The sequence below is a fragment of the Dyadobacter sp. LHD-138 genome (genome assembly GCF_030929615.1).
Classification (GTDB): domain Bacteria; phylum Bacteroidota; class Bacteroidia; order Cytophagales; family Spirosomataceae; genus Dyadobacter.
On the sequence record NZ_JAVFVU010000026.1, the window covers coordinates 1 to 57,671 of the forward strand.

At 43.8% G+C, this 57,671-nt stretch carries 47 protein-coding genes and 1 pseudogene (1 of these 48 running past the window's edge); 29 read left to right on the plus strand and 19 right to left on the minus strand.

Going from position 1 to position 57,671, the window contains the following annotated elements:
* Positions 1-342 precede the first annotated feature (342 nt).
* Positions 343-699: a YraN family protein gene (locus RB622_RS18765; protein WP_308048136.1), complete on the minus strand. Its 357-nt coding sequence runs from the start codon at positions 697-699 to the stop codon at positions 343-345.
* Positions 700-891: 192 nt separating this feature from the next.
* Between RB622_RS18765 and lipB the strand changes: the two genes are divergently transcribed.
* The 9 genes from lipB to RB622_RS18810 all read left to right on the plus strand — a co-directional run bounded on the left by lipB (position 892) and on the right by RB622_RS18810 (position 11,966).
* On the plus strand, positions 892-1,644 hold the full coding sequence (gene lipB / locus RB622_RS18770; RefSeq protein ID WP_308048137.1) for a lipoyl(octanoyl) transferase LipB: 753 nt from the start codon (positions 892-894) through the stop codon (positions 1,642-1,644).
* A 14-nt stretch (positions 1,645-1,658) separates the two neighbouring features.
* Complete coding sequence (locus RB622_RS18775) at positions 1,659-2,072, plus strand: hypothetical protein (RefSeq protein ID WP_308048138.1); 414 nt, start codon at positions 1,659-1,661, stop codon at positions 2,070-2,072.
* 23 nt (positions 2,073-2,095) lie between these two features.
* The gene (locus tag RB622_RS18780) at positions 2,096-2,830 is read left to right on the plus strand and encodes a 3'-5' exonuclease (protein WP_308048140.1); all 735 of its coding nucleotides are present in this window, start codon (positions 2,096-2,098) and stop codon (positions 2,828-2,830) included.
* A gap of 66 nt (positions 2,831-2,896) precedes the next feature.
* Positions 2,897-5,284 carry a ribonuclease R gene (gene rnr / locus RB622_RS18785; RefSeq protein ID WP_308048141.1) on the plus strand — a complete coding sequence of 796 codons (2,388 nt, stop codon included), beginning with the start codon at positions 2,897-2,899 and terminating at the stop codon, positions 5,282-5,284.
* 329 nt (positions 5,285-5,613) lie between these two features.
* Positions 5,614-6,507, plus strand: a complete 894-nt coding sequence (locus RB622_RS18790; RefSeq protein WP_308048142.1) for a DUF1080 domain-containing protein — start codon at positions 5,614-5,616, stop codon at positions 6,505-6,507.
* Between the two features lie 64 nt (positions 6,508-6,571).
* A complete protein-coding gene (gldG, locus tag RB622_RS18795; protein WP_308048143.1) occupies positions 6,572-8,233 on the plus strand; it encodes a gliding motility-associated ABC transporter substrate-binding protein GldG in 1,662 nt (553 codons plus the stop codon).
* Positions 8,234-8,340: 107 nt separating this feature from the next.
* A complete protein-coding gene (gene dnaN, locus RB622_RS18800) occupies positions 8,341-9,465 on the plus strand; it encodes a DNA polymerase III subunit beta (protein WP_254561456.1) in 1,125 nt (374 codons plus the stop codon).
* 270 nt (positions 9,466-9,735) lie between these two features.
* The gene (locus RB622_RS18805) at positions 9,736-10,116 is read left to right on the plus strand and encodes a BlaI/MecI/CopY family transcriptional regulator (RefSeq protein ID WP_308048144.1); all 381 of its coding nucleotides are present in this window, start codon (positions 9,736-9,738) and stop codon (positions 10,114-10,116) included.
* Positions 10,113-11,966 (plus strand): M56 family metallopeptidase, encoded by a 1,854-nt coding sequence (locus RB622_RS18810; protein ID WP_308048145.1) that lies wholly within the window; start codon positions 10,113-10,115, stop codon positions 11,964-11,966. Before RB622_RS18805 ends, RB622_RS18810 begins: the two co-directional genes overlap by 4 nt.
* Before the next feature lie 69 nt (positions 11,967-12,035).
* Here the strand turns inward: RB622_RS18810 and RB622_RS18815 are convergent, their stop codons facing one another.
* The 5 genes from RB622_RS18815 to RB622_RS18835 form a co-directional block, all read right to left on the minus strand.
* Positions 12,036-13,100 carry a ferredoxin--NADP reductase gene (locus RB622_RS18815; RefSeq protein ID WP_308048146.1) on the minus strand — a complete coding sequence of 355 codons (1,065 nt, stop codon included), beginning with the start codon at positions 13,098-13,100 and terminating at the stop codon, positions 12,036-12,038.
* A 158-nt stretch (positions 13,101-13,258) separates the two neighbouring features.
* On the minus strand, positions 13,259-14,488 hold the full coding sequence (locus RB622_RS18820) for a pyridoxal phosphate-dependent aminotransferase (protein ID WP_308048147.1): 1,230 nt from the start codon (positions 14,486-14,488) through the stop codon (positions 13,259-13,261).
* Positions 14,489-14,706: 218 nt separating this feature from the next.
* Positions 14,707-15,498, minus strand: coding sequence for an AAA family ATPase (locus RB622_RS18825; RefSeq protein WP_308048148.1), 792 nt, complete (start codon positions 15,496-15,498; stop codon positions 14,707-14,709).
* A 45-nt stretch (positions 15,499-15,543) separates the two neighbouring features.
* Positions 15,544-16,821 (minus strand): hypothetical protein, encoded by a 1,278-nt coding sequence (locus RB622_RS18830; RefSeq protein ID WP_308048149.1) that lies wholly within the window; start codon positions 16,819-16,821, stop codon positions 15,544-15,546.
* A 152-nt stretch (positions 16,822-16,973) separates the two neighbouring features.
* Positions 16,974-18,185 (minus strand): NADP-dependent isocitrate dehydrogenase, encoded by a 1,212-nt coding sequence (locus RB622_RS18835; protein ID WP_308048150.1) that lies wholly within the window; start codon positions 18,183-18,185, stop codon positions 16,974-16,976.
* Positions 18,186-18,457: 272 nt separating this feature from the next.
* Between RB622_RS18835 and RB622_RS18840 the strand changes: the two genes are divergently transcribed.
* The 3 genes from RB622_RS18840 to RB622_RS18850 all read left to right on the plus strand — a co-directional run bounded on the left by RB622_RS18840 (position 18,458) and on the right by RB622_RS18850 (position 21,132).
* Positions 18,458-19,036 carry a 5-formyltetrahydrofolate cyclo-ligase gene (locus RB622_RS18840; RefSeq protein WP_308048151.1) on the plus strand — a complete coding sequence of 193 codons (579 nt, stop codon included), beginning with the start codon at positions 18,458-18,460 and terminating at the stop codon, positions 19,034-19,036.
* Between the two features lie 141 nt (positions 19,037-19,177).
* Positions 19,178-19,768 carry a DUF4082 domain-containing protein gene (locus tag RB622_RS18845; RefSeq protein WP_308048152.1) on the plus strand — a complete coding sequence of 197 codons (591 nt, stop codon included), beginning with the start codon at positions 19,178-19,180 and terminating at the stop codon, positions 19,766-19,768.
* A gap of 353 nt (positions 19,769-20,121) precedes the next feature.
* Positions 20,122-21,132, plus strand: coding sequence for an aspartate-semialdehyde dehydrogenase (locus RB622_RS18850; RefSeq protein ID WP_308048153.1), 1,011 nt, complete (start codon positions 20,122-20,124; stop codon positions 21,130-21,132).
* A 291-nt stretch (positions 21,133-21,423) separates the two neighbouring features.
* On the opposite strand, the gene RB622_RS18855 is transcribed toward RB622_RS18850, so the two are convergent.
* Both RB622_RS18855 and RB622_RS18860 read right to left on the minus strand, forming a co-directional pair.
* On the minus strand, positions 21,424-22,641 hold the full coding sequence (locus RB622_RS18855; protein WP_308048154.1) for an NADH-quinone oxidoreductase subunit D: 1,218 nt from the start codon (positions 22,639-22,641) through the stop codon (positions 21,424-21,426).
* A 111-nt stretch (positions 22,642-22,752) separates the two neighbouring features.
* Positions 22,753-24,321: a family 10 glycosylhydrolase gene (locus RB622_RS18860; protein ID WP_308048155.1), complete on the minus strand. Its 1,569-nt coding sequence runs from the start codon at positions 24,319-24,321 to the stop codon at positions 22,753-22,755.
* A 228-nt stretch (positions 24,322-24,549) separates the two neighbouring features.
* Here RB622_RS18860 and RB622_RS18865 point away from each other — a divergent pair, with 228 nt between their 5' ends.
* From RB622_RS18865 to RB622_RS18885, 5 genes are all read left to right on the plus strand, one after another.
* Positions 24,550-26,364 (plus strand): glycosyltransferase, encoded by a 1,815-nt coding sequence (locus RB622_RS18865; RefSeq protein ID WP_308048158.1) that lies wholly within the window; start codon positions 24,550-24,552, stop codon positions 26,362-26,364.
* A 148-nt stretch (positions 26,365-26,512) separates the two neighbouring features.
* Entirely contained in the window at positions 26,513-27,349 is an 837-nt protein-coding gene (gene prmA / locus RB622_RS18870) for a 50S ribosomal protein L11 methyltransferase (RefSeq protein WP_308048159.1), read from the plus strand.
* Between the two features lie 73 nt (positions 27,350-27,422).
* Positions 27,423-32,105, plus strand: coding sequence for a hypothetical protein (locus RB622_RS18875; protein WP_308048161.1), 4,683 nt, complete (start codon positions 27,423-27,425; stop codon positions 32,103-32,105).
* 151 nt (positions 32,106-32,256) lie between these two features.
* On the plus strand, positions 32,257-32,913 hold the full coding sequence (plsY, locus tag RB622_RS18880) for a glycerol-3-phosphate 1-O-acyltransferase PlsY (protein ID WP_254561439.1): 657 nt from the start codon (positions 32,257-32,259) through the stop codon (positions 32,911-32,913).
* 119 nt (positions 32,914-33,032) lie between these two features.
* The gene (locus RB622_RS18885) at positions 33,033-34,427 is read left to right on the plus strand and encodes a dipeptidase (protein ID WP_308048201.1); all 1,395 of its coding nucleotides are present in this window, start codon (positions 33,033-33,035) and stop codon (positions 34,425-34,427) included.
* A gap of 89 nt (positions 34,428-34,516) precedes the next feature.
* Here the strand turns inward: RB622_RS18885 and RB622_RS18890 are convergent, their stop codons facing one another.
* The gene (locus RB622_RS18890; RefSeq protein ID WP_308048162.1) at positions 34,517-35,749 is read right to left on the minus strand and encodes a tetratricopeptide repeat protein; all 1,233 of its coding nucleotides are present in this window, start codon (positions 35,747-35,749) and stop codon (positions 34,517-34,519) included.
* A 107-nt stretch (positions 35,750-35,856) separates the two neighbouring features.
* Here RB622_RS18890 and hpt point away from each other — a divergent pair, with 107 nt between their 5' ends.
* Both hpt and RB622_RS18900 read left to right on the plus strand, forming a co-directional pair.
* Positions 35,857-36,387: a hypoxanthine phosphoribosyltransferase gene (gene hpt, locus RB622_RS18895; RefSeq protein WP_308048164.1), complete on the plus strand. Its 531-nt coding sequence runs from the start codon at positions 35,857-35,859 to the stop codon at positions 36,385-36,387.
* Positions 36,388-36,513: 126 nt separating this feature from the next.
* On the plus strand, positions 36,514-37,914 hold the full coding sequence (locus RB622_RS18900; RefSeq protein ID WP_308048167.1) for an MBL fold metallo-hydrolase: 1,401 nt from the start codon (positions 36,514-36,516) through the stop codon (positions 37,912-37,914).
* A 74-nt stretch (positions 37,915-37,988) separates the two neighbouring features.
* Here the strand turns inward: RB622_RS18900 and RB622_RS18905 are convergent, their stop codons facing one another.
* Both RB622_RS18905 and RB622_RS18910 read right to left on the minus strand, forming a co-directional pair.
* Complete coding sequence (locus tag RB622_RS18905) at positions 37,989-38,183, minus strand: hypothetical protein (RefSeq protein WP_308048168.1); 195 nt, start codon at positions 38,181-38,183, stop codon at positions 37,989-37,991.
* A 123-nt stretch (positions 38,184-38,306) separates the two neighbouring features.
* Positions 38,307-38,846 (minus strand): CopD family protein, encoded by a 540-nt coding sequence (locus tag RB622_RS18910; RefSeq protein WP_308048169.1) that lies wholly within the window; start codon positions 38,844-38,846, stop codon positions 38,307-38,309.
* 392 nt (positions 38,847-39,238) lie between these two features.
* Here RB622_RS18910 and msrA point away from each other — a divergent pair, with 392 nt between their 5' ends.
* Both msrA and RB622_RS18920 read left to right on the plus strand, forming a co-directional pair.
* On the plus strand, positions 39,239-39,820 hold the full coding sequence (msrA, locus tag RB622_RS18915) for a peptide-methionine (S)-S-oxide reductase MsrA (protein ID WP_308048170.1): 582 nt from the start codon (positions 39,239-39,241) through the stop codon (positions 39,818-39,820).
* 143 nt (positions 39,821-39,963) lie between these two features.
* Positions 39,964-40,497, plus strand: coding sequence for a hypothetical protein (locus RB622_RS18920; RefSeq protein WP_308048171.1), 534 nt, complete (start codon positions 39,964-39,966; stop codon positions 40,495-40,497).
* A 70-nt stretch (positions 40,498-40,567) separates the two neighbouring features.
* Here the strand turns inward: RB622_RS18920 and RB622_RS18925 are convergent, their stop codons facing one another.
* From RB622_RS18925 to RB622_RS18960, 8 genes are all read right to left on the minus strand, one after another.
* On the minus strand, positions 40,568-41,338 hold the full coding sequence (locus RB622_RS18925; RefSeq protein WP_308048172.1) for a hypothetical protein: 771 nt from the start codon (positions 41,336-41,338) through the stop codon (positions 40,568-40,570).
* A 36-nt stretch (positions 41,339-41,374) separates the two neighbouring features.
* Positions 41,375-42,097 (minus strand): RluA family pseudouridine synthase, encoded by a 723-nt coding sequence (locus RB622_RS18930; RefSeq protein WP_308048173.1) that lies wholly within the window; start codon positions 42,095-42,097, stop codon positions 41,375-41,377.
* Between the two features lie 117 nt (positions 42,098-42,214).
* Positions 42,215-42,457, minus strand: coding sequence for a type II toxin-antitoxin system RelE/ParE family toxin (locus tag RB622_RS18935; protein ID WP_308048174.1), 243 nt, complete (start codon positions 42,455-42,457; stop codon positions 42,215-42,217).
* A 22-nt stretch (positions 42,458-42,479) separates the two neighbouring features.
* Complete coding sequence (locus RB622_RS18940; RefSeq protein ID WP_308048175.1) at positions 42,480-42,677, minus strand: hypothetical protein; 198 nt, start codon at positions 42,675-42,677, stop codon at positions 42,480-42,482.
* Positions 42,678-42,716: 39 nt separating this feature from the next.
* A complete protein-coding gene (locus tag RB622_RS18945) occupies positions 42,717-43,445 on the minus strand; it encodes an ABC transporter ATP-binding protein (RefSeq protein ID WP_308048176.1) in 729 nt (242 codons plus the stop codon).
* Between the two features lie 37 nt (positions 43,446-43,482).
* Positions 43,483-43,935: a hypothetical protein gene (locus RB622_RS18950; protein ID WP_308048177.1), complete on the minus strand. Its 453-nt coding sequence runs from the start codon at positions 43,933-43,935 to the stop codon at positions 43,483-43,485.
* 96 nt (positions 43,936-44,031) lie between these two features.
* Positions 44,032-46,695, minus strand: coding sequence for a hypothetical protein (locus RB622_RS18955; protein ID WP_308048178.1), 2,664 nt, complete (start codon positions 46,693-46,695; stop codon positions 44,032-44,034).
* A gap of 173 nt (positions 46,696-46,868) precedes the next feature.
* Entirely contained in the window at positions 46,869-47,102 is a 234-nt protein-coding gene (locus tag RB622_RS18960; protein ID WP_308048179.1) for a DUF433 domain-containing protein, read from the minus strand.
* Between the two features lie 314 nt (positions 47,103-47,416).
* Between RB622_RS18960 and atpD the strand changes: the two genes are divergently transcribed.
* The 8 genes and pseudogenes from atpD to RB622_RS19000 all read left to right on the plus strand — a co-directional run.
* The gene (gene atpD / locus RB622_RS18965; RefSeq protein WP_308048180.1) at positions 47,417-48,937 is read left to right on the plus strand and encodes a F0F1 ATP synthase subunit beta; all 1,521 of its coding nucleotides are present in this window, start codon (positions 47,417-47,419) and stop codon (positions 48,935-48,937) included.
* Between the two features lie 84 nt (positions 48,938-49,021).
* Positions 49,022-49,264: an ATP synthase F1 subunit epsilon gene (atpC, locus tag RB622_RS18970; protein WP_308048181.1), complete on the plus strand. Its 243-nt coding sequence runs from the start codon at positions 49,022-49,024 to the stop codon at positions 49,262-49,264.
* Positions 49,265-49,421: 157 nt separating this feature from the next.
* A complete protein-coding gene (locus tag RB622_RS18975) occupies positions 49,422-50,756 on the plus strand; it encodes an amino acid permease (protein WP_308048182.1) in 1,335 nt (444 codons plus the stop codon).
* A 51-nt stretch (positions 50,757-50,807) separates the two neighbouring features.
* Positions 50,808-51,270, plus strand: a pseudogene (gene tnpA, locus RB622_RS18980) (IS200/IS605 family transposase).
* A gap of 602 nt (positions 51,271-51,872) precedes the next feature.
* Complete coding sequence (locus RB622_RS18985; protein WP_308048184.1) at positions 51,873-54,305, plus strand: TonB-dependent receptor plug domain-containing protein; 2,433 nt, start codon at positions 51,873-51,875, stop codon at positions 54,303-54,305.
* A 153-nt stretch (positions 54,306-54,458) separates the two neighbouring features.
* Positions 54,459-56,201: a tetratricopeptide repeat protein gene (locus RB622_RS18990; protein ID WP_308048185.1), complete on the plus strand. Its 1,743-nt coding sequence runs from the start codon at positions 54,459-54,461 to the stop codon at positions 56,199-56,201.
* Positions 56,191-57,021 (plus strand): DUF4292 domain-containing protein, encoded by an 831-nt coding sequence (locus RB622_RS18995; protein ID WP_308048186.1) that lies wholly within the window; start codon positions 56,191-56,193, stop codon positions 57,019-57,021. The genes RB622_RS18990 and RB622_RS18995 overlap by 11 nt, the downstream gene beginning before the upstream one ends.
* A gap of 227 nt (positions 57,022-57,248) precedes the next feature.
* On the plus strand, positions 57,249-57,671 hold the 5' portion of the coding sequence (locus tag RB622_RS19000) for a peptidoglycan DD-metalloendopeptidase family protein (protein WP_308048187.1). 786 nt of this gene lie beyond the right edge of the window; the window shows 423 of its 1,209 coding nt (coding positions 1-423); its start codon is at positions 57,249-57,251; its stop codon lies off the right edge, out of view.

A 57,671-nucleotide genomic window follows, 5' to 3' on the forward strand; every position in this document is an offset into this window, starting at 1 on the left:
CCATTTTAATTTTGCATATTACCGATTTATCCTGCGCATAAATATTTTTTACCGACCATCTCCTCCTTTGACGCATCCTGTTTATGGCCATCACTATACACAACTCCATAGGAGGCTCCTCCAGAGCCAAGTAATTGACAGTTCACCAACCTTGCTATAAACAGGAAGCCACAAATGTGGCTGAAAAATACAGACAAGGCTAAGCGATTTTAATTTTGCATATTACCGATTTATCCTGCCCGTAAATATTTTTTACCGGCCATCTGCTCCTTTGGAGCATCCTGTTTATAGCCATCAGAATGCTAATGCCAACAGGACTCCATCGGAGTCTCCTTGAACTTCTCACGAAAACGCATCCTCAATATGGTTGATATTAATTCCACCGCTTGAAAGAATTAAAATTGAAACGATATCAAAGCGGATATCCAAATGCCAGTCTTTCGTGTAAATGTAGTTTTCCGCAGCCTTCATGATCAGCCTGGCCTTGGTATAATTCACAAATTCTTCCGGCATGCCAAAGCCCGTCCCACTCCGGGTTTTCACTTCCACGAAAATCAGTGTCTTGTTTTTCTTAACAATCAGATCGATTTCCGCGTGTTTGTGCCGATAATTCTTTTCAATAATTTCATAGCCTTTTCCTTCTAAAAAGGCTGTTGCCTGGGTTTCTCCCCAGCTTCCGGTCGTGTTGTGTATAGCCATTCGAACATTTTTTATACAAATTAGTGTTATTGATTAGTAAGAAAAAGAAACCACAACCCGATTTCCGGTTTTAATCCATATTTGAATAAAAAATATTTTAATTATACTTCATCCATACAGGCCAACAACCGCCATTTGTTTCCAATCATTTGAGTTGATATTTTCCAGCTATCAAATCGACATTCTCCACACATGAATACCCTTATTAACAAGCAAGCAGAATTCCAGAATTTAGGTCTGATCGATTATCAGGAAGCGTGGGATTACCAGGAAAAATTGTTCGCGGAAACACTTTCTATAAAAACGAAAAACCGTGCTTTGCCGGCTAATGAACAGTTGGCTACGCTCAACCATGTTATTTTTTGTCAGCACCCGCACGTTTACACGCTGGGCAAAAGTGGAAAGCCGGATCATTTGCTTTTGAATGAAGACGATCTGAGCCAGAAACAGGCTAAATTTTATAGGATAAACCGTGGCGGAGATATTACCTACCACGGACCAGGCCAGCTGGTTGGTTACCCGATCCTTGATCTTGATAATTTTTTCACCGATATTCACAAGTACATGCGGACTTTGGAAGAGGCAATTATCCTCACCCTGGCCGACTACCATATCAGTGCAGGCAGGATCAGCGGACTCACCGGTGTCTGGCTTGATTTTGTTGAACAGAAAAACCCAAGGAAAATTTGTGCAATGGGTGTAAAAGCCAGTCGCTGGGTTACAATGCACGGTTTTGCGCTGAATATAAATACCGATATGGCTTATTTCGGCAACATTGTTCCCTGCGGTATCGAGGATAAAGCCGTTACTTCCATCAGTAAGGAGCTTGGCCGGGAAGTGGATTTTGAAGAAGTCTCTGCTATATTAAAGAATCATTTAGGTACTCTTTTTGAAATGGTCTGGAAAACTCCATATAATTCAAAAACAGACATTTTAGAAAATTAAGTATTAGGAACAGCATGAAGAAGGATATTATATTTCATCCCGTAGAAGGTGTTAAAGTGGCCGTTGTAAGAAAGATCAACGCATTGAATGAGGCCGAGTGGAACGTTGTTGTGATCAATCGAAATGAGCAGCCGATCACAGGCGTTTTTGTTACTTCAAAAGGATATGGAAACACGGAGTCTGGTGAAAATACGGGGATTAAAACATCAACACTCCGCCACTTTTTTCCCGAAATAAAACCGCAAGAGCATGTGGTCGTAGAGCCAATCATGCCGGACGTTTTTCATTTAAATAACGAGTTCTGGATCAGCTATTTCCTTGGAAATCAGATTTACGATAAAAAGTTTATCTTCGTACCGGACAGCATCGTGGAAGACAACCTCATCGAGATAGATCCACTCGGTCTGGAAGGCGTCCTGCACGACTAAAAAATAAACAATAACCACACACTATGACAGATGAATTTCGCAGAAAAGCAAAAAATTTCCTCCTGCTTGATATTGAAACCGTAGCGGGTTACGCCTCTTATGACGAATTGCCTGAGCGCATGCAGAAGCTTTGGGATAAGAAGGCCGCAACATTGAGAAAGGGAGATGAAATACTTTCCAACAACGAATACTTTTACGATCGAGGCGCCATTTATGCAGAATTCGGCAAGATTGTATGCATTGCCTTTGGCGCCTTTTATTGGGATGAAAATAACGAAATCGCTTTCAAAGTCCGAAGTTTTTCCGGCGACGACGAAGTGAAATTATTGCTTGAATTCAAAGCACTTATTGAAAAGTATCCGGCGGAACAATTGATTCTCTGTGCCCATAATGGCAGGGAATTTGACTTCCCGTTTCTCTGTCGGCGCATGCTCATCCATGGGATTGAAATTCCGAAAGCATTGCAGATAACCGGGAAAAAGCCCTGGGAAATACTGCACCAGGACACCATGGACTTATGGAAATTCGGTGATTACAAAAATTACACTTCACTGGATTTGCTGGCCGCTGTTTTTGATATTCCCGGCAGCAAAAACGAAATGAGCGGCGATCAGGTAACCCGGGTTTACTACGAAGAGAACGATCTCGCTAAAATTTGCCGATATTGCAGAGAAGATGTGGTTGTCCTCGCGCAATTATATTTACGTATGCATAGTTTTGAGCCGGTGCCGGCTGATAATATTACAAGAGTGGAATAAATTGATTATTTTAACAGCAAAACCGCTACTCCACCTTTCTTAATCAACAATTACTCATAAAACTTCATGAGAGATAAAAAACCAAAAAAAGAATTTAAAGAACAAAAAACAGCCAAAGCGCCGCATGGCATCGTATCCTATATAGATAATTTAAAAGCTGATATCGCGGCATTTTTCGACCTGAATAGTGAACATTCCTTCCGTCCGTTCGACGTCCACGGCCATTTTGGTGTAGAAGACAGGAAAGTAAGGGCACTTTTTAATGAAATTTTACACGAGCTTCAGGAAGATGGCCGGATCCGCTCCAACGCGGACGGGACTTTTACCGCAGCACCTAACAAGCCCCAGGCAGATACCGGGCTCATTGGCCGGGTAGACCGCGTCAACAAAGGTTTCGCCTTTGTCATTATTGAAGGCCGCGAGGATGACATATATGTAGAAACGGAGCTCCTGAACGGGGCCTGGGACGGCGATATCGTCAAAGTTCAGGTGTTGTCAAAATCAGGAAGAAGACAGCACACCAGTCGTGGAGATTCTGGAAAAACCCGGGTTGAAGGACGTGTGGTTGAAATAACACAACGGACGCAATCTGAAATTGTCGGGATTATTGAAGTATGGCCGAAATATGCCGTCGTGCAGCCCGATCATAAAAAACTGTTTGATCCGATTTTTGTAGAACCAGAACATCTTAACGGGGCGTCCAATGCGGATAAGGTCATCGTAAAAATGACAACCTGGCCCACGCGAACGCGGCAGCCTGAAGGAGAAATTATCCATGTTTTGGGACAAGCAGGGGAGAACGATGTAGAAATGCACGCGATCCTGGCTGAATTTGGCCTGCCTTATGAATTCCCGGAATCAGTGGAAAAAGAAGCCCAGAAAATTCCGGACGCTATTCCCAAAGAAGAAATTTTAAAGCGCAGGGACATGCGTGCGACGCTGACATTTACCATCGATCCGGCGGATGCCAAGGATTTTGATGATGCACTTTCTGTGCGTTATCTGGATGAAGGAAATGTAGAAGTGGGTGTGCATATCGCTGACGTATCGCACTATGTCCGACCGGGTACAGAGTTGGAAAAAGAAGCAAACCGACGCGCAACTTCCGTGTATCTGGTGGATCGTACAGTTCCAATGCTTCCTGAAAAACTTTCAAATAATCTTTGCTCATTACGTCCAAACGAAGACCGTCTGGCATTTTCAGCGATTTTTGAATTAAATCCGAAAGGCAAAATTCTGAAAGAATGGTTTGGAAGAACCGTTATCCATTCCGAACGCCGTTATTCTTATGAGGAGGCGCAGCAGGTGCTGGACACAAAAGAAGGCGATTATCCCAACGAACTGACATTGCTGAACAGCATTGCCAAAATACTCAGGAAAGAACGTTTCAAAAACGGAGCGATCAATTTTGAAACCGCTGAGGTACGTTTCCGTCTGGACGAAAACGGAAAACCTTTGGGCATTTATCAAAAAGAACGTCACGATTCGCATAAGCTGATCGAGGAATTTATGCTTTTAGCGAATAAAAGAGTCGCTGAATTTGTGTATTCGCTCTCCAGAGGTCCTTCAAAAAATACCATGGTGTATCGTATCCACGAAGCACCGGATCCTGACCGGTTGAAAACATTTGCCTCATTTGTGGGCAAACTTGGGCATAAACTGGAAATCGATGACGAGAAAAAAATCGCTAAATCGATGAACAGCATGCTGCATGAAGTTGAAGGAAAACCGGAGCAAAACCTGATCGAATCTTTGGCGGTCAGAACGATGGCGAAGGCACGGTACAGCGTGGAAGATTTAGGACACTTTGGCCTGGCTTTCAAACGTTATACACATTTTACATCGCCGATACGCCGTTATCCCGATGTGATGTCCCACCGTTTGTTACAGCATTATCTGAACGGCGGAGAATCCGTGAACAGTGATATTTATGAAAACGCCTGCAAGCATTCTTCGGAACGTGAAAGGCTGGCCTCCGACGCCGAACGTGCTTCCATTAAATACAAACAGGTTGAGTTCATGAGTACCATGGACAAGGACCGCATTTTCGACGGCATTATCACGGGCGTTACCGAATTCGGTATTTTTGTTGAAATAACAGAAACGGCTTCCGAAGGTCTGGTCCGCATGACGGACCTGGGTGATGACTATTATGAACACGATAAGGATAGTTACCGCCTTATCGGGCAGCGTACCAAAAAGATTTACACATTTGGTGACGCAGTAAAAGTGCAGGTAAAAGATACGAACCTTGCCCGCAGAAGCATGGATCTATATCTGGCCGGGAAAACCACCTCATCCATCCGTTCAAGAAATAGCGGCGGTTTTGAGGAAAGAACCAGCAGACGGTCCAGAGAGTCCTCTTCAAGAGATTCCGGCAAACCTTCCTCGTCAAGAAGAAGCAAACCCGCGACAGCTGCACCCAAAGAGAAAAAAAATAGAAAAAGAAGATAATCAGCAAGTTATTGTTTTCGCTCCTTCGGAGCGTCCTGTTTCTAGCCAGAAGTCTCCATTTATCAACATAACTCCATCGGAGTTTCCTGAAATACACAGGAGGCTCCGATGGAGCCAGAAACACATATTGCTCCTCCCTGACTATAAATAGGCGGCTCCGATGGAGCCAGAAAGATGAATACCCATTCCTGGCTATAAACAGGGTGCCTCCTCCGGAGCTAAAACCTCCATCTGGATCAATTTCTTTTGATCACTACGCTCTAAAAGGAAGAAAATAGTCAAGTAGGAAATTGCCGGCGGCTACTTTTCGAAACAAACACGATCTAACTATGTCCAAATTCTGCAAATTCCTGTCGCTTTTCCTTATACTTTCCTGCACCGCTTTCGCCCAGAAAAACACTGAAAAAGAAGACTGGCAATCATTATTCAATGGAAAAGATCTGAAAGGATGGGATATTAAAATTGCAGGACATAAGGTCAACGACAACTATAAAAACACGTTTATCGTCGAAGATGGTATGATCCGCGTGAATTATAAAGAATACGAAAAATTCACGACAGAATATGGTCATATGTATTACAACAAGCCATTTTCACATTATCGTTTAAGACTAAAATATCGCTTTACAGGCAATCAGGTACCAGGTGGAGCCTCCTGGAATGTCCGCAATAGCGGGATCATGCTGCATTCTCAATCGGCTGCCAGTTTGGGACTTGATCAGGACTTTCCGGTATCGCTGGAAATGCAGTATTTGGGAGGATTAAATGCGGGCGAGCGCACAACGGGTAACCTTTGTACACCGGGTACCATTGTTGAAGTAAACGGAAAGGTGGATCCGGCACATTGCACCAATTCAACTTCTAAGACTTATGACGGTGATCAATGGGTTTCTGCCGAGGCTATCGTCCTGGGCGATTCTATTGTTCATCATATCATCAATGGTGAGATAGTTTTTACTTTTACAAAACCAAAAATCGGAGGTGGTTATGTCGGTAAAAACCATGATTTTGCCGCAGGGCATTTTAGCAATGCCGAGGAATGGATCAAAAAAGATGGTACACCTTTGGGAAGCGGTTATATCGCACTTCAGGCCGAAAGTCATCCGATTGATTTCAAAGACATTGAGATATTAAACCTGAAAGGGTGTATGGATCCGAAGGCCAGCAATTACAAATCCTACTACCAATCTGCGGATAATAAAAGCTGCAAATACAAGAAATAGTCGTCTGCCGCAATAACTCCGTTTAGTTTTTATATTTTTGCTGAAAAACGGGCGTTGCTGCTTCATGAAGAAAATAATTCTCAGATTCTTATTATTGCTGGTTATACTGGCTGGCCTGAACTGGCTGGCTTCTCTGTTCTTTTTCCGCTGGGATTTAACGGAAGATAAACGCTATACGATTTCTGACGCGACAAAACAGCTGCTCAGTAATCTCGACAAGGATATTGTCGTCAATGTATATCTCTCGGGCGAATTCCCTCCCGGTTTCGAACGCCTGGAAAGTGCCACGCGCGAGACACTGGATGAATTTAAAACGTATTCAAACGGTCATCTGACCTATCAGTTTTCCGATCCTTCCGATGCAGCGAGCGAAGATCAGCGAAAAAAACAGTATCAGAATCTGGTGGACCGCGGATTAACGCCGACCAATCTTTTTGCCAATGAAGACGGGAAACGTACCGAGAAACTGATATTTCCGGGTGCAATTATTCAGGCCGATACACTTGCTATTCCCGTTCAGCTTTTAAAAGCGAACCGCAGCTTGGAAACTTCGCCTGAAGAACAATTAAACCAATCCTACGAAAACGTAGAATTTCAACTGGCCTCTGCCATCCGTATCCTGGATAATCCGGAGCGAAAAAAAATCGGCTTGCTTGTCAATCATACCCAAAAACTGCCTCCTGCACGTCTCAGCGACCTGATCGCGACGATGCAGCAAAGTTATGACGTGTTTATGGTGGTAAAAGATCCCGAAACCTTTGAGGGGCTGGATGCTTTGATGATTTTAAAACCTGATGTCCCGTTTTCGGAAGAAGAAAAATACAAGCTGGACCAATACGTTATCGGAGGTGGAAAAGCGCTTTTCTTTGTGGATGGTGCGAAAGTGGATAGCGTGAGCCTGGAAGGAAATTATGTGCAGCCGCTGGATTTAAATTTAAATGACCTTTTCTTCCGCTGGGGTGTGCGTATCAACAATAACCTCGTGAAAGACCTGTCCAGTGCCACCATTCCTATGAATGTGGGAAATATGGGCGATAAACCGGAAATCAAGGCGGTGCAATGGCGCTTTTTTCCGTTGCTGAACAATTTTGGGCCGAGTCCGATTACGAGAAATATGGATGCCGTTTATTCTCGGTTTCTCAGCTCTATGGACACCGTAGGAGGCTCAGCAAGTATCCGAAAAATTCCGCTTTTGATGACCTCGCCTCACACCAAACTACTGAATACACCGGCTTTGGTAGGTTATAATGAAGCACGTCAGCAGCCCGAACCATCGGAATACAACGGAGGTGTGAAACTGGCGGCCGTTCTTTTGGAAGGTTCTTTTAATTCGTTGTTTGAGAACCGGATTTTACCGGCAGATCCGCGTTTTAAAACTTTTAAAGCGACAGGGCAGGGGAAAATAATAATCTGTGCCGATGGCGATGTTGCCGTTAATGATTTTGACTACCGCAGAAACACACCATTACCGCTGGGTTATGACCGTGCTTCGACCAATATTTTCGGGAACAAGGATTTCATTATGCACGCATTGGATTACATGACGGATGAAAACGGCATTATCACATCCCGCAGCAAACAAATCAGTATTCGGGCGCTGGATAAAATTGTCGTACAGAAAGACAAGAAATTCTGGCAGGCACTTAACCTGCTTCTCCCTCTGGTCATTCTGGGAATTTTCGGTGCGCTGCGTTACTATATCCGTCGCCGCAAATTCGCGTCATAATAAATCGGCTTAGTACGTTTTTTTTTATACTTTTGTTCCCTACAAAACAGATTTAAGGATCTGTATGGTTTTTTCTATTTTTTTACTAACCACTTCCGTCACGAATTATGAAGTTTGTCGTTTCGTCATCGGTACTGCTCAAGCAACTGTCTGCAATTAATGGTGTCGTTTCAACGAACCCTATCGTACCTATATTAGAGAATTTTCTACTTTCCCTGGAAGGAAATCGCCTGACTGTCACTGCATCTGATTTGCAGACCGTTATGATTACCGAAATCGAGGTAGAATCTACTGAAAAAGGCGCTATCGCTGTCCCGGCAAAACTTTTGCTGGATACATTACGCGGCCTTCCTGAACAACCTATAACGCTTCAGGTTAACAGCGAAACTTTTGGAACGGAAATTATCTCGGATAACGGCCGCTACAAACTTTCCGGTGAAAACCCGATTGATTTCCCAAAAACGCCTTCTGTAAACCGTGGCCAGTCTGTTGATTTGTCATCGTCTGCTTTGGGTGCAGCCATCGCCAATACGTTATTTGCTACCAGCACAGATGATTTAAGACCTGCCATGACAGGGGTTTTCGTTCAAATGGGCGTAGAAAATGCAACATTTGTGGCAACGGACGGTCACCGTCTGGTACGTTATCGCCGTTCGGATATCAAATCGGATGTGGATACATCGATGATCATTCAGCGTAAGGCTTTGAACTTGCTTAAATCCTGTCTTCCATCGGATGATGTTCCGGTGAAAGCTGAATTTACGGCTTCCAACGCATTTTTCAGCTTCGGCAATATCCGCATGATCTGTCGTTTGATCGATGAACGTTTCCCGGATTATGAAAACGCGATTCCAACAAACAACCCAAATACGCTGACAATCGGCCGGATGGAAATCCTTAGCTCGTTGCGCCGTATTTCAATTTATTCGAACCGCACGACGCACCAGGTTCGTCTGAAAATGTCTTTGAATGATCTTGTTATTTCTGCCGAAGATCTTGATTATTCAAACGAAGCGAATGAACGTTTGCTTTGTGAATACAATGGGGATGATATGGAAATTGGTTTCAATGCCAAATTCCTGATCGAGGTGCTTGGAAATCTGTCGAGCAAAACCATCACATTCGAGCTTTCCGCGCCAAACCGCGCTGGACTGATTATCCCGGTAGACCAGGAAGAAAATGAAGACATCCTGATGCTGGTGATGCCGGTGATGTTAAATACATATGTTTAGAAATTAAAATTGATCGCAAACCGATCTCTATTTTCTTAATTTCTGTTAAATCAATAAAAAAAACCTGTGAGAAATTTCTCACAGGTTTTTTTATTTCACTATAAATCAAGCACTTATATTCTAAAAAATCACTTACCTCAATTAACATACGAAAAATATCGTAGACAACGCTTTGAAATACGAATCTTTTCGTACAAATTTGTTACGAACTTATTCGTAGGTGTTATTTTTAGTTGTTATTCTGATTATCAATCCAATATTTATTAGACCATGATTATTAAACCAACCGAATCCGAACTTGAAATTCTGAACTACTTATGGAAAGAGGGGCCCTCAACCGTAAGGCAAGTTCACGATTTTCTTTCGGAATCCAAAGACACCGGTTACACAACAACTTTGAAGCTGATGCAGATCATGAACGACAAAGGTTTGTTGTACCGCACAGAAAACGGCCGCTCACACATTTATGTTGCATTGCTTGACGAAGAAGAAACGCAGCAGAATCTTTTAGGCCGGTTTGTTGAATCCACATTCAGGGGATCTGCGGCACGTTTGGTGATGCAGGCGCTGGGAAATCATTCCACCTCGAAGGAAGAATTAGATGAAATTCGTGCATTACTAAACAACCTCGAAAACAATCGTCCGTCATGAAAATGTTTTTCAACTTATTCTCCGAAGCACTGATCTCCGCATTTGGGTGGACACTGGTGCATTCGCTATGGCAAGGCGCCTTACTTGCGTTAATTGCCTGTATTGGCCTGTACTTTCTGCGGAAAAGCCCGGCCAGTCTGCGTTATAATCTGGGTATCGGAACACTTTGTCTTCAGGTGATCGCTTCGCTTGGAACGTTTTTGTATTACTATTTAAATGCTCAAAATACAGTTTTAAACCACGCGGCAAAAAATAGCGCACAAGTTATAACAGACTGGAAAACAATAACGTACGATATTTCACTAAGTACCAAAGTACAGATTTGGCTGACTACTCATATTCAGGAACTGGTAATCTGCTGGCTGATCGGCGCCTTTGTTTTGGTATTGCGATTTTTAGGAGGTTGGATTTATACCGAACATCTGCGTCACAATTCCAGACTGGTCATGAACAAAGAATGGCGGGTGAGATTTGGCGTGTTAACGGCCAAGCTGAAAATCTATCAGTCCATCGAATTAAAAGAATCAGCCAAAATTCTGACACCGATGGTCATTGGTACGCTGCAACCGGTGGTATTAATTCCAATCGGCTTGCTGACAGGCTTTCCAACGTCACAAATTGAAGCGATACTGGCACATGAACTCGCGCATATCCGCCGCTACGATTACCTGGTTAACATGCTGCAATCTTTCGTAGAAGTCGTATTTTTCTTTCACCCCGCGCTTTGGTGGTTATCTGAAAGAGTGCGTATCGAGCGCGAACATTGCTGTGATGACCTCGCCATAGAGGTTTGTGGTGACCGTACTTCACTGGCTCACGCCCTGGTCGGTATTGCCGAATGGAAAACCAATCATTCCCTTGCAATGGCCTTTGCTTCCAAAAAACCTTTATTATTACAAAGAGTAAAAAGGGTAATGGGCATAACCCCGAAACCAGCACGTATCATGGGCAGTTTACCCATCACCCTCGTATTTATTGTGGCGCTTGCAGGCATTTCCATGTATGCCGTCGGGCAGGATGATGTTAAAAAGAAAAAGGCAAAAACGCATCAGGTTTCCACGAAACACAAGGTTGTTACCAAAAGCGACCAGACCGTGATTACTGAAGTTAACCCGGAAGTTTTCGTGGCAATTCCTGATGTCGAGGAAAATATCGACATCAATATAGATCTCGACGAACCGGAATATGCTATGGATGACTCACTAAAAGCTAAAATGGGAGCGTATCAGCAAAAGATGGATGCACTGCAAAAGGAAATGGAACCTCTGCAACGGCGCATGCGGGAGCTTCAACAGGAAATAGAGAAGAAACATTTTGATATTGAGCACTTTGAAAGAAACGAAGAGAAGCTTGATTGGAAAAAAGGCCGTGCAAGCGAGGCGCGTCAAAACCTGATCGAAAAGCGCTCTAATCTGCTCCATGCCAACGGAAAAACAAAATTGAGCGAAGCCGATCTGGACAAACAACTGGCAGATTTTGAGCAGCAAATTAAAGCGCAGGAACAAATTATTAATCAGCTGAACGCCGAATTGTCCGCGAACCAAAAAGAGGCCGAAAAAGCCGGAGAGCCATACAAAGAGGCGGAAAAGGAAATGGAGGAATTGAGTAAAAAAATAGACGATCTTGGGGAAAAAATCGGACTAACATCCTTGTCTTTGATTCCCAGAAACTACGCAACGGCTGGTCCTCGTGTCCGAGCCCGCCGGGCCGTTTCTGCAAAACGAGCATCTTGGGCAGAGTTGGCACCGCCCCCACCACCGCCAGCCCGGGTAACGCCACCAGCACCCGTTGCGGCCCCCAGAGCAGTCCCGAAACCGCCGGTTCCACCTGTTCCCCCGATAAAAAAATAAGCCATAAAGAAGCCGGATTAACGGAACCCTAGGGTTCCGTTAATCCGGCTTCTTTATCTGTTACAAAAGTTATTCTACCTCGATGACCACATCATCGCTCATGGGATGTGTCACACAGGTCAGGATAAAGCCCTCTTTTAGCTCCGCTTCCGACAATGCATCTTCCTCATCCAGCTGCACTTTTCCGGAAGTACATCTGCCCATACAGGCCGTACACATACCCGCCTGACAAGAATAAGGCAGATCAATATCCATATTCAAGGCCGCTTCAAGCACGCTCTCATGCGGTTTCACCGGCACTTTGTATTCGGTTCCCTCGTAAAACAATGTTATTTCACGGGTTTTAAGCGTATCATCTTCTTCCATGGTCACGTCACCAGGTTTAGCAGCCGTTGCTGTCATAAAACTTTCCTGTCTGATCTTGTTTAAAGCAACACCCCTGATGGCCAAAGCTCTGTGCGCTTCTTCCATCATATCCTCCGGACCGCAAAGGAAAAATTCGGCTTCATTGACCTTTAAATCCGGCAAGCCTTCCATAATCTTCAGAATATGGCTTTTGTTAAGTCTTCCACGCTCACCCTGCCAGTTTTCTTCCGGCTGGCTCAGCGTATAAATTACCTTAAACCGCTCCTTATATTTATCCTGAATTGCCTTGATTTTATCCCTGTAAATAATGCTATTTTCGGTCCGGCTGCCATAAATCAAAACCACTTCGCTTTCCGGCTCTACCATCAGGATTGATTTTGATATCGAAAACAACGGAGTTATCCCGCTGCCCGCACCAATAAACACGACCTGTCGAACCTGATCGTCTTCCTGTTTTGGAAAAAACAAACCCATCGGCTCCATCACTTCCACGACATCGCCAACTTTCAGCGTATCCAGCAAGAGATTAGATCCAAACCCGCCCGGAACGCGTTTAACCGTAATAGCCAGCGAAACATCGGTGTAAGGAGAACTTGACATCGAGTAGGAGCGGCGTACTTTTTTGTCGCCGTCAGGCAAAAGAAGGGTTAAAAATTGTCCCGGACGATAGGCAATTACTTCATTCAGAGGATGCCAGAAATGGATTGTTGATGCATCTTCTGTTTCTTTTTCAATTTCTTTGACTCTTAAAAAATAATACTTGCTCATGGTTTATGGCCGTCAGCTATCAGCGGTCAGCTTTTTAAAATCTAAATTTGTGATGTCTTTTTATTCAACAAGTAATTGGCAAATGTAATTCGCCTGGATAAAAGAAAAGCCTCATGGTCTTGAAAATCCATGAGGCCCATACTAAAATTTTATTGCTATTATTTCAAAGTTGCCATCGCATCCTTGATTCTTTGAACCGCTTCTGCCAAGGCTTCGTCGGCTGCTGCGGTTGAAATCCTGATACAGTTTGGTGCACCAAAACCAGAACCCGCTACGGTAGAAACAAAAGAATTGTTCAATAACCAGTTACAGAAATCGTCAGAATCTTTGATTAAAGTGGTTCCGTCAGACTTTCCGAAATAATAGCTCACATCCGGGAATGCGTAAAATGCTCCGTCCGGAACGTTTACTTTAAATCCTGGAATTTCTTTCAGCAAGCCAATCACAAGGTCACGACGACGGGCATAGGCCTTTGTCATTTCCCTTGTCGCATCCAAAGGACCGTTGAACGCAGCCGTAGCCGCTTTCTGAGCGATTGAATTGGTACCGGAAGTAACTTGTCCCTGCAATTTCTCAACGCCGTCAGCAATCCATTTTGCAGCACCGATAAACCCGATTCTCCATCCGGTCATAGCGAAACCTTTGGCAACACCATTCACCGTGATCACACGGTCTTTCAAGGCCGGGATTGAACCCATGCTGAAATGTCCTGCTTCTGTAAAGTTAATATATTCGTAAATCTCGTCGGCTAAAACGTAGATATCCTCATGCTTTTCCAAAACCGCGCCGATTGCTCTCAACTCAGCTTCCGAGTAAACAGATCCTGTCGGGTTGTTTGGCGATGCGTACATCACAATTTTGGTACGAGGCGTAATCGCAGCTTCCAATTGTGCAGCTGTTACCTTGAAATCGTTATCAAAAGCACCTTCCACAATCACAGATTTTCCTTCTGCAAGTTTCACCATTTCAGAATAACTCACCCAGTAAGGCGCGAAAATCACTACCTCATCGCCCGGATTAATCAATACCTGAATTACATTCGCAAGTGAATGTTTTGCACCCGTAGAAACCACAATATTTTCCGGTTTCCAATCTATATTATTGTCGCGCTTAAGCTTATCAGCAATTGCCTTTCGCAGATCAGGATAACCTGCTACCGGCGAATAACCGTGAAATCCATCATCAATTGCCTTTTTGGCAGCCTCACAAATAAATGCGGGCGTCTTAAAGTCTGGCTCTCCTACGCTCAGACTGATCACTTTGTGGCCTTGGGCAGCCAATTCACGGGCCATTTTGGTCATCGCCAACGTTGAAGATTCTTCGAGGGCGTTGATGCGGTCGGCCAGCAACCGTGGTTCCACCTGGGTTTGCTCTGCTACTGCGGACATTGCAACAAAAATTAAGTTAAAATGAAAATAATCAGTTTGCGATTTAATCCTCTCGGAATCAGAATCCACAAATTGCCCGCAAAGTTACGGGTTTTTTGGAAGTAGTTTAGAAAATAGGAGGAGTTGAAGAAAAAAAAGAATATATGCCTGAGAATTTCGCTTAATGTAGATAAATAAACTAGCTGAAAATAAATTCATAGCCACTCATAACCAGCCACTTACCTCCGGACCTCAATAGCATTTCCGGCAATTACTTTTAATTCGTCCGCATCAAAAGTCAACGGTTCAATGACTCCTTCAATATATTCCAGCTTGATCAGCTGTCCGTTTAACGGCTGGATCTCATCATTATTTACAATTTTACCAAAAGCCCTGACGACATCGATACTCTGTGTCGTGGCAAAAACCTGAATATTCTGGGAAGCCGATATTTCAAAAATCAGTTTCCAGAGTTCTTCCTGAATACCGTAATGCAATCCGTTTTCAACTTCGTCAATAAGAATAACGCCGTCTTTACAGGTACTTAAAGCCAGTAAAATCGTCAAAACCCTGTGAATTCCATGTCCCATCCGCAGCAGCGAAACGCTTTTCCCGTTTTTCAGCGTTGCCAGCGGATTACGTAAATTATCCGCCAGAAAATCAATTTCCAGGATCCGGTCGTCCATGATTTTCAAACATGCGAGCGCTCTGTCACTGGTAACCTGGGAAAAACTGTCAAAAGTCGTTTCCGTCAAAAAACCCTGGATGCTGGAATTTGACTTTATAAATTTAACATGCTCCGGAATCAGGATTTCATCTTCGGTCAGTAAGTCGGGGGCTTCATCGTTGACGACGATCCGCTCCATTTCATTAATTTCCTTCTGGGAAGCGTAAAAATTGATCGATTCCAGCAGATTCGTCTTTCCCGTGTTATTCCTGCCGATAATCAGATTTACCTGACCCAACGGATTAATTCCTACATTTTTAAGATTTCGGTAGCTCAGAATTTCTATGGAAGTGATCATCATCATGGCTGGAAAGCTCCAATTTTTGTTCAGTAAAAATAGCAATACATTTTAAAAAACTTCCCCCAAATTTACAAACAATCCTCTTGAACCACCTGCTCCGAAACCATAATCCACAGCAATATTTGTCCGGGAAGTTTTATTTATTTTGATGCGGATACCTAAACCCGCACCAGGCGCAACCTTGTTGAATTTTTTATCCGGCCAGTTGGAAAAACTCTGGGCATTCCCAAATACCACGCCCCCGATTAACCCATTCTGTGTCAGCGCAAAGCGATATTCCGATTCGAAATATAACATGTTCGGGCTCCGGAACCTTCCCTGAATATAGCCTCGTCCCGTGTTGTTTGATGGATCCCAGCTTGTGCTCGGCAAATCCAGATAAGGTGGTTTCCCGGCCAGTGTCAGCCAGTTAAAATCCCAGAACGCCAGGGTATTCCGACTACCCCGTGGAAAATTGATGTACTTCCTGAACTCCAAAACCAGCGACTGCCAGTTCGTATTGCTTCCTAAAACCGTCAAATTGGTTCGGTAACGCGCATTGGCATAAAGTCCGACTTCCGGGTTTATCGAATTTTTACGGCTGTCATATAACACGGTACCAACAAGTCCCGACGAAACGGACTTATGGGTGAGCCCGTAAGACGTCACATCCTCATTGCTGCCTCCCTGCCTTATTTTCCAGCGATAATCCAGCTGATAACCGGCACCCAGATAAAATGCGCCTGCAACCTTTTTGAGTACGGTCTGATGCAAACGAACGTGCGAATAATCAATCCGGTCTGCATTGGCAATCGAACTATGCCCGCCCAGACCATAAGTATCCTGTGGGTATTTGAAATAACGCCAGTCAACCACGAAGTTATAACCATTGTCCTTTGTCCAGATATTGGCCAGAACCGGTATCGTAATCTGATTGTATTGAGAATAATTGAAGCTGGTATTAACGCTTGAAATGTTGGTCGTGGCCGTGTCGCTCAGATAAAACGCCGCATTGGCACTCAGCAAACCAACGACACCGGTGGAAAGGGTATAACCCACAGCCGGTACCATGGAGTAGAGGATTTTTGGGGGAGCCGTTTCTTTAACTTTCTGAGTTGTTTTGCTTTTTCTCTTCATCTGCCCCAACACATCCATGAGATCTTTTGCATCTGTTTTCTCCTCCGGCCCAACGCTGTCAGCTATTGTTATCATTTCTTCCTGCAACATAGCAGGTGTCGGCACGACAGCCTGCGCCCGAACGTCACAACTAAACAGCCTCCAAAACGAGACGGAAAGGATGATGAAGACGGTTTTAACAAGTTCGCGGATCAGGTTAAATGAGATCAAATGTAGCCCAAAATACAAATTCTGTGCCTGTCAGCAACGAGATCTAAGTTTTTTCTAACCACGCCGGACACAGTCTGTTCCGTTTTAGGACACAAAAAAACCGCCAGTTTCTAAAAGAACTGACGGCTTTAAAAGTGTTTACTACAAATATGTTATGCCAAAGCAGCTTGCAAATTATCATTGATCGCTTCAAGGAATTCCTCTGTATAAAGGTAGTGCTCTCCGTGATTTACTTTGTTGCCATGGATACAAACAGCTAAATCCTTAGTCATTTTACCACTTTCTACAGTTTCAATACAAACTCTTTCAAGCGTCTGGCAGAAATCAATAAGCGCCTGGTTACCGTCTTGTTTTCCACGGAATTCCAATCCACGTGTCCATGCAAAGATCGATGCAATCGGGTTCGTAGAAGTTGGTCTTCCTTTTTGGTGCTCGCGGTAGTGACGTGTCACAGTTCCGTGTGCAGCCTCAGCTTCCAAAGTTTTTCCATCCGGAGTCAACAATACAGAAGTCATCAAACCAAGAGAACCGAATCCTTGTGCAACCGTATCCGACTGAACGTCTCCGTCATAGTTTTTACAAGCCCAAACGAAGTTACCTTCCCATTTAAGCGCAGAAGCAACCATATCGTCGATCAAACGGTGCTCGTAATGTACTTTTCCTGCAAATTCAGCATCGTAAACTTCCTGGAAAATATCTTTGAAACGACCATCGTATTTTTTCAAGATGGTGTTTTTAGTAGAAAGGTATAAAGGCCACCCTTTGCCCAAAGCTACATTGAAGCAAGAACGTGCAAAACCACGGATCGACTCATCCACGTTGTACATCGCCATAGCAACACCAGGTCCCTGGAATTGATACACTTCGTGCTCAATTACTTTTCCGTCTTCGCCTTCAAACTTAACAGTAAGTTTTCCTTTTCCAGGTACAACGAAATCCGTCGCTTTGTATTGATCGCCAAAAGCGTGACGTCCCACGATGATAGGAGCAGTCCAGTTTGTTACCAAACGAGGCACATTGCTCATTACTATAGGCTCACGGAATACAGTTCCATCCAAAATGTTACGGATCGTTCCGTTTGGAGATTTCCACATTTGTTTCAGGTTGAACTCAGTAACGCGGTCTTCGTCAGGTGTAATCGTAGCGCATTTGATACCTACGCCGTATTCTTTAATCGCATTGGCTGCATCGATCGTTACCTGATCATTGGTTTCATCACGATATTCAACACCTAAATCGTAGTACTTAATATCTACGTCCAGATAAGGTAAAATAAGTTTTTCTTTAATAAACTTCCAGATGATACGAGTCATCTCATCACCGTCCAGCTCTACTACGGGATTTGCAACTTTAATTTTGCTCATGATTATTAATTACTATTCGAAAGTTAAAGATATTGAAATGCGACCGTGAAAGTACAAATAATAGACTGAAAAGGCGAAACAAGCGAGGAAGTAAGTTTGATTTTATATGTTGATTCTTTCAAATCGTTTAGCAGTGGTTATTTTCAATAAATACATAAATTGCCCATTGAAACCTGTCAGGGGCTAATTTTAAACAAATCAGGTTCATTCACTTTTATTTCGGGTTATTTTTCCCGGCTATCATTTTTACACCACCAATCTGGCGTCCTAGTATGGATAAGTCTTCTTTACGTACCGAATACCTGCAAAAAAGAAAGGATTTGACGGCAGAAGAAATAACAATACGCAATGAAGCGATCCTGGCTAATACGAAATTGTTCGTCGATAGAATGTCATTGAAAACCATTCATATTTTCCTTCCGCAATATGGCAAAAATGAAATCGACACCTGGAAAATTATCACATTTTTAAATGCATCATATCCCGAAATCAGGATTCTCGCACCAAGGGTAGTCCCCGGAACGAGAGAAATGGAGCATTTCCTGCTCACACCGGAAACAAAACTGATCGATAGCCGATGGAAAATTCCTGAACCGGATCCCGCAACTTCATTAAAAATATCGCCACAGGAAATAGATGCGGTGCTGATCCCTCTTTTGGCCTTTGATCAAAACGGGTATCGGGTCGGCTATGGTGGCGGTTATTATGATCGTTTTCTCCCACAATGCAGCGCAAACGCGGTGAAGGTAGGTTTATCTTACTTCGAAGCCGAAGAAAGGGCTATTAATAGAGATTCGTTTGATGTAAAAATGGATTTTTGCATCACGCCCTTAACGATTGTCAGGTTCTGATCTTTTAAGATCATGTTTCCCTGGATTACTTTTTTTCAATAAAATAAGGACACCATGTTTCCCTGAAAATGAAAAGTGCGACTAAGGAATTAACATAACTAATTCCAGCATTAAAAGTCCACTTTAAAACTTTTAGAAAACATGAAAAACATCCGTACTTATTTATCTGCACTCGCATTGGTCGCATTGATGACCCTGATTTCCTGCAGCAAGGATGACGACGAAACCGCCAAAGTAAAACCAGGCGAAAACATTATGACCACACTTTTGCAGGAAACTACCTGGACGCAAAACACGGCTGCGGCGGTTTCCTGGGAACTGGGTTATGTTTTCAGTACCGCCTCAACGGGTAAAATCACAAAATTAAGCTGCAAAATGCCTGAACCTGGTTCTTACACCGTCTCCTTGTGGGATCAGTCGACCAAGGCTTTGCTTCGCCAGAAAACACTGGAACAATCCACGCCCGATAAGTTTGTGGAGGCCGGTATTGATGAATTTCCGGTTGAAAAGGATAAAAAATATGTCATCAGCATCAATACCGTCGTGGGCGGAAGTGCCAAAAAATTTTTCACCATTTCAAATACCAACGTCAATATTTTCCCGATTGCCCGCGGAAGCATTCTCGTCCAGTCTTCTGTTTACAAGGCCGTTGCCACACCAAAATTTCCTGACGGCGGGGCTGAAACCGGGAGAATGTATGGATTCTCGGATTTTACTTTCATTCCTGATTAAGGCTAAAAACACTGCATTAAAAACGGCATAGCGAGTCGATTCAAATCGACTTGCTATGCCGTTCTATTATCTTTGAAAATGTATTTTAAAAATAATAGTCCAATAGCTACCGCCCGGCAATCACTAAAAAAGGCCTGTTCACATTCATTTACAATGCCCAAAACGATAGCTGACTGCGGAAAATCGACAACCATTACGATCCGAATTGCTGTTCAGGAGCATTTGTACAATAAAAACATCATTTCTTATTAATTTTCATCGTAAATTTGCACCACTTTTCGGAAGCAGGTCATTTTGGCCAAATTCGTTGAGTAACAAACAATTTTACAAATCACATTAATCCTGGTTTTAGAATGAAAATCGCAGTAGTAGGCGCTACCGGTTTGGTAGGCGGCGAAATCCTCAAAGTGCTCGAAGAGCGTAATTTCCCCGTAACGGAGTTATTGGCCGTTGCATCTGAAAGATCTATAGGCAAGGAAGTTACATTCAAGGGTAAACAGATTAAGGTAATCGGATTTGAGGAAGCCATTGCAGCCAAACCTGAAATCGCGATATTTTCAGCGGGAGGTAGTATTTCTCTTGAACTTGCGCCAAGATTTGCCGAAGCCGGCATTACCGTTATCGATAACTCATCTGCGTGGAGAATGGACCCTACGAAAAAACTCGTAGTGCCTGAAATCAATGCAGTGACGTTGACGAAAGAAGATAAAATTATAGCGAATCCAAACTGCTCTACGATTCAGATGGTGGTGGTTTTGAATCCGTTACACCAGAAATATAAAATCAAACGTGTTGTTGTTTCTACCTACCAGTCTGTAACCGGTACCGGTAAGGCCGCGGTAGACCAGCTTTTCTCTGAACGCGCAGGCGATCACAGCGTTGCAAAAGTTTACCCGCATCAGATCGACCTAAACGTTTTGCCGCATATCGATGTATTCCTTGACAACGGTTATACGAAAGAGGAAATGAAGATGACCAACGAGACGAAGAAAATTATGGGCGACGACAGTATTGCTGTAACGGCTACTACGGTTCGTATTCCTACGATCGGTGGTCACTCGGAAGCAGTTAATATTGAGTTTGAAAACGAATTCGATCTTGACGAAGTTCGTCAGATTTTGAGCGAAGCTGAAGGCGTTATTATTCAGGATGACCCTAAAAATGCCCTTTATCCAATGCCATTGACGGCACACGGAAAAGACGAAACGTTTGTAGGTCGTATCCGTCGTGATGAGTCTCAGCCAAAAACATTGAATTTGTGGATCGTTGCAGATAACCTTCGTAAGGGAGCTGCTACCAACACGGTTCAAATCGCTGAATTCCTTGCGAAACATGATTTAGTTGGTGTTACGCAAGAAGCGTAAGGTTTTCCAAAAAGTTATAAACGAGAAAAGAGTGGCCGGATAGGTCACTCTTTTCTCGTTTACGGATGGTAGATATGGGCAACCGCTCCTTCGGAGCATCCTGTTTATAGCATTGAAATTTCCAAAATTATTATTTTCACTCCTTAGGAGTGTCCTAAAAATCCGAGGAGGCTCCTAAGGAGCCAGATAAATGTGACTTCTCCATTTTTCTATAAACAGGGGGCTCCAAAGAGCCATTTGTCAATTCACCTACACCATTTTATAGAATTTAAACGGTGCCAATTACCTGACTTACCTGTCAACCTCTCCCATTACCACATCAATAGAACCGATAATAGCGACTAAATCCGCCAGCAATGCGCCTTTTGACAACTCCCCAATAACAGAAAGATTATTAAATGAACAGGCTCTGGCCTTACACCGGACGGGTATATCCGAGCGACCATCCGTACGGAAGAAAAATCCCAGTTCTCCTTTTGGGTTTTCGGCACGGACATAGAAATCCATCGCCTTGGGACGTATTTTTTTGGGAACAACCGCTTGCGGATCAAAGGAAGGTGTACGCTTATGATCGCCTGTCAATTGAACCAGACTTTGCTCAATCATTTTTACAGATTCCTGACATTCCACCACACGCACCCAGGTACGGTCCCAACAGTCGCCGACGGTGCCCATTTTACCTTCTCCGATCGGAATATCAAAATCCAGTTCAGGGTAAACAGAATAGCCATCCACCCGGCGCAGATCGTAACGCAAACCCGAACCACGCAGCATCGGGCCGGTGCAGCCGTAATTGATCGCCACCGGCAAAGGCAGCACACCTACATTGGCAGTACGCTGAATGAAAATCTTGTTATCCACAACCAGCTGCTGCAATTCGACAAGCTTCGGTTTCAGGTAATTCATAAACTCTGAACAACGCTCCTCAAAACCTACCGGCAGGTCATAAAACAAACCGCCGATCCAGATATAATTATAAAGCATTCTCGCTCCGCAAACCCATTCGAGCAAACGCAAAATCTGTTCACGATCCCGCATCATCCAAAGAAATGGGGTATAGGCACCGATATCCATGGCGTAAGTGCCCAACGCCACGAAGTGCGACGCAAGTCTGTTGAGCTCCGCCACCACCACCCGGATATATTCAATACGTTTCGGAATGTCATGCTCGATTCCCAGCATTCGCTCCACACCCATTACATAAGCATGCTCCGAATTCATCGCCGTTACATAATCCATCCGGTCAACGTACGGAATGATCTGATTAAAAGGCAGCGCCTCAGCATGTTTTTCAAAACAACGGTGCAGATAACCCAGGTGCGGTACTACATCAACGATCACTTCACCATCCGTCACCACTTCCAGTCTCAACACACCGTGTGTGGAGGGATGTTGCGGCCCCATATTCAGCACCATTTCCTCAGTACGAAGCGTTTCGGAGTTGTACTTATTCGGGGCAGAAACTGAAAGATATTCAGGACGGTATTCGTATTGGATGGCGTTACTCATGCTATTTTCTTATTTTCTCTTCTCAGAAAGTCTTTTCAAATATACGAACAAAAACCGCACCGAATTGATTGCCAGAAACAGATCAGATTAAACCCTGACATCCTTAAATGACTAAAAACGTTGCAGTTTTTGATCCAGCACTTCAACTTTTAACGGACCAATCGGCCGTCCTTCGTTATGCAGCCGGTCAACAGCGGTAATATAATAAACATATTTTTTGCCCGATTGTACGGTCATATCTACAAAGCGTTCGCCTTCATAAGCCATGCCGAGAATCTTTCTCGGATCGTGGGCTGTCGGTTTATCGGTTGGTTCAAATCGGTAAATAACGTAATAAGTCGCGGTTTCACCATCCGTTGCCGGATCCGGTTTTTCCCAGAATAATTCAAGCCCGTTATTCAGCAAAGTCGCCTTTAGGCTTTTAGGAGAAAGTGGAGGAATTGCATCTTTCCATGCCATCGTCGGAACCAGGGCCGGGTAACGGAATAAGTCATTCCGCAGCGAATCGACAAAGCCCAGATTGTTATTTTTTAAAGAACGGGAGCTGAAAAATATAGTCCCTTCCGCTTCATTTTCTCTCGAATAACGAACCTGGTTTGGCATTTCTGTTGGATTGGCCCATTGGCCGTCCTTTTCTTTACCACCCACACGATAGGCTCCCAATCCTACATAAAAGTGGCGCCCATAGCAATTCTCCGTCCACCAATCCACTAGGTTCTTATAAGGTACTTTCCCAAATCGTGAAGAGAAATAAACCTGTGGGGCGATATAATCCACCCATCCTTCCCGAACCCATTTACGGCTGTCCGCAAAAAGATCATCATAGGATGCAAGTGCGCCGTATGTTTTCGAGCCTTCCGGATCTGTTCCCTTATTTCTCCAAACGCCGCAAGGGCTTATGCCAAACTTAATCCGCGGATTCGTTGCCATTAAGCCATCATGAATTTGTTTGACAAGCAAATCGACATTATTTCTCCGCCAATCCGCCTTGGTTGCAAACCCTTTTCCATACTTCCGGTACGTCGCCTCATCTTCAATCGATTGTCCCGCAACGGCATATGGATAAAAATAATCGTCAAAATGAATGCCGTCCACGTCATAGTTTTTAGCCACGTTGACGGTTATATCCGTAATAAACTGACGTACTTCGGGCAAACCAAAATCAAATAGTTTATAGCCATCATAACTGATAATCCATTCCGGGTGTATTTTGCTGATATTTTCCGAAGAAACGCTCCTGGCAGATTTATGAACCAAACGGTTCAGATTTAGCCAGGCATGAAATTCAAGTCCCCGCTTATGGGATTCCCTGATCATAAATTCCATCGGATCCCACATCGGATCGGGCCGGCGTCCCTGCTGCCCCGTTAACCATTCAGACCAGGGCTCAGCACTTTTAGCATAGAAAGCATCACCAGCCGCACGTACCTGAACAAAAACGGCATTCATTCCTACCTTTTTATGAAAATCAAGGAGCGCCGAAAACTCATTCCGCTGCTCGTCAGGCACAAGATTTTTGCTGCTGGGCCAATCGATGTTGTCAACGGTAGCAATCCAGACGGCCCTGAATTCTCTTTTGGGTGGATAGACATTCTCAGAATCAGTGCTTTGGGCTTTACAACCGTTAAGCAAAAAAGTGGTCAGCAGTAAGGTAAACGCAATAATTGGGATTTTTTTCACTATATAACGAATGCAAAATGTTAATCCGATCAAAGTAACGTATTTTAGTCCAAAGTTAGCCGACAAGTTGCTTAATTTGTCTTAATGGCAAATAAACATGTTCAATGTATTGTTATTGTGAATAATTTTTCTGCATATTTATTGTGTAATTACTAGGTTTTTTTGTGACTAAACGCAAAAATTTCACCCTTTGCAGTACAGCTATAACGTTTTAACCTATATCCCATATTGGAACCATTTGTAAAAACAACTAAAAAAAACGTCCTTTTTGAAATAGCCTGGGAGGTTTGTAATCAGGTCGGTGGGATTTATACTGTTATCCGGACTAAAGTGCCGGCGATGGTGGAAAAGTGGGAAGATAATTACTTTTTGCTAGGCCCTTATTTTGAAAAGAAAGCATCCTCCGAATTTGAAGAAATTACGGATCTGGATGACTGTACTGTTGGCCGCACAGTGCGCAGATTGCGTGAAATGGGTTATAAGGTGCATTATGGCTTCTGGCTTGTAACCGGAAAACCGCGCGTTGTACTTTTTGATCTGGATAGCATTGCCCATGAGCTGGATGTTATCAAGTACAATCTTTGGGAAAACAACCGGATTTCGACCATTAATGTCGAGCCGCTCGTGAACCAAACACTATGTTTCGGAGAACTCGTGCGTATCTACCTGAAAGAATATGCCGAAGAAAATGCGCGCAGAGAGGAGATATCTGCCCAATTTCACGAATGGATGGCAAGTTGCGGCCTGCCCGACCTTAAGAGAGAAAATGTAAAAATTGCCACGACTTTTACCACGCATGCTACCATGCTTGGCCGCTATCTGGCGCAAAATGTGGATGGTTTTTACAGTAAACTTCCATTTTTTGACTGGGAGCAGGAAGCCAGGAATTATGGCATCGTAACCCAGGCATCCATTGAACGACAGGCCGCATTGAGTGCCCACGTGCTGACAACCGTAAGTGACGTGACTGCACGCGAGTGCGAAGTTTTTCTCGGAAGAATGCCGGATCTGGTAACGCCAAACGGGTTAAATGTTGTCCGGTTCCAGGCCGTCCACGAATTCCAGAATCTGCATTTAAAATATAAAGAACGGATTCATGAGTTTGTGCTCGGACATTTCTTCCCGAGCTATTCTTTTGACCTTGATAAAACGCTTTATTTTTTCACGTCGGGACGTTACGAGTATAGCAACAAAGGTTATGACCTGACTCTGGAGGCACTTGCACGACTTAACTGGAAAATGGTACAGGCCAATATGGATACCACGGTCGTGATGTTTATCGTGACAAAACAGCCGTATTATTCCGTCAATCCCGATGTTTTGCAGTCGAGAGCCGTGCTGAATGAATTGCAGGAAACCTGTACTGCCATCGAAAAAGAGGTAGGCGAAAAGTTGTTCCTGGCCGCTGCATCCGGTGGTGATCACAAAATGCCAGACCTGAATAATTTTGTCGATGAATACTGGCGTCTGCGCTTACGCCGTACCATTCAGACCTGGAAAACGGATAAATTGCCCGCATTCGTAACCCACGATTTAAAACAGGAAGACGGAATTACCGATTTCTGTAAAAAAGCGAATCTTGTAAATAATGAGCGCGACCGGGTTAAAATTGTTTACCATCCTGACTTCATCTCGTCCACAAATCCGTTGTTCGGTCTTGACTATGGACAATTTGTACGCGGATGTCACCTGGGCGTTTTCCCTAGCTATTATGAGCCCTGGGGTTATACGCCGCTGGAATGTGTCGTTCGCGGTGTTCCGACGGTAACGAGTGATCTCTCCGGTTTTGGCGACTATATCATGCAGATCATGAGAGATTATGAAAACCGTGGTATTTATGTGATCAATCGTAAGTCGCAGACTTATGCGCAGGCTGCCGATCAAATGGCTGATATTCTCTTCAAATTTGTAAAAATGCAGCGCCGCGACAGGATTATGCAGCGTAACCGGGTTGAGAATATCTCCGATGTTTTCGACTGGATGAACCTGAGATCTTATTACGATACGGCCCATGACCTGGCTGTCAAAAGAAGAAAACCCTGACGGAAGCCGATATATCTTCCCGTAAACATAATTTAGAAAAAGCCCGCAATGCTGCATACGCGCATTTGTGGGCTTTTTTAAGTCATATCCCTTGAATTCCTAAAAAAAATCAACACCTTCACCGTCGATTATCTATATCCCCAAAAGCATGAATTACGTAGAAGTACAACTGGAACTGCAATCAGAGTTTACAGAAATATTAATGGCCGAGCTGGCCGAGGTAGGATTTGAATCTTTCGTGGAAACCGACGAAGGTTTGTCGGCATACATACCTGAAGAGGATTTCAGTGAAGCCGTATTGCAAGCGCTAATCGCCAAATACAGTGCTATGACTGCAATAGCGAGTTCATGGAAATCGTTAGAAAGAAAGAACTGGAATGAGGAATGGGAAAAAAGTTACGAGCCTATCGAAGTAGGCAAAGAAATCCGGGTACGGGCAACTTTTCACGAGCCGAATCCGGATTTCACCTATGATTTGCTGATTCAACCCAAAATGTCGTTTGGCACCGGCCACCATGAAACAACCTGGCTGGTCATGAATGAACAGCTTAACCTTCCGCATGCCGGTCTCTCGATTATGGATGTAGGCTGCGGGACAGGAATTCTGGCGATTCTGGCTTCGAAACTGGGCGCGACGAGTTTGCTCGGGTTTGATATTGATGAATGGGCGGTTGAAAATACGGTTGAAAATTTTGCAATGAACGGGCTGCGAGAGGAAGCGGAGGTTTTTAAAGGTACCATCAACGAGGTTCCGTCTGAAAAAATGTTCGGTGGCATTCTGGCTAATATCAACCGCAATATCCTGCTTGACGAAATCCCGAAATACGTTCAGCATTTGCTGCCAGGCGGATGGCTGGTCACCAGCGGATTTTATGAGATGGATCAGGCGGATATCGAACGTTGTGCGGAAGAAAGCGGACTGAAAAAACTAAGATCCAATACACGTAATCAATGGGCAACCGTTGTTTTTGAAAAAGAAAAATAGATCCTGCATTTTAAGTCCTTGAAATGCTATCAAGTGCATTTCAAGGACTTAAATAAAAATCATACGATCAACCTTGGCCGCATACTACATGAAGATCACCCGTTACTTCCTGTTAACCTGTATAATCCTGCTCTCAGGAAGAAATTTATCCGCGCAAAATATCAAAGCTTCCGACGATCCGGGCCAGTTTATGGTTCAAATCCGGAAGCTCATGGATGGCACAAAAAATCCCCTTTACATGCGGTCGACGGCCCAGCTGGACAGTATCTGGATGAGCGGTATCAGTGCGCCGCAGCAGGCTAAATTTATTGGCATTGTCCGTACGCAATTCTCCAAAGGACAAAAAGCAGGTCCTGTCCTTCATCTTTTGATCAAAAACACGCATACGCTGGCGAAAGGAACGGGAAATGATCTGGATGGTTTTCTTGATCTCGCCACAAAATCCGGTGAAAAATATGACGCAAAAACTTTTCAGCGCATTCTGGAAACGATCAAGAATACGATCGAAACCAATAAACTATACACATCAAATTTTAACTCGCTTTATCTGCTGAGCGGCTCCTACAAATTCCGGTTTGATACCACCAGCGCGGCAGTCGTGGAAGCGCAGAAAGTACAGGCAGCCGACAATTGGGACACACCCGTTGACTCCAACGTTGTTATTTCTCCAAAATCAAACCCGATCCCGCCCGTTTCGGGTGCGGTGATAGACCTGCAAAATGTAATGTTTGCCATGGTAGCCGCGGGCGACTCGACCGTATTTGGGCCCGCAACCGGAAGTGTATCCCTGAAGGAAGGGATTTTCGCAGGAAAAGGAGGAAAATTTAACTGGCAGGCCGCAGGAGATTCATCGGTTTTCGCTGATTTGGATACCTATTCTTTTAACATTACCCAGCCAAAACTGGTGGCCGAAAACGTGACATTACACGACGAAAATCAGCTTGCCAACCCAATTAATGGCACATTGGAATACAGGGCTGTTAAGAAGTCAAAAAGCCAGCCAGCACCTTATCCACGTTTTGTTTCGAACCGCAACGACGCCAGGCTTAAAGCATCTCGCAAAAATATAGATTACAAGGGCGGTTTTGCTTTAATCGGCACGACCATGTACAGTACCTCGCTAAGCAATGAGCCCAGCCGGATTACCGTTTCTTACAAGGAAAAACCGGCATTTACCGTTACCAGCCGTAAGTTCTCGCTGAAAGATTCCGTTATCTCGGCACCCATGGCCACATACTCCATGCCATTGGGACAAGATTCGCTGTACCACCCCGGTGTCACATTTTTTTACAATGATCAGGAAGGGCAGGTAAAACTGGGACGGGCGGAAAAAACCGATTTTGGACCGCTGCCTTATCAGGATTCATATCACAAAATGAGCATCTGGGCGCAGGCGATGCGCTGGAATTTTCCCAATGACAAGGTAGAATTTTTACGTATTGACGGGAAACAGGTTGTGCCCGTAAAACTGGAATCTTTTGATTATTTCAAAAAAGAACGTTTCAGAGGAATTGCGCAGGAATATGGTTTTCAGCCGCTTTTAATGGCCGCCAATTATTCCCAGACTGAAAAAAAAGCTACTTTCCTAGCAGAAGATGTGGCTAGAAAATTCAAGCAGGATCCCGTAATTCTCCACCGCGCATTGGAAAGGCTGGCATTGGAAGGCTATTTCAAACACGACAAGATAACAGACGAATTTGCGGTTTCTAAAAAGGGGATTCTGTATGTTTTAGGCAATATTGACAAGACAGATTATGACAATTTTCAGGTAACATCCCAATTTTCCGCCAACGACGAGGTAGCCAATGCGACCATCTCCATGAAGGATACGCTCCTGACCGTTCTTGGCGTTGGCAGGTTCATCGTCAGTGATTCGCTGAAAATTTATGCTGTTCCTTCCGACAAGAAGCTGGTAATCGCCAAAAACCGTGATTTTACCCTGAACGGGCAACTGGTTGCCAACAATTATCAGTTCAGAGGATCAAACCTTAAATTCAACTACGGTCAGTTTTTTGTCAATGTAAATCCAAACGATTCGATCACATTTACACCCAAGGAAAAGTTTGCAAAAGGGCAATCCGGACAAGTCGGCGGTCATGTGAAATATGAAAAAGGAGGTACCTTTTACCTGAGTGATCCGCAAAATAAATCAGGGATTCAAAAAGGTAAAAAATCACCGCGACTTGTCGTGCCCGACGGTATGATCGTTTATTTCGATCAGCCGGAAAGAGGTACCGTTCTTTATCCGCGTGAGGTCTTTTTCAAAATTCCCAAGATAGATATGGACGGGCTGGATCAGCGGGATGTGATTTTTGATGGAACATTTAATTCAAACGGCATCATTCCGCCCATTCAGACCATCCTGAAAAGTATGCCGGATAACTCCCTTGGATTTGAATATAAACCGCCGGTTACCGAAATGAAACTATACGGAGGTAAAGCGATGGCGCGGTTTACAGACACCCTGACAATGGATAACAGTGGTCTGAAATCAAAGGCTGTCATGCGTTATTTATCCGCCTCCATGACGGCAAAAAATGTGCTATTGACGTCCGACTCGCTGCTTGCATCCGGTGAACTGGCTAGCATTAAAGAAGCCACCATTGGCAAAGGTTATTTCCCGGCCGTAGAATTGAAAGATTACGCATTACGCTGGTTCCCGAATTCCGATAGTATGTTTATCAACACCCAGGGTAAATCCTTTTCGTTTTACAAGGGAACAACGAGTCTGGAAGGCGGCTTGCTTTTGCGTTCATCCGGACTTTACGGAAACGGGAAGCTGAAACGACCTGATTCCGAGTTAACCTCTGCCGATATAAAATTCAATAAAGATGGTTTTCTTGCCAATAAATCACAGTTTGTGATCAACGGAGGACAGCCCAAAGCAGCCAAGGATATTCTGACGGGTAAAAACGTAAATATTGACTTCAACATTAAAACCTCTATTGTAAACTTCGTTACAGATTCAACCGGATTCGATTCTGACTCTTCGGGTATGCAGCTTCCCGCGGCCTCCTATCAGACCTTGATCGCAACGGCGAAGTGGGACATTCTTAAGAAGACCATTTTAATGAAAGGTTTCGGTGAAACGTCCTCCTATACTTCCATTGCCCCCGAACAGGAGGGTCTGACTTTCCAGGGCTCCGAAGGAATTTATGACGTGGACAAAGTAACGCTTAATGTACGCGGCGTACCGTTTATCCGTACCGCTGATGTTAAAATAATTCCTGATAAAGGTATGGTGAGCATAGGCAGTAACGGTAAAATTGCACCGTTAAAAAAGGCCCGGATCGAAATTGACACCCTGAATGCTTCGCACCGGTTACGTGACGCCGATATCAGAATTGATTCAAGAAACCGCTTCGAAGGATCTGCCACTTATCAATATATCACGGCCAGAAAAGATACTTTCAATATCAAGATGCAGAATTTTGAATTGAGAGAAATTGAAACCGCAGCAGAAGGGAAAAAAGCAAAAAACAACAAAGAAACCGGCCCGATACGCTATTACACAACGGCCAAAGCACAGATCAAAGAAACCGAAAACCTGATCCTTTCACCAAGAATCCAGTATAAAGGTGATATTAATCTTATTGCTTATCAGCCGTCACTGCAACTGGATGGATTTGTGAAACCTGTGATAAAATTCCGTAAGGATTTCCAGAGCTCATGGATTGTCTACAAAGATGCCCCCGGCGAGACGGTTGGCGTTAAAATTGATAAAAACCTTAAAAACGAACATGAACTGCCACTTTCCGTTGGGCTGCATTTTAACGAAAGCCGTGGGATGTATATGTCGTTTTTATCGCCAAAAGAGTCTGACGGCGACCAGGATATTTACCTCGCGCAGGGAACGATGAACTATGATGAGGATAAAAAAGCCTTCAAAGTGGCACCGCCTCCGGGTCCCGATGGGCTGGTTGACGAAGCCAATACGCTGACATTTGATGACAAAACCGGTATTGCTTCGTTTTCAGGCCCGATGAAATTTACCTCCACGGATTGGCTGCAATCTACCGGTATCGCCAATGTCCAGGTGGACAGCTCCCGTTTTAAATTCAATTCGATGCTGCTGATGAAACTGTCAGCGCTGGAACCGGTTTTACCTCAGCTCGCTGCCAAAATCGTGGAAACCAATCTGGAAGAACAAAACAGCACTGCCGCGGACGACGACGCCGAGCAGCTGAACAGAAAACTTTCCGCACTGATTGGCTCCAAAGCCGTTGACGCTTACGTAAAACTTTCCGCCGCGGGTTATAAACCATTATTCGACGCATCACCCATGCTGGACGTACCGCTGGTGATATCCAGCGTGGATCTGCACTGGTCGCCGGTACATAATGCGTATTTTTCTCAGGGACCGATAGGCGTTTCAAATTTTGGCAAAAACAACATCAACGCACAAATGGATGGCGTGCTTGAAATACGCCGCTCGGAACTGGGTGATGAATTCAGCCTCTTCCTTCAGGCCTCCCCGGATGTCTGGTATTATTTTGATCTGAAAGAAAAAGAGCTTGGCGTTGTCTCTTCGCAGGTAGATTTCAATGACCTGGTGACCTCAAAAGGAGCCAATATCAAATCCAAAGATATGACTTTGGTATCTTTAGGCGTTGAAGAGAAGGATTTGTTCGTAAACAGGTTTGATGACTTCTACCAGCCAGCAGTGAAAAAGGCCAAACTGACCAAAACGGTTAAGAAAAAAGTCGTTCCGGCGGAAGAGAAAAAGAAGAAAGAAGAAAAGGCAGAAGGATTCTGATCATCAAGGCATTACGGTATATATTTTAATTTTCAGCCAAATAAACCTATTTTTGCACTTTGCTGTCAATGCCGTTCACTTGGTAAAGAAGGAAAACTATCGTATTTTTAAGAAACTTTTAAAGTTCAAATTAACCTACTAATAATACAAAATGAGCGTAGCCTTGTTTATAATTACGACGATAGCCGCCTATTTATTGGGATCTATACCGAGTTCAGTATGGTACGGAATTGGTTATTTCGGGATTGATGTACGGAAACACGGAAGTGGAAATGCAGGCGCTACCAACACCTTTAGGATACTCGGCAAACGTGCAGGTACGATTGTGATGCTTATTGACGTCATGAAAGGCTGGACTGCCACCTGTCTTGCTTCCATGCTTTTTTACATGGGAACAATCGGTGAGGGGGATATCTTAATGTACAAGATCATTTTTGGTATTATTGCCATTGTAGGGCATATTTTCCCGGTATTCGTTGGGTTCAAAGGGGGTAAAGGTATCGCCACTTTATTGGGTATGGTACTGGCCATTCATCCTGAACTTGCCGCGATGAGTATCACCATTTTCTTGCTGACCTTGATTGCTTCTCAATACGTTTCGCTAAGCTCGATCCTGGCGACGCTGGCTTTCCCGGTTTTATCGTTGTTGGGTGTTTTCGGACAACCTGAGACATTGCTGGTAATCTTCGGCTTTGTCATGTTCGTTCTGGTTGTGATCACGCATCAGAAAAACATCGTAAGATTGTTGAACGGCAATGAAAACCGTGTGAATATTTTCGCGAAATCGAAATCAAAAGGACATTCCTGAAAAATTAAAAAATAGAAATACCCACCCCTAAGGTTCCAACCTTAGGGGTTATTTTTTTATATTGGGCACCGTTAAAATCGTACGGGTTGATAAACCGGAAAATCCATTCGGAGCGGTTGATTTTTAAATTTTATAATGCTAAAACAATGAATAACTACATCGAAAAAAATCGCGATAAATTTCTGAATGAACTGCTGGATCTTATCAGAATTCCTTCGGTTAGTGCCGATTCCAAATTCAAAAATGATATGCGTCGTGCAGCAGAATTTGTCCGCGACCGCATTTCCGAAGCAGGAGCCGACAGGGTTGAAATTTATGAAACACCCGGGCATCCGATTGTTTACGGGGAAAAAATAATAGATCCATCCCTGCCAACCGTCTTGGTTTACGGACATTACGATGTACAGCCGGCCGATCCTTATGAGCTTTGGGATTCGCCTCCATTTGAACCGGTTATCAAAAACGAACGTATTTATGCGCGCGGAGCATGTGACGACAAAGGTCAGTTTTACATGCACATCAAGGCATTTGAAACCATGCTGGCGACGGATTCCTTGACCTGTAACGTCAAGATGATGATTGAAGGAGAGGAAGAGGTTGGCTCTTCACATTTGGAAACATTTGTGAAAGAAAACCGGGATATGTTGAAATGTGACACCATCCTGATTTCTGACACCAGTATGATTGCCAACGATGTGCCGTCCATTGAAACCGGTTTACGTGGACTTACCTATCTGGAAGTGGAAGTTGTAGGAGCCAACCGCGACCTGCATTCCGGTGTTTACGGCGGGGGAGTTGCCAACCCGATCAACGTTTTGTGCGAAATGATCGCGTCGCTTAAAGATGAAAACGGGCATATTACCATCCCCGGATTTTATGATAACGTGCAGGATTTAACGCAGGCTGAAAGAGACGCCTTAAATGCCGCGCCGTTTGACCTTGACGAGTACAAAAAGGATCTTAAAATTGATGATGTTGCCGGAGAAAAAGGCTACACAACAATAGAACGTACCTCTGTACGCCCGACACTGGACGTCAATGGTATCTGGGGAGGTTATATCGGAGAGGGAGCGAAAACGGTTTTGCCCTCGAAAGCGAATGCTAAAATATCCATGCGCCTTGTTCCAAACCAGACCGATCAGGAAATATGTGACCTTTTCACAAAACATTTCAAAGCCATAGCGCCTGCTTCGGTAAAGATAAAAGTAGTTCCGCACCACGGCGGTTTGCCTTATGTGACACCGACAGATTCACTGGAATACAAAGCGGCTGAAATGGCCATGGAAGAGTCTTTTGGCAAAAAACCAATACCAACCCGTGGCGGTGGAAGTATCCCGATCGTCGCTTTGTTTGAGCAGGAATTGGGTAGAAAGAGTATTCTGATGGGCTTTGGCCTGGATCTGGACGGACTGCACGGCCCTAATGAAAGCTATGGTCTTTTCAATTACTACAAAGGCATCGAAACCATTCCTTTGTTCTTCAAGCATTATGCTGCTTTGAAAAAGGTAGATTAACGTTTGTTATCCGTCCGACGGCGAAAAAGCCGTCGGACGGAGTAGCCCGTCGGATGGTTTTTTGACCATCCGACGGGTATAAAAATGATTTATTTCCGTCTGTTCCTGCGTTCTTCGCGTTTCAGTTTTTTCAAACTGTCGATGTGCTTTTTCGCTTCTTTATCCTGGCTTGACTTGCGGTCTGCCTTATCACCCGCCAGCTTGTAATAACTCAGCGCCTCATCGTAGTTCTTCTGCATTTCTGCAATTTTCCCCAATCCCAAAAGCGAGGACACGTAGTAACCGGCGTTTAAAGAATTGGTCTGTGTCGAAAACTCAACGGCCTTTTTAAAATACTGACTTGCCAGATCGTAATTCCGGTAATACTGCAGGTTATAAAACCCCAATACATAGGCTGCGTTTCGGCCGCTCACCCCTTCATAGCCCGGCATGCCCTGACTTATCTTATCCAGAATGTTCTGGGCCGCTTTTTCAGCCTCCCCCGTTTTCCCGGTCACGAAAGCAGTGCGGCAAAAGTATCGTTCAAAATATGGATTGTTTGGAAAGGTCTGCCACATGTACTTCGCCATTTCATACGCTTTTCCATATTGGTTTTCCATGCTGTAAATCTGAAGAAGGAAATATCTGGCCTCTACACGCGTGTAAAAGGCGTTATTGCCCACTTTTTCCAATTGCTGCTCACCCAATTTTTTGTTCCCTTTTGGAAAAAATGCCAGGATCGGTTTCAGCAGCGGATATTCACTGGGCACCCATTGCGCGTAATAATTATAGATTCCGTCTCCGAAAAGAAGCTCCGGCGACAAATCTCCGTTCCCCTTGCAGACTTCCAGATATTTCAGCGCATTTTTCCCTGCAAACGTAGCTTTCGTCCACATTTTACGTTCGGAATAAAGACGTCCTTTAAATGCATAAGCCGCTGCCAGGAAAAACGCAGGCTCGATTTTATTCTTTTCGTCCTCATACAACACCTCTGCCAACGTAATGGTAGAGTCCATATGGGCCAGAAATTTCTTGTCGTAAGTTTCAATATCCGTGTTCGGCACAATTTTCCACCATTCGGCCAGGCCCATTAAAAAATGGGGCATGGGGTGTTTTGGATAGCGGTATTGCAACCAACGGAACTCTGCGTCGGCTTCCTCAAATCTGTAATTATACAGCATGTTGATAGCCTCTGTCGCTTCAATCTGGACCCCCGGATTCTTAAGAACCATATCATAATTCTTATCCAGTTCGGCCGAAGAATACAACTGAGCGACGGCAGAATTGATTGAAAGAAATATAACAAGACCTAAAGCAATAGGTTTAACCAGCACTTTTTTCATAATTAAGGTTAAAATCTACAAATATTAACGTTGGATTTATATTTTACGTTTGCGGGCAGGAGTGTTTTTGAAAAAAGAGTTAATATTACCGATTAAGAAATCTCCATATGATTACGATTCACGATAAAACTTTTTCTCCGTTCATCTCCCGGGACCGCATCGAAAGCCGGATTGCAGAACTTTCCACCCAGATTAACACCGATTATGAAGGGCGAAACCCGCTCTTCCTTGTCGTACTGAATGGTGCATTTCTTTTCGCCTCCGAACTCGTCAAAAACATCCCACTGACCTGTGAAATAACGTTTGTAAGGTTATCCTCCTATACCCAAACGGAATCTACCGGAAAGGTACGGCAAATCATTGGTTTGGAAGAAAAGCTTACGGATCGTGATGTGATTATTATTGAAGATATCGTGGATACCGGCCTCACCATGCATCAGTTATTACAGCAGATTCAGGCACTTGGCCCCCGAACAATCGAAATTGCTACGCTGCTTCACAAACCGGAAGCCATAAAAAAAAGTGTTGCGCTGCGCTATGTTGGTTTCGAAATCCCGAATCGCTTCGTGGTTGGTTACGGACTCGATTATGACGGAGCTGGCCGTAATCTCGACGCACTCTACGTCCTGCCTGAATAAATAACCTACTGCAAAAGTACTGAATTGCATCTTTTAAGGAAAATTTTAAATTGATTTGTGTTAATTCTGATTGAATTTCATCAAATTGAATCATTATATTCCAGCAAACGATAAGCCACTATTAAGATGCGAATTCAGTTTTTTGGTGCCGCGCGCACCGTTACAGGCAGCAAGCATTTGATTACCACTGAAAAAGGAACTAAGATTCTACTAGACTGTGGTTTGTTCCAGGGTATCCAAACCGATGAATTTAATCAGGACTTTGGTTTTAAACCCGCTCAGGTAAATTATCTGGTACTTTCTCACGCTCATATTGATCACTCAGGGTTAATCCCCCGACTCGTAAAAAAGGGTTTTGCCGGCCCCATTTATTGTACCGCCGCCACAGCAGATCTTTGCCGTATTATGCTGCTGGACAGTGCGCATATTCAGGAAAAAGATCTGGAAAGGATCAATCGCCGCCGTCAGAGACAGGGAAGACCTTTATTGGAAGAATTATATGACGGCGAGGACGCTGAAAAAGCGCTCACCCTGCTGCATCCGGTGCAATATGGCCAGACTTTTTATCTGGGCCCGGACAATGAGGTGTCTGTTTTCTTTACCGATGCAGCACACATTCTGGGCAGCGCCGCCGTGCATTTAAGCATTCCCGATCAGGGAACTTTTAAACAGCTCACATTCACTGGCGACATTGGCCGGCCGGAAGACAATATCCTGAGAAAACCGGATACTTTTCCGCAGGCAGATATTATTATTTGTGAGTCGACCTACGGCGACAGGCTCCATCAAAAGGAGGTTGATATGCAGGAACATTTGCTCCGGGTGGTGGAGGAAACCTGTGTAAAACGCAGAGGAAAGGTCATTATCCCCGCATTTGCCGTTGACCGTACCCAGGAGTTAATCTATGCGCTCGACAAGCTTTCCAGCTCCGGAAAACTCCCGCGTATCGATGTTTACATTGACAGTCCGCTGGCGATTCGTGCCACGAAGATCATGAAGGAACATGAGGAATGTTTTAATCCTGCGATTCTCGACTACATCGAAAAAGACGGTGATGCCTTTGCATTTCCCAACCTTCACTACATTTCAGATGTAACGGAATCCATCGCCCTGAACGATAAAAAAGGCCCTTGCATCATCATTTCGGCATCGGGTATGGCGGAGGCCGGACGTATTAAACATCATATCAAAAACAATATAGGAGACCCTAATTCAACCATTTTGCTGGTTGGCTACGCTTCACCGAACACACTCGCCGGCGCCCTGAAACGCGGCGATACAGAAGTGCATATTTTTGGGGAAACCTTCGCGGTGAGAAGCAGGATCGAGGTTATGGATTCATTTTCCGCCCATGGTGACTACAACGAAATGATCCAGTTTTTATCCTGCCAGAATCCTGCGCATGTCAAAAAGCTATTCCTGGTGCATGGCGAGTATGAGACGCAGGTTGCGTTTAAAATTAAACTTGAAAAAGCGGGTTATAAAAATATCCACATCCCGTCTTTGTACGAAAGCGTCGAAGTATAAGCACATCATAAAACAAGAAAAGGGAGCTCCATCGCATGAAGCTCCCTTTTTACCTTTACAGGATCCCCTGGTTTTTAGCTTGGTGTTTTATTCAGCCTTACTATTTTACTTCTGAGCATCATCGTTTGTCTGTCAGCCGGTGATTTGTCTATCCATTCCAAAATAAAAAAAGGAACCGAAAGAATCGCCGTGAGTATCAGCGCCAACAACATCACAAAGGCAAACCATACCTTTGCAAGGAAATATATTATCTTATTGATGTATGTCATGACCCTTGAGTTTGATGATAAAAACATTAAAGAATTAAAAGAACTGTACCAAGCAGAAAGGTGCCATATTTTTCTAAATCATTTATTGTCAATCTTAACCCAACATCATAACGAAAAGAGAACCTACTTATTATTTTCCCGGATCCGCTTAACAATCTTCACCGCCGACATGATGATAACGGCAAAAGTGATCAGCCCCAGTACACCCCAGAGCCAGTCCACGGAGTTTTTCAGTACAACCAGAAATACAATGGAAAAAAGGAAAATGGTAGCCACTTCATTCCACAACCTGAGCTGGACAGATGAGAAACGGAAATGCCCTTTTTGCATTTCCAGAATTAACTTTCGGGTAAAAAAATGATAGCCGATAAGCCCCAGCACAAATGTCAGCTTCATATGCATCCATCCCTGGCTGAGCCAACCCGGTGTTAAGTAGATCATCGTGCCGCCGGTAATCAACGTCAGCCACATGGCCGGAACCATAATGGCATTCCAGAGAAGTTTCTCCATTTTAACAAATTCTGCACTCAGGATTTCTTTGGCAGCTTCCAGTTTACCCTGGGCCTCGGTGTGGTATACGAGCAGTCTGGGCATGTAAAAAAGCCCCGCAAACCAGCTTACAACGAAAATGATATGGAGCGCTTTAAAGTGTAAATAGGTCATTACGAATGAGTAATATAAATTAGCAAAAATCTTGTACGGAAACGGTACAACGAACGTTTACGTCACGGACATCTTATGACAACAGGCATGCAGAAACGCAGGCTTCCGATAGCTAACATGATTTATGCAAAGAATGATCCGTACCTGATGTTTTCATCGTATATTTATTGACAGATACATGCCGTTTCCGACCATTTCTGGCTTGTTTTTATCAATAAAAATGTAAAGTCACCGTGTAAACTTTCTGTCGAAAATAACTGTTAAGCGAACACAGGTTTAAAATTAACCATATACTTTCGATGAAACCAATCATCCCGATTTTCACGTTCGTATTATTGTGCTGCATGGTTGTTATATCTTGCGCGCAATCGGATAAAAAACAAAAGAAAAAAATGAATAATGAAACCTCTGTATCGACTCCAACCGATACCGCCAACACGCAAATTGCTACATTCGGAACAGGGTGTTTCTGGTGTTCGGAAGCTTTATTCGAAACGCTGGAAGGTGTTAAAGATGTAGTGTCCGGTTATTCCGGAGGACACGTTGCAAAACCCACCTACAAAGAAGTTTGTGAGGGCACGACGGGCCACGCAGAATGCATACAAATTACGTACGACCCGAAAAAAATTACTTACACAGCCCTCCTGGAAGCCTTTTTCCGGGGACATGATCCTACAACCCTGAACCGTCAGGGAAACGACATCGGCACCCAGTATCGCTCCGTGATTTTTTATCATAACGATGAGCAAAAAAAACTGGCTGAAGAAGCAAAAAAGGAACTGGACAAATCCGGCGCTTACGCAAAACCTATTGTAACTGAAATTACAAAGGAAGAAAAGTTTTACGCAGCCGAGGATTACCATCAGGACTACTTTGCTAAAAACCCGGATCAAGGATACTGTGCATTTGTAATAGCACCTAAGCTTGACAAATTCCGTAAGGTTTTTCATGACAAGCTCAAAAAGAATATTTAACGATGAAAAGCCGGAAGCAAGCATAAAAGACCTTTCATCATTGTAAATTTCCGTATAATAAGTATCAATGGCACAAGTTTTGAAGCAAAAAAATAATCGCTTTAATTTGTGTCATCATTATTTTACTTAATCATTCTATCAAAATGAAAAACATTCTATCAACGCTAATCGTTATTGCCGTTTTGGGTATGACTTCTCAGTCAGTGCTTGCACAACAATTTGAAAAAGGAGATAAACTATTAAATGCAGGGATCAACCTGGGTGGTACTTATGGCGGAGGCGGTGTTGGTGTCGGAGCATCTTATGAGGTAGGTATTCACGACTTCATCAGTATAGGTGGACAAGCTGACTTTACTACCTGGAACTACGGCTATGTAGGTTATAAGTGGAGATACAATTTCTTCACGATTGCTGCAAGAGGATCATACCATTTTGGAAAACACTTCCTTACAATGGACAATCTTGACCTTTATGCAGGACCTGCTTTGGGTTATCGCGTTTCTTCATTCAGCGATCCTGATGGTTTTTCCGGGGCGTATAATGACGGTTACGGAAGCGGTGTTTTCTTTGGTGCTTTCGCTGGTGCACGTTACTACTTCAAGCCTAAAATGGGTGTTTTTGCAGAAGTTGGTTACAATGCTTCTCCGTTCAAAGCTGGAATCACTTTCAAATTCTAAGATATTACACTTCATTAAAAAAGCGGTGCAAGCGTTTTCTTGCACCGCTTTTTTAATGATTTATGGGCTACTAAAATGCAATTTTCAGCGACAAATATCCTGTATTTGTCTGTTGGTTAAACCCGGGACTCAACCGCAACGATAACGGCTGATTTCTTCTACGAAGTTCATTCTGCACTGCTATGGCCTTTTTGGTATAGCTCCTGTTTTTAACGAAACCGATGATTGTCAGGGGAATTCCTCCACCCAAACCTGCTGTCACAAGTAATGCTCCAGCCACCGCGTCGTCATTCGATACATAGGTTCCTGTACCTGTGTTGTAATAGCTTTCTGCGCTCGAAAGAATGGCAGCGCCCACCACAGTAAACAACAAACCGGCAGAGGCGCCTATAAAACCCAGTTTTCTATAAGATCTGGCTTTTCTAACATACAGGTTGTAATTCGACCGGAGCTGCTCAGGATCACGGCCAGAAAGCCTGCCTCCCGCGCTATTGTACGTCTTTGGCTGCTCTTGCTTATAAATAACAGGCGGCGGAACACTGCCCGGAGCAAAGTACTCATCCGTCGGTTTATCAAACTTTTCCACTTCACCGTTTCCGTATAAAATGGAGGAGATGTCTGTTTTGTTTACCGTAAAAACCGGTCCGTCCGGGTCGCTTACTTTTTTATACCGGATCGTATTCGCATCAATTTCCGTGATAACCACTTCTATTTTTTCATTATCCTTTCTCACAATCACATCATTCTTCCGAACCGTTTGCGCTGTTAATGAGCCTGTTAATGTTACAAAAAAGAAACAAAACAGAAAGAGTATCCTGGATGCGAATAAAACTGATCTCATAAAGAAGTGTGACTTAGATAAGAAATGGCTAATATTTTAAACGCCGAACTTGTTCAACTGCTTCACCAGTACTTCAAAATCCTTTGGATAAGGTGCTTCAATTTTCACCGGATCGCCGTTCATCAAAGCAAAAGAAAGAGAAAATGCGTGCAATGCTACCCGTTGGATAAGTGGCTGCTCTTCCGTTTCCTTTTTAAGATTAAACTTGCGCTTCAGGCTCGAAAGGAAAATCGGCTCACCGCCATACTGCGGGTCACAAACAATAGGCGCTTTAAGGCAGGAAAGGTGAATACGAATCTGGTGCATGCGCCCGGTAATGGGGATACATTCCACAAGTGTGTAACCGCGATACACTTTTAAGGTATTAAAAATGGTTTCGGCCACCTTTCCCTCGGCCCGGTCAATTTTTACCGCCGTCCCGTTTTTCAATGCCAAAATGGGTAAATAAACAGAAATACTGTCAAGGTCATGGATACCGTTTGTTACAGCGTGATACCGTTTGGTAACTTGTCTGTGTTCAAACTGCATGGCCAAATGACGATAAGCCGCCGGATTTTTCGCAAAAGCCAATACGCCCGAAGTCTCTTTATCCAGCCTGTGCGCGGCTTGTAACTCCGGATTATATGCTTTTGCAAGGCGTAAAACACTGCCTCCACGGTCGGCAGTACGTTCATCCAGCGTCGCCAGATGCGGTGGTTTATTAACGAGCAGAAAGTCCTCGTCTTCAAATAAAATTAAGTCTGCGAAATTGATTTTCATAAAGGTATTAACTAAAAATAATCCGAATAAATTACAACGACGCAGTAATTCATTCGGATTTTACTTTGATTCTTGTACTGTTCGTCTAATAAATTCTTTGAAATCAGATAGCGCTTACTATCTTTTTCTATATACTTCTTTCCTGTCTGCGACTTTAATTATATTGACAATCAGCTTAAAATCTTCAATTTGGTATATTACCCTGTAATTGCCAACCCTGACTCGATACGAATTAGATTCGCTTTCCAGTTTTTTAACGCCTCTTGGTCTCGGTTCAATAGCCAGTTCATCAATTTTTGAAATTATTTTAAGCCTGGATACTTTGGGAACTTCCTCCAATTCTTTCAGTGCTGACCTCACGATAATAATTTTATACATATTATCAGTCCTTCTCCATCAACCCTGCTTTAACTTCACTCCAGTCAAATGATGGCTCACCTCTCCTCAATTCAACGGCGATTTCATCTTCAATTTCTTCAAGAATTTCAGTTAAGCTATCGCGGTCTTTGAGCAAGGTAAAGTCAATTACCACTGCCTTCTTATGGCCCGCATCATCTGTTAAATAGCTGATTCCTTCCATCTTAATTCCTTTCTTTTTCCGAAAGTTAATAAAATTATATCAAATGACATTTACCCCTTGCACCAAATGCCCAACCTTCGTAGGATTCGGATTGATCGTATCGGACTCCACCAAACCGTCGCGTAACCGCACGATACGGTGTGCATAATGCGCGATATCCTCTTCGTGCGTTACCATCACAATCGTATTGCCTTTGCTGTACAACTGATCAAAAAGATCCATAATCTCGTATGAAGTTTTGGAATCCAAATTTCCCGTCGGCTCATCAGCAAGCAGAATACTTGGGTCGTTTACAAGCGCACGCGCAATGGCTACACGTTGGCGCTGTCCCCCGGAAAGCTCGTTTGGCTTATGCCCGGCCCGGTTTTCCAGCCCCACATTTCGAAGCGACATCATCGCTTTTTCTGTACGATCTGCCTTATTTAAACCGGCATAAATTAATGGCAAAGCCACATTATCCAGCGAAGACATCCGGGGCAAAAGATTAAAAGTCTGGAACACAAAGCCGATCTCCTTGTTTCGGATTTCAGCCAGCTCGCCCTCCGACATGTCGCTGACATCCTTGCTATTCAGGATATATTTGCCGGTGCTTGGCGTATCCAGACAGCCAATAATATTCATCAAAGTAGACTTCCCTGAACCTGAAGGGCCCATAAACGCCACATATTCACCTTTACTAACGGAAATGGTTACTGATTTTAGTGCCTCAATAATCTCGCTGCCCATTACATAACGCTTCGAGATATCGGCCATTTCAATGATTTTCATAATGAACAATTGTTGTTTGATAGGAAGTTTTCTATAATCAGGATGCTGCCGCGATTTTCCAGAAATAACCATAAATAAAAAGTCCTGTTAAGACGAGTGCCGGAGAAATATTTTCTGTTTCTATATCGCCCTCATTCTTCCAGCTGCTTGTTTTCACATAGTGAACAAAATCTTCACCGTTTCCCAGCTTCCACTTCTTCCGCATCCACGAATCAAATCTCCAGACAAAGGTCTGGTTTTCGTAGGTTACCACGGCTGTGCTTTTCCAGGTGTTGAACGTGATGTGGCCCAGCTCTTTTGTACCATCTATGTTCAAAATCCGTGTCGTGCGCTTCCAGAACCCTTTGGTTTTGAATCGCATCATATGACCGTTTAATTCACCATAGGCATCATCTTTCCAGAAACTGCGCTTCAATAATCCAGCGATCAGTTTTCCCCGAAATACCCGGATTTCCCGGCCATTCATTGATGATTTCCACTGTAATCTCATAGGTTTTCCCGATTTTGAACAACGCTGATTGCAAAGCGTGTTAAAGTTACTTTACAAAATGGTCAGACAGCATCTTTCAAATGCTAAAATAAAAAATCAATGAAACGCTGCCCGTTGTTTTTCGATGAGAGCACGCATAGGCTGATAGCGCGTAACAAAAGCCTGATAATCGGCAGGGGAGGATAATTCACTGACCTGTGTTTCGCCTTCATCCGCCTGGCCGGTGAGCCCCTGCTGCAAACTTAAAATGGTATATTCCTGCCATAACAAAGGGGCACGATCATTGAACTTCATCGCATCCAAAACGATTTTGTACGCCTTCGAAACCTGCTTCTTTTGCCCATAAAAAGTGGCTGCTGCGGCTACAATTTGGGCATCAAAAGGATTGGCATGAATCGCTGCATCGAAATTCTTGTCGGAAGGCGTTTTTTGAGCGGTTGCAAAAAGCGAATCGGCCCTGGTTTTTGGCGGTTTAATCGTCATCAACGAGCTTTGTAATTTTTGCAGAGCAGGATTCGGTTCTTTTTCCTGCATTCTCTGAAGCAACAGCCCACCAATAGCCTGCTGACCCGAAAGTGCATAGCCAACGGCCTGTCCGAGTATCCCTTCCACACCGTCTACATGGGCCAGATGCTGAATGGCCCTGTCATACAAGCCAACCTGCAACAACCAGTGTCCAAGCACTTTATGATACATTTTACTTTTCTCGCCACCTTGCTCCGCCCAAACTGACAGCGTTTCAATGGCTTTTAACTTGTTTCCGCTGTAAAATTCAGGATACAGCGCACCCAATAACAAATCCTCCGAAAGCAACGGATTTTTATTGGCCAGTTTTGGTAAAAATGTAGCCGGTAAACTGTCCGCACCAGCCTGATTCCTTGCATAATTCAATAAATAGGCCAGGCTGGAAACGCTCAAAACAGAATCCGGATTGATCGCATCATCCTTAAAGAACTGCTTAGGGAATTTCTGGCGCAAATTTTGAACGGCGAGCCAGTTGGCCTGCCAGGAAAGATATTTTTGTGCACTGCTGTGATTCACCAGGGAGTCTAACAACCCCGCATCGGTGCTCCGCGCCCAGATTGCCAGTAAATTCGTCGCCGGAACTTCTGGTCTTTTGATATTTTTTTCCGCTTTATCCAGGTAGTAATGTGCCGAATCGGCCACGTTTGTTTTGGCATAAAGCATCCCCAGGTTATTCAACAATTCTCCGCTTTCCGGAAAAGCCCGAAGGCCTTCCTGCAAACTAAAAACGGCATCAAAAAACAGACTTTCCTGCATCAGTACGCCCGTAAGACCCGCATATGCCTGTGGAGAAGGGTTTTTCAATAACGCCTGACGGAAATAATGAGCCGCCACCACCTTGTCGCCCTGCCGCAAAGCAAGGGAGGCCAGCGCGTAGTTTGACTTATGATTCTGAAATTCCTGCTGCAGCGCCATTTTATAATACTGCTCCGCCAGCGGATATTCTCCTGTATTGGCATATAAATCACCCAATCCATTAAAATATCCCGCCACACCCTGATAAACAGGAAGCAGCCTCTGCATCGAAAACAATACAACGACGCCCGCGAAACCGAACAAGCGGGTCTGCGTTAAGCCAAAACGCATCGGCTTATACAGTACTTTATGAACAGCCAGTCCTTGTTTGAAAACGGCATAAAAGTTAACGACAATGTAAAAAAGGAAAACAATGCTCATGGCCAGCTGGCCGTTCACGACCACATCTTCCAATACTTCCAGTAAGGGATCATTGGCCGTCCCCGCAGCGTATGCGGTAAAAGCTGCCGTAACAATGAACAGGCCTATGTATAACCAGAAACCGGTTGTCCGGAAAGATATTAACCCGTTGGTAGAATCAATTCTCTTCTTAAAACCCCAGAGACCTAATACCCCGGCGGCAATGGCAAGATATACCGGACTCAATAAAGTAAGGTCCCAATCAATCTGGCGTGTGTTTTTCAGGTAGAGCAGGAGCAGGGACAACAGATAAAGCATGCTGATCACCAGAAAATTAGTCAGACCCGATTTGCCATTTTTACTTTCTCCGCTTGTGCTGAGCCATACCAGCGCTGCCACAATTTCTGTGGCCGAAACCAGTAAAAATATAATCGAGATCAGCAACCAGATTGGCAGGGAATAAGAAGCAGCCGTTAGGGCAGGGAACGAAACAGGAGAAACAAAGCCGACCAACGCCAATAGCAAAACAGAAACACCCACAAGCCCAAGAATCCTTATCCCAATGCCGAGGTCTGGGCGGAATGCGTGGAAATGATAGCTGAGACCCGTAAATAATGTTACCGTTATAATAAACAACGCCCGGCTTCCTTCGCCAAACACACCCAGGGTTTCCAGCCGCGCCGAAGCCAGCAGAAGAATAAATGCGACCATTCCTGCCAAATACCAGAAACGCGGCATGGTGGTCAGCGCCGCCAGGATGAATGAAAGGCCAATCATTACAAATCCCCAAAAGATTTTCAAAGTCAGGAAGTCAGTTTCCATGGTGGAAGCGACAAACTGTTCGGTAACCAGATTGGAAGGAACCGAAATTCCATATTGCCATTGATCAAATTTCAAAACATCAACAACGGTGGAGATATCGGATAGTTCGCTGAGCACATCCCAGCGGATTACATTGGCAAGAGGATCAATACCTTTCAGAACGAAAAAAAGTATTGATAATAGTATAATGACGAAAGCAGCAATGGTAATCCTGCGTTCAGACGAAGACCATACTTTCCAAAAAAAAAGTTCTTTCATAAATATTTTTTAGCCCGATACTGAAATTTACCAACGCCTGCCTGCCACAATTTGATATAATGTTTCAAATCGAACATTAACGCCCGGTGATTTCTACGAGATCGGTAGTTTGAAGCAGGTCTAATGCCTGGGTTAAGTTAAATTAGGAGGTATATGTGCATCAAGGATGATCATCAAGCTGCTTGTAAAACAGGATGATTCAGCTTGACAGTCGCATAAAGAAGGCAAGCGGTGATATCTTCCGGAACCAAATCAGGTAATTCTTCCGAGATAATCTGCTCTGGTGTTAATCCATTTGCCAATAACTCAATGACGTCTGTCACTCTTATACGCATGTTACGAATACATGGTTTTCCTCCGCATTGATTCGGATTGAACGTGATCCGCTCTAAAAGCTGTGTATTCATTTATCAGAAGTATAAAGATTTATAACCCAAATTTAGCCGATTTTCATAACTTCATCAAATCCATTCCAAATCGCAATGGGCTAATATTGAAATATTCGTGTATCCAAAAAATAAGTTCATATTGAAAAAAAAGTTCCTGACAGAACATTTTTTTAACCCGTTTCTGATAATTTCTATACTGTTTTGACTGATTTTGGGTGATTTTCTAAAAAATATCCAATAAATGAATCGTGACACTATTGGTACTGACCAAATTATCTCCTACTTTTGCGGTCTGAAAATAACCTCTCATAGACTATACTAAAATTCTTATAATGGCAAACGCGACAAACTTAGGAAAAATTACGCAGGTAATTGGTCCCGTTGTAGACGTATCATTTGAAGACAGCGAACGCATCCCGGCTATTCTTGATGCATTAGAGGTCATCAAATCAAACGGTCAAAAAGTAATCCTTGAGTGTCAGCAACACTTAGGCGAAGACAGAGTTCGTACTATTGCGATGGACAGTACCGAAGGTATGTTCCGCGGAATGGCTGTGAAACCTCTTGGTTCTCCGATCACAATCCCAACGGGTGAATCAATTAAAGGACGTTTGTTTAACGTAATTGGAGAGCCTATCGACGGTCTTAATCCAGTTGACGCTACGGACAACCGTATTTCAATTCACCGTGCTGCTCCAAAATATGAAGATTTGGCAACAGCTACTGAAGTACTTTTCACAGGTATCAAAGTTATCGACTTACTTGCTCCTTATGTAAAGGGTGGTAAAATCGGTTTGTTTGGTGGTGCCGGTGTTGGTAAAACGGTATTGATTCAGGAATTGATCAACAACATCGCAAAAGCATATGCTGGTCTTTCCGTATTTGCGGGTGTGGGAGAGCGTACGCGTGAAGGAAATGACTTGATGCGTGAGATGATCGAAGCTGGTATCATTAAATACGGTGACGATTTCAAACATAGCATGGAAGAAGGCGGATGGGATATTTCAAAAGTGGATTATGAAACTTTGAAAGATTCACAAGCTACTTTCGTGTTCGGACAAATGAACGAACCTCCTGGAGCGCGTGCGCGTGTTGCCTTGACGGGTCTTACCGTTGCTGAATATTTCCGTGATGGAGATGGCGAAGGTCAGGGACGTGATATCCTTTTCTTTATTGACAATATCTTCCGTTTTACACAAGCAGGTTCAGAAGTATCGGCCCTTTTGGGACGTATGCCTTCTGCGGTAGGTTACCAGCCAACGCTTGCTACTGAAATGGGTCAGATGCAGGAGCGTATTACTTCCACAAAACGTGGTTCTATTACATCTGTACAGGCTGTTTATGTACCTGCAGATGACTTGACGGATCCAGCACCAGCGACGACATTTACCCACTTGGACGCAACAACTACGCTTTCCCGTAAAGTTGCTGAAAAAGGTATTTATCCTGCGGTGGATCCACTAGATTCAGTTTCTCGTATCTTGAACGCTGAAACATTGGGTGATGCGCACTACAACTGTGCGCAGCGTGTGAAAAACATCTTGCAACGTTATAAAGAATTGCAGGATATTATCGCGATCCTTGGTATGGAAGAATTATCTGACGAAGATAAATTGGTTGTATCACGTGCACGTCGTGTAGAACGTTTCTTGTCACAACCTTTCTTTGTGGCTGAACAGTTTACAGGTCTTAAAGGTGTATTGGTAGACATCAACGATACGATCAAAGGATTTAACCAGATCATGGATGGCGGATACGATCACCTTCCTGAAATGGCTTTCAACCTTGTTGGTACTATTGAAGATGCTCAGATCAAAGGTGAAAAAATGATGGCAGAAGCTGCTAACAGATAATCACAATATTGATTGACAGACTGATAGTGAGATATTTATATCAATACTAAAAGCTGATCGCTAACAGCCAAAAGCCAATTAAATATGCATTTAGATATCATTACCCCAGATAAAAAAGTATTTGCCGGAGAGGCAAATGCTGTTACTTTACCGGGTACCGACGGACAGTTTCAGGTTTTGAATAGTCATGCACCACTTGTGAGTTCTCTCAAACGTGGCGATGTGGTTGTCGATATCAGTGGCGCCAAACAAACTTATACCATCGATGGTGGTGTGGTTGAGGTACTGAACAATAAAGTTTTGGTTTTGGCTGAGGCGATTTTGTAGGGTAAAATTATATTTTTTTGTAGGGTGCAGGCATTTTTGCCCGCACCCTATTTTTTTTGCGTTTTGATCAATAGCCTTGATCTACAATTAGGTAGTGATTTCTACAAGTTTCCGAAACTTTAACTATTTTCGAAGAAGCACTTTTCAGAACACTCCTATGCAGCAACCTTCTCCCAAAAAAGAACTTCTTAAAATCTTAGGCGTCGGCTTCGGCATTGCCGTCACCATCGGCGGAACAATCGGAACCGGCATACTTCGAAAACCAGGACCGATTGCAGCACAACTGGGAGAACCCTGGCTTATCATGACCGTCTGGATTGCTGTCAGTATTTATGCTTTTCTCGGCACATTATGCACCATTGAACTGGGGACATCAGTCCCGAAAGCAGGGGCCTGGTACGTGTATGCCCAGCGGGCCTTTGGAAATTATGCAGGATTTGTCGTCGGGATCAACAGCTGGCTTGGCACCTGTGCTGCGTTGGGTTTCGGCGTGTACACCATGAGCGAATATATGGCGCTTTTAATTCCTTCACTATTGGGATACGAAGCGTACATTGCCGCTACAATTCTTTTAGTCCTGACCGGAATACACTGGATAGGACTGGCTTTGGCCAGTAATTTTCAAAACGTGATGAGTTTTCTGAAAGCAGTCGGCCTTTTCACCTTCGTCGCCGTTTGTTTTATTTATGGCAAAGAAATATCACCTGCTGATGCCAGTCTGACCACCAGTAAAATCATCCAGACAGGCAGTTTTATTGGGCCGCTGATCTTTTCACTTCAGGCCATATTTTATACGTATGACGGCTGGCATACGGCTGCCTATTTCACGGAAGAAGACAAAGACCCAAGTAAAAACCTTCCAAAATCGATGATTGGCGGTGTTTTGCTGATTATCGTGATTTATCTGTTATGCAACATGGCCATCTTATATATCCTGCCCATGCATGATCTGGCCAATTCAAAACTCGCCGCTGCCGATGCCATCAGGTTAATCTTTGGGGATGGCTCCGGTAAAATTGTAACCATTTTCCTGATGGTCTCCATCCTGGGCATTGTCAACGCGCAAATGTTGTTCAACCCAAGGGTGCTGTATTCCATGAGCCGCGACGGGCTTTTTATCAATGCAGGCACTTATGTGAACAAAGGCGGAACGCCGGCATTGGCGATGCCAATTACTGCTACCGTTGCTATTTTACTGATACTGGCAGGTAAGGAAGCCTGTGAAAAACTTTCCGATATTGCCACATTCTTCTTTGTGTTAGGCTATACCTCTGGCTTTGCCTCACTGCTTGCCCTTCGAAAAAAAGAACCGCTTTTGCCGCGCCCGTGGAAAGTGCCCGCTTATCCTTTTTTGCCCATCCTCATGCTCATTATCTCCCTGGCATTTCTGGTCTCGGCCATTTTCCAGGATATTTCCAGCAGCTGGTATGCGCTGCTGTTTTTAGTAATAAGTTATCCGATTTTTCTCGTGGTACAACGGTTGAATCGTTAAATTAATTAACTTCCTGTATCTTAATGGATTCACACACTAAATTCAGTTATTATGTCAGGTACATTTTCACAACTGTACATCCAGGTGGTATTTGCAGTAAAAGGGAGAGAAAATTTAATACGGCGGGAATTCAGGGAAGCATTGTATGAATATATCGCAGGCATCATCAAAGGCAAAGGTCAAAAGCCGATTATAGTAAACGGAGTGAGCGACCATATCCATTTATTTATCGGGTTTAAACCATCCATTTCCATTTCCGACCTTGTACGCGATGTTAAAAACAATTCGTCCAATTTTATCAATTCAAAGAAAATGGTCGCCGGGAGAGTTTTCATGGCAGGAAGGTTTCGGCGCATTTTCATATGGTCAATCTCAGGTTGAGTCGGTATTTAAGTACATAAAGAATCAGGAAATCCACCACCAGAAAAGAACATTCCGGGAAGAATATTTAGATATGTTAAACAAATGTCAAATCGGTTATGATGAAAAATATTTGTTTGATTGGATTGAATAGCGTTTGAAAATTGGGCGTCTAATGGTTTCATCGCATCGCTTCTGTCACCCGTTCCGGGTTTGGGATCCGGGTTGTTTACGTTTTCTCTATAATACTGCCATCCCTTCGGGATTGTAAAGGATAGAAGACGACACAAAATAGTGGAAACGTTAATAAAAATCATCAATCAAAATTCCGAAGGGATGATTGTATTGTAGGAAAAGGTAGAAAGTTAATCATTACAATCCGGAATCGGTGACACAGGAAGGCGATTCAAAAAGTATCAATAAATCGAATAAAAAGATACCAATAACCGAGCGTCCACAATCCCGAAGGGATGATAGTATTATAGAAAAAGAAACAAAAAGCCAATCATTAAAACCCCGAAGGGGTGACACAGAAAGGCGATTCAAAAAGTATCAATAAATCGGATAAAAAGATACCAATAACTGATCGTCCACAATCCCGAAGGGATGGCAGTATTATAGAAAAAGGAACAAAAACCCATTCATTAAAACCCCGAAGGGGTGAAAGAAGAAATACTAACCAACCCAGTTCACATTATTTATTCAAAAAAACATGATAAAATCCATTTTGTAACCTTTATCCATAAATCAATAGCCATGCCTCTTAAACACACGCTTTTCAAATCAACAATCCTGATTGGCGCTCTTCTCCTTCTTACTTCTTATAAGTGGACTGAGGACGATTTCTCAAAACTCATTTTATCCAAATTGCAGGAGTACCGCCGGGTCTTTCCCCAGGAAAAAGCATACCTCCATCTCGACAAACCTCATTATGTCACGGGCGACACGCTTTGGTTCAAAGCCTATCTGGCCGAAGGTTCCGTCCATTTTGCCGATAGCGCCAGCCAGGTACTTTATGTTGACCTTGTTGAAAAACGAACGGGTAAAAATATTTCCCTGCGTCGCGTGAAACTGGACGGCGGTTATGGCTCCGGAGACATCAAACTGGACGACGCTCTGCCCAAAGGTGCATACACCATCCGTGCATACACGAACTGGATGCGAAATTTCCCCGAAGACTATTTCTTTCACAAAGACATTTATGTTTTTAATGATGACGTAGAGAAGCCGGCAAAGGCACCGGCCGCCTTGGATGTTCAGTTTTTCCCCGAAGGCGGGCAGCTTGTTGCAGGACTGAGTACCCGTGTAGGACTAAAAGCTGTTGATGAATCGGGGCTCGGAGCAGATGTAACCGGATACGTTTTGGATCAAAACAACGACACCGTCGCCGCACTGAAAAGCGAGCATTTAGGCTTAGGCCGGTTCTCCTTTGAACCCCTTGCCAATCATAAATACGCGGCATTTTTGCGTAAAAAATCGGAGCCTTATCAGCGCTTTGACTTCCCGGAAGTGAAAGCCGAAGGATATACCATGATGGTTAATAACCTGACGACTACGGAAAAAATGCGGGTTCTCGTTTATGCCAACTTTCCTGACAATACTGATAAAGAAGTAAATATTATAGCCCATACCCGCGGTTTGGTCGCTTTTGCAGCCAAGGGTAAAATATCAAAAAAAGGTTTACAGGTTAGTATCCCTACCGCAGACCTGCCCGATGGCATAACACAGCTTACACTTTTCGATCACCAGAACAAGCCCGTTTGCGAACGGCTGATTTTTATTGATCATGGAGAGCGCCTGCATATGAAGATCAGCACAAATAAAAACGCATTCAGCGCCCGGGAAAAAACGGATGTGGAAATCATGGTTACCGATAGTGCCGGAAAACCAGTGGAAACCAATCTTTCCGTTGCTGTCACGGATGCCGGACAAATTGCGCAGCAACCTAATGATCAGAATATTGTTTCCTATTTACTCCTTTCTTCCGACCTGCGAGGGCATATTGAACAGCCGGGTTATTATTTTGATCAAAAAAACGGAGACAGAAAGATTAAGCTGGATTTGCTGATGATGACACAGGGATGGCGCCGGTTCAGCTGGGACGATGTTTTAAAGGATAACCACACACAACCTGGCCGTTTCGTAGAACAGGGTTTTTCCATTCAGGGCGAAGTAAAAAAGAACAACCGAAAACCCGTTGAAAAAGTAATGTTATCCGTTTTTCTGACCAATGACAGCATCAATACCTTTCTGACAACCGAAACAGGTGCAACGGGACTTTTCTCCCTTGACAACCTGATTTTTAAGGACTCCCTGAACGTTCGTCTCCAGGGCATGAACGCCAAAAACAGCAGTAGTCTGAATATTAACCTGATCCCTTTTGATCCGCCTAAATTTACGATTTCCAGCATTCCGTTTTTTCCGATAACCGTCGATGCCCTGCAAATGGCGGCCTACTTAAAACGGGCAGAAGAGTATCTGGAGATTGAGCGAAAAATAAGAGAGAACCGGGAGAAATTACTGAAAGAAATTACCATTAAAGGAAAAAGAGAAGAGGTGCGGGATTCCAGAAAATTATACAGCCATGCCGACGCATCGATAAAAATCACGCCACAAATGACTGGTGGCGCACAAACCGTGCTGGATATGCTTCAGGGCCGGGTTGCCGGGGTCATGGTTTCCGGGTCCGGGTCTAATGCATCGATTTCCATTCGCGGAAGCAGGACAGAACCTACTTTTTTGCTGGATGGCATGCCGGTTGACAAAGCCATGATTACCTCCATGTCTATTTTCGATGTCGAGTCAATCGATGTATTAAAAGGGGCGTCGGCGGCTATTTATGGCAGTCGGGGAGGAAGCGGGGTTATTTCAATTTTAACAAAACGCGGAAATAGCAATTACGACTATTCCCAGGATATTACCCCCGGTGTCACCGTATCAAAGATTGCCGGTTTCGATACGCCAAGGGTATTTTATGCGCCGCGTTACGATCTCAAACGACCGGAAGACGTGCGGCCCGATTTTCGGTCAACGATCTTCTGGGCACCTATGCTTAAAACGGGTAAAGATGGCAGGGTGAAATTCAGTTATTTTAATACCGATGCCAGTACAAACGTCTCAATTCGCGCCGAAGCTTTGAGTGCGTATGGCGTACCGGGATTTTCTGAAACCGCTTATTCGGTACGCTAGACAGCCCCGTTATAAGATTACGTTCTAAAATACGTTAGTAATCAACGGCAGACATTGAATTCTGCCGACCAACCCGGAAAAAAAATCATACCTTTGCTATTTATGTTGAAATAGCCAGTCTGTCTCAGTTTCTGATGGGCAACATGACAAAATATGAGGACAGAATTTTTGAAGATATTCTTGCTAACAGGCCTTGTTCTGGCTTCCGGAATCAAGGACGTGAGCGCTCAGCGCCGAAGCAAAAGCCGTGAAAAGGAAAAAATTGTTTCTACCGGCGGCTTTCGTCTGGAAGAAGAAACGCTCACTGCGGAAGGCATGAAATATATGATGACCGACCAGCCGGCGCGGGCACTGCCAATATTTGAGCAAATCACGCAAAAAAGTCCCCAGGACCCGGCCGGGTATTATCTGGTAGCCACCGCATTGTTGAAACTTGACAGGCAGGATGATGCCATTATTCCGGCAAAAAAGGCGTACGAGCTCGATAAGGCAAATCTTTTTTATGCCCAGCAACTGGCCGAATTGTACGCCAAACGAAGAAAATATACCGAAGCTGCCCAGATTTACGAACCGCTTCTGGCCCGCAACCCCGAGAATATTCAATATGGTATTGAACTTGCCGCGGTTTATGTTTTTAACGAACAGTTCGATAAAGCAATCCAGACGTATGATGTTCTGGAAAAATCAATTGGGGTAACCGAAGAAATAACGCACCAGAAAGAACAGCTTTATTTAAGACAAAATAAGCTGGATAAAGCCCTGGCTGAGGCAAAAAAACTGATTGATACGGAACCTAACGAAGTCAGCTACCGCGTAGAGCTTGCCGAAATGCTGATCGCCAACGACCGCATCGTCGAAGCCGTGGCTCCTTTGGAGGAAGCGCTAAAAATTAATCCGGATGAAGCGCAGGCACACGTACTACTTGCTGATATTTATCGTCGGAACGGTGATGTAGAAAAGTGCAATCAGGAACTGAAGCTTGTTTTTGCGAATCCAAACCTCGATTCAGAACCAAAAATCCGTGTTCTTTCTGGCTATCTGACGATGCTTAAAACAGAAAAGGAAACGGATGAAGCGCTTGTTTTGGCGAAACAACTTGCCGAAACCCATCCGAATGAAGCACGTACCAACGTTATTTACGCCGATTTACTGGTGCGGAAGGGGAAAAAAGCCGAAGCCCGTGATCTGTACTTAAAGGCGACAAGGCTTGATGCCGCTGTTTATGAAACCTGGGGCGCAATATTACAGTTGGACGGAGAACTTAACCAGGTGGATAGTTTACTTGCCCATTCGGAAAAATCACTGGAACTTTTTCCGAATCAGGGCATGCTCTGGTATTTCAACGGGATGGCCAATCTGATGAAAAAGGACTACAAAAAAGCCATTTCATCTCTGGAAGAAAGCATGAAACTGCTTACCGATAAGTCCATGCATCCCTATATCCATGCCCAGATGGGCGACGCATACAACGGCCTGGGCGATAATGCAAAATCCGATGCTTCCTACGACCTGGCACTTCAGGAAGATCCTGATAATGACCACGTTTTAAATAATTACAGTTATTTCCTTTCCCTTCGCAAAGAAAAACTGGATCTGGCGTTAAAAATGTCTGAGCGCCTGGTTCAGCAGCACCAGGATAACCCCACCTATCTGGATACGCATGCCTGGGTTTTGTATATCAGAAAAGATTACAAAAAAGCAAAAGAGTCTCTTGAAAAGGCACTTCGCGATACGAACAACGTCAGCGGTACGATTGTTGAGCATTATGGCGACGTGCTGTTCAAACTGGGCGAACGCGAAAACGCGGTTTTACAGTGGAAAAAGGCTAAAAAAATGGGTGAAACAACAGAACTTCTTGACAAAAAAATAGCAACCGGAACGTTACATGAGCAATAAGATTACGGTATGGTTTATGGCCATAGGATGTATTTGGTTAACTTCATGCCACAAAAAACATCTTGTACAAGGCACAGCCAAGCCCATTATAGATTCTGGTTTTGTATCCATTGATTCTTCAAAAACCGATTCAGTAGCCAAAGTTGAAACAGTTTCTGTAAAAGTTCAGGAAATTGCGTTCGACTACCTTACGGCCAAATCCAAATTTTCGCTTCGCAGCAGTACGCAGGATTTCGAGAATACCAATGTGAACATCAGGATCAAAAAAGACAGTCTGATCTGGATCTCGGTAACCGGGATTGGTTTTGAGGTGGGACGTGGCTTAATAACCCCCGATTCCATCGTTTTTCTTGATAAATTCCATAAAGAATATTTTGTATTCAGTTATGCCCAGCTCAGCAAGCAATATAATTTTGAGCTGAATTTTAAATTACTGCAATCCATTATCGTCGGAAATCTGCCGATTGAACAAGGGAGTGATCCTAAATTTTATAAAGAAAACGAGTTTTTTACGCTGCATCAAAACAGCGGACGCATCGATATCGATAATTATATCGGTGAAAAAAATCTGAAACTGGAACGTCTAAAAGCCGTGGAAACACCGACTCAAAATACGTTTACGCTTAGTTATGAAGATTTTAAGGATGTGAATAATTTTCTGTTTCCTTTCAGCAGCCTGATTAAACTCGATGTCCAGTCGCAAAAAGACAAGCAGTTTTACCAGACCACCATGCGCATCAAACATAACAAGGTTGAATTGCTGAACCAAAGTCCCGGATTCCCGTTCAGTATCCCTTCAAGTTATACACGCAAAAGGTAAATAACAGATTGTCCACGCATTTATAGGCGCAAAAACGTGAAGTCTGCTTAACTTTACGTGCCCTTTAAGGTATTTTGGCAGCAAGAAAAACGAATATGCCCTTTCACAAACCGTATTATCGACGTTTATTTCTAGTACTGACTCTTTTGTGTTGTACGTCCATCAGCGTATTCGCTCAGAAGACCCGTGAACAACTGGAACGGGAAAAAAGTGAGAACCAGAGCAAGATGAATGAAATTCAGGGCATTCTGAAACAGACATCTTCTCAGAAAAAAGTTAACTTAGGTCAGCTCCGCGCTTTAAACCAACAGATTAACACACTTAAGAAAAAAATTGATCTGCTTTCCGACGATTTAAAACTATTGGATGGTGAACTTAAAACGCTTGAAAAAAAGCGTCAGGTTTTAGCAAACGATCTGGGCAAGCTGAAGGATGAATATGGCGACATGATCTATGAAGCTTCCAAACGGAATGTCTATATGAACCAGTTGATTTTCCTGTTTTCTTCGGGAACTTTCAACCAGTTTGTTTTACGTTATAAGTATTTGAAACAATATACCGAAGCCCGCCAAGGCCAGGTAAAACAGATGGAAGTGCTTGAAAGGGAACTGATGGCAGAGCGTCAGCGTATTACTTCCAAGCAACAACAG

Bases quoted from the DNA above. Each gene is read 5' to 3' on its own strand.
- RB622_RS18955 (WP_308048178.1), bottom strand. From the start codon at position 46,695: ATGAAAGAACTTTTTTTTTGGAAAGTATGGTCTTCGTCTGAACGCAGG.
- RB622_RS18925 (WP_308048172.1), bottom strand. From the start codon at position 41,338: ATGAGATCAGTTTTATTCGCATCCAGGATACTCTTTCTGTTTTGTTTC.
- RB622_RS18845 (WP_308048152.1), top strand. From the start codon at position 19,178: ATGAAAAACATCCGTACTTATTTATCTGCACTCGCATTGGTCGCATTG.
- msrA (WP_308048170.1), top strand. From the start codon at position 39,239: ATGAATAATGAAACCTCTGTATCGACTCCAACCGATACCGCCAACACG.
- RB622_RS18960 (WP_308048179.1), bottom strand. From the start codon at position 47,102: ATGAATACACAGCTTTTAGAGCGGATCACGTTCAATCCGAATCAATGC.
- RB622_RS18905 (WP_308048168.1), bottom strand. From the start codon at position 38,183: ATGACATACATCAATAAGATAATATATTTCCTTGCAAAGGTATGGTTT.
- RB622_RS18765 (WP_308048136.1), bottom strand. From the start codon at position 699: ATGGCTATACACAACACGACCGGAAGCTGGGGAGAAACCCAGGCAACA.
- RB622_RS18855 (WP_308048154.1), bottom strand. From the start codon at position 22,641: ATGAGTAACGCCATCCAATACGAATACCGTCCTGAATATCTTTCAGTT.
- RB622_RS18810 (WP_308048145.1), top strand. From the start codon at position 10,113: ATGAAAATGTTTTTCAACTTATTCTCCGAAGCACTGATCTCCGCATTT.
- RB622_RS18815 (WP_308048146.1), bottom strand. From the start codon at position 13,100: ATGAGCAAGTATTATTTTTTAAGAGTCAAAGAAATTGAAAAAGAAACA.
- RB622_RS18900 (WP_308048167.1), top strand. From the start codon at position 36,514: ATGCGAATTCAGTTTTTTGGTGCCGCGCGCACCGTTACAGGCAGCAAG.
- RB622_RS18820 (WP_308048147.1), bottom strand. From the start codon at position 14,488: ATGTCCGCAGTAGCAGAGCAAACCCAGGTGGAACCACGGTTGCTGGCC.
- RB622_RS18940 (WP_308048175.1), bottom strand. From the start codon at position 42,677: ATGGAAGGAATCAGCTATTTAACAGATGATGCGGGCCATAAGAAGGCA.
- gldG (WP_308048143.1), top strand. From the start codon at position 6,572: ATGAAGAAAATAATTCTCAGATTCTTATTATTGCTGGTTATACTGGCT.
- prmA (WP_308048159.1), top strand. From the start codon at position 26,513: ATGAATTACGTAGAAGTACAACTGGAACTGCAATCAGAGTTTACAGAA.
- RB622_RS18780 (WP_308048140.1), top strand. From the start codon at position 2,096: ATGACAGATGAATTTCGCAGAAAAGCAAAAAATTTCCTCCTGCTTGAT.
- hpt (WP_308048164.1), top strand. From the start codon at position 35,857: ATGATTACGATTCACGATAAAACTTTTTCTCCGTTCATCTCCCGGGAC.
- atpD (WP_308048180.1), top strand. From the start codon at position 47,417: ATGGCAAACGCGACAAACTTAGGAAAAATTACGCAGGTAATTGGTCCC.
- RB622_RS18995 (WP_308048186.1), top strand. From the start codon at position 56,191: ATGAGCAATAAGATTACGGTATGGTTTATGGCCATAGGATGTATTTGG.
- RB622_RS18805 (WP_308048144.1), top strand. From the start codon at position 9,736: ATGATTATTAAACCAACCGAATCCGAACTTGAAATTCTGAACTACTTA.
- RB622_RS18990 (WP_308048185.1), top strand. From the start codon at position 54,459: ATGAGGACAGAATTTTTGAAGATATTCTTGCTAACAGGCCTTGTTCTG.
- rnr (WP_308048141.1), top strand. From the start codon at position 2,897: ATGAGAGATAAAAAACCAAAAAAAGAATTTAAAGAACAAAAAACAGCC.
- RB622_RS18840 (WP_308048151.1), top strand. From the start codon at position 18,458: ATGGATAAGTCTTCTTTACGTACCGAATACCTGCAAAAAAGAAAGGAT.
- RB622_RS18850 (WP_308048153.1), top strand. From the start codon at position 20,122: ATGAAAATCGCAGTAGTAGGCGCTACCGGTTTGGTAGGCGGCGAAATC.
- lipB (WP_308048137.1), top strand. From the start codon at position 892: ATGAATACCCTTATTAACAAGCAAGCAGAATTCCAGAATTTAGGTCTG.
- RB622_RS18920 (WP_308048171.1), top strand. From the start codon at position 39,964: ATGAAAAACATTCTATCAACGCTAATCGTTATTGCCGTTTTGGGTATG.
- RB622_RS18910 (WP_308048169.1), bottom strand. From the start codon at position 38,846: ATGACCTATTTACACTTTAAAGCGCTCCATATCATTTTCGTTGTAAGC.
- RB622_RS18985 (WP_308048184.1), top strand. From the start codon at position 51,873: ATGCCTCTTAAACACACGCTTTTCAAATCAACAATCCTGATTGGCGCT.
- RB622_RS18825 (WP_308048148.1), bottom strand. From the start codon at position 15,498: ATGATGATGATCACTTCCATAGAAATTCTGAGCTACCGAAATCTTAAA.
- RB622_RS18975 (WP_308048182.1), top strand. From the start codon at position 49,422: ATGCAGCAACCTTCTCCCAAAAAAGAACTTCTTAAAATCTTAGGCGTC.
- RB622_RS18835 (WP_308048150.1), bottom strand. From the start codon at position 18,185: ATGAGCAAAATTAAAGTTGCAAATCCCGTAGTAGAGCTGGACGGTGAT.
- RB622_RS18790 (WP_308048142.1), top strand. From the start codon at position 5,614: ATGTCCAAATTCTGCAAATTCCTGTCGCTTTTCCTTATACTTTCCTGC.
- RB622_RS18775 (WP_308048138.1), top strand. From the start codon at position 1,659: ATGAAGAAGGATATTATATTTCATCCCGTAGAAGGTGTTAAAGTGGCC.
- RB622_RS18890 (WP_308048162.1), bottom strand. From the start codon at position 35,749: ATGAAAAAAGTGCTGGTTAAACCTATTGCTTTAGGTCTTGTTATATTT.
- RB622_RS18930 (WP_308048173.1), bottom strand. From the start codon at position 42,097: ATGAAAATCAATTTCGCAGACTTAATTTTATTTGAAGACGAGGACTTT.
- plsY (WP_254561439.1), top strand. From the start codon at position 32,257: ATGAGCGTAGCCTTGTTTATAATTACGACGATAGCCGCCTATTTATTG.
- dnaN (WP_254561456.1), top strand. From the start codon at position 8,341: ATGAAGTTTGTCGTTTCGTCATCGGTACTGCTCAAGCAACTGTCTGCA.
- RB622_RS18945 (WP_308048176.1), bottom strand. From the start codon at position 43,445: ATGAAAATCATTGAAATGGCCGATATCTCGAAGCGTTATGTAATGGGC.
- RB622_RS18950 (WP_308048177.1), bottom strand. From the start codon at position 43,935: ATGAGATTACAGTGGAAATCATCAATGAATGGCCGGGAAATCCGGGTA.
- atpC (WP_308048181.1), top strand. From the start codon at position 49,022: ATGCATTTAGATATCATTACCCCAGATAAAAAAGTATTTGCCGGAGAG.